General features: G+C 69.6%; 38 protein-coding genes. 17 read left to right on the forward strand and 21 right to left on the reverse strand.

Annotated features, from left to right (window positions below; translation table 11 throughout):
* Positions 1 to 256 precede the first annotated feature (256 nt).
* Entirely contained in the window at positions 257 to 1,933 is a 1,677-nt protein-coding gene (locus ACT3UL_RS17570; RefSeq protein ID WP_444579644.1) for a DUF222 domain-containing protein, read from the forward strand.
* A 53-nt stretch (positions 1,934 to 1,986) separates the two neighbouring features.
* Here ACT3UL_RS17570 and ACT3UL_RS17575 read toward each other — a convergent pair whose 3' ends face one another.
* Positions 1,987 to 2,907 (reverse strand): phytanoyl-CoA dioxygenase family protein, encoded by a 921-nt coding sequence (locus tag ACT3UL_RS17575; protein ID WP_444579645.1) that lies wholly within the window; start codon positions 2,905 to 2,907, stop codon positions 1,987 to 1,989.
* Positions 2,908 to 2,962: 55 nt separating this feature from the next.
* On the opposite strand from ACT3UL_RS17575, the gene ACT3UL_RS17580 reads away from it, so the two are divergent.
* The 3 genes from ACT3UL_RS17580 (at position 2,963) to ACT3UL_RS17590 (ending at position 5,389) form a co-directional block, all read left to right on the forward strand.
* Entirely contained in the window at positions 2,963 to 3,847 is an 885-nt protein-coding gene (locus ACT3UL_RS17580; RefSeq protein WP_444579646.1) for a helix-turn-helix domain-containing protein, read from the forward strand.
* A gap of 134 nt (positions 3,848 to 3,981) precedes the next feature.
* Complete coding sequence (locus ACT3UL_RS17585; protein WP_444579647.1) at positions 3,982 to 4,626, forward strand: hypothetical protein; 645 nt, start codon at positions 3,982 to 3,984, stop codon at positions 4,624 to 4,626.
* Positions 4,627 to 4,657: 31 nt separating this feature from the next.
* Complete coding sequence (locus tag ACT3UL_RS17590) at positions 4,658 to 5,389, forward strand: MerR family transcriptional regulator (RefSeq protein WP_444579648.1); 732 nt, start codon at positions 4,658 to 4,660, stop codon at positions 5,387 to 5,389.
* A 101-nt stretch (positions 5,390 to 5,490) separates the two neighbouring features.
* Here the strand turns inward: ACT3UL_RS17590 and ACT3UL_RS17595 are convergent, their stop codons facing one another.
* From ACT3UL_RS17595 to arfA, 9 genes are all read right to left on the reverse strand, one after another.
* Positions 5,491 to 7,200 carry a ribonuclease J gene (locus ACT3UL_RS17595; RefSeq protein WP_444579649.1) on the reverse strand — a complete coding sequence of 570 codons (1,710 nt, stop codon included), beginning with the start codon at positions 7,198 to 7,200 and terminating at the stop codon, positions 5,491 to 5,493.
* A 220-nt stretch (positions 7,201 to 7,420) separates the two neighbouring features.
* A complete protein-coding gene (locus tag ACT3UL_RS17600) occupies positions 7,421 to 7,918 on the reverse strand; it encodes a hypothetical protein (RefSeq protein WP_444579650.1) in 498 nt (165 codons plus the stop codon).
* A 124-nt stretch (positions 7,919 to 8,042) separates the two neighbouring features.
* On the reverse strand, positions 8,043 to 8,999 hold the full coding sequence (locus ACT3UL_RS17605; RefSeq protein WP_444579651.1) for a dienelactone hydrolase family protein: 957 nt from the start codon (positions 8,997 to 8,999) through the stop codon (positions 8,043 to 8,045).
* Positions 9,000 to 9,091: 92 nt separating this feature from the next.
* Entirely contained in the window at positions 9,092 to 9,940 is an 849-nt protein-coding gene (locus ACT3UL_RS17610; protein ID WP_444579652.1) for a sugar phosphate isomerase/epimerase family protein, read from the reverse strand.
* Between the two features lie 139 nt (positions 9,941 to 10,079).
* A complete protein-coding gene (locus ACT3UL_RS17615; protein WP_444579653.1) occupies positions 10,080 to 10,670 on the reverse strand; it encodes a TIGR03086 family protein in 591 nt (196 codons plus the stop codon).
* Positions 10,667 to 11,191: an SRPBCC domain-containing protein gene (locus ACT3UL_RS17620; protein ID WP_444579654.1), complete on the reverse strand. Its 525-nt coding sequence runs from the start codon at positions 11,189 to 11,191 to the stop codon at positions 10,667 to 10,669. The genes ACT3UL_RS17615 and ACT3UL_RS17620 overlap by 4 nt, the downstream gene beginning before the upstream one ends.
* Entirely contained in the window at positions 11,188 to 11,535 is a 348-nt protein-coding gene (locus ACT3UL_RS17625; RefSeq protein WP_444579655.1) for an ArsR/SmtB family transcription factor, read from the reverse strand. The genes ACT3UL_RS17620 and ACT3UL_RS17625 overlap by 4 nt, the downstream gene beginning before the upstream one ends.
* 217 nt (positions 11,536 to 11,752) lie before the next feature.
* A complete protein-coding gene (locus ACT3UL_RS17630) occupies positions 11,753 to 13,405 on the reverse strand; it encodes an alpha-N-arabinofuranosidase (protein WP_444579656.1) in 1,653 nt (550 codons plus the stop codon).
* 192 nt (positions 13,406 to 13,597) lie between these two features.
* Entirely contained in the window at positions 13,598 to 15,118 is a 1,521-nt protein-coding gene (gene arfA / locus ACT3UL_RS17635; protein ID WP_444579657.1) for an arabinosylfuranosidase ArfA, read from the reverse strand.
* 201 nt (positions 15,119 to 15,319) lie between these two features.
* Between arfA and ACT3UL_RS17640 the strand changes: the two genes are divergently transcribed.
* From ACT3UL_RS17640 to ACT3UL_RS17650, 3 genes are read left to right on the forward strand one after another with little or no spacing between them, the layout of a single operon-like run.
* Entirely contained in the window at positions 15,320 to 16,462 is a 1,143-nt protein-coding gene (locus tag ACT3UL_RS17640) for a LacI family DNA-binding transcriptional regulator (RefSeq protein ID WP_444579658.1), read from the forward strand.
* Positions 16,459 to 17,262, forward strand: coding sequence for a thymidylate synthase (locus ACT3UL_RS17645; RefSeq protein WP_444579659.1), 804 nt, complete (start codon positions 16,459 to 16,461; stop codon positions 17,260 to 17,262). The genes ACT3UL_RS17640 and ACT3UL_RS17645 overlap by 4 nt, the downstream gene beginning before the upstream one ends.
* Positions 17,259 to 17,885 carry a dihydrofolate reductase gene (locus ACT3UL_RS17650; RefSeq protein ID WP_444579660.1) on the forward strand — a complete coding sequence of 209 codons (627 nt, stop codon included), beginning with the start codon at positions 17,259 to 17,261 and terminating at the stop codon, positions 17,883 to 17,885. The genes ACT3UL_RS17645 and ACT3UL_RS17650 overlap by 4 nt, the downstream gene beginning before the upstream one ends.
* A gap of 69 nt (positions 17,886 to 17,954) precedes the next feature.
* On the opposite strand, the gene ACT3UL_RS17655 is transcribed toward ACT3UL_RS17650, so the two are convergent.
* The 10 genes from ACT3UL_RS17655 to chvE form a co-directional block, all read right to left on the reverse strand.
* Positions 17,955 to 18,926: a glycoside hydrolase family 43 protein gene (locus ACT3UL_RS17655; protein ID WP_444579661.1), complete on the reverse strand. Its 972-nt coding sequence runs from the start codon at positions 18,924 to 18,926 to the stop codon at positions 17,955 to 17,957.
* Complete coding sequence (locus tag ACT3UL_RS17660) at positions 18,923 to 19,777, reverse strand: carbohydrate ABC transporter permease (protein WP_443352027.1); 855 nt, start codon at positions 19,775 to 19,777, stop codon at positions 18,923 to 18,925. The genes ACT3UL_RS17655 and ACT3UL_RS17660 overlap by 4 nt, the downstream gene beginning before the upstream one ends.
* Complete coding sequence (locus tag ACT3UL_RS17665; protein WP_444579662.1) at positions 19,774 to 20,829, reverse strand: carbohydrate ABC transporter permease; 1,056 nt, start codon at positions 20,827 to 20,829, stop codon at positions 19,774 to 19,776. The genes ACT3UL_RS17660 and ACT3UL_RS17665 overlap by 4 nt, the downstream gene beginning before the upstream one ends.
* On the reverse strand, positions 20,826 to 22,088 hold the full coding sequence (locus tag ACT3UL_RS17670; protein WP_444579663.1) for an ABC transporter substrate-binding protein: 1,263 nt from the start codon (positions 22,086 to 22,088) through the stop codon (positions 20,826 to 20,828). Before ACT3UL_RS17670 ends, ACT3UL_RS17665 begins: the two co-directional genes overlap by 4 nt.
* 271 nt (positions 22,089 to 22,359) lie before the next feature.
* Positions 22,360 to 23,274, reverse strand: a complete 915-nt coding sequence (locus ACT3UL_RS17675; protein WP_444579664.1) for a carbohydrate ABC transporter permease — start codon at positions 23,272 to 23,274, stop codon at positions 22,360 to 22,362.
* Positions 23,271 to 24,221 (reverse strand): carbohydrate ABC transporter permease, encoded by a 951-nt coding sequence (locus ACT3UL_RS17680; RefSeq protein WP_443352161.1) that lies wholly within the window; start codon positions 24,219 to 24,221, stop codon positions 23,271 to 23,273. The genes ACT3UL_RS17675 and ACT3UL_RS17680 overlap by 4 nt, the downstream gene beginning before the upstream one ends.
* Positions 24,222 to 24,360: 139 nt before the next feature.
* Complete coding sequence (locus ACT3UL_RS17685; RefSeq protein ID WP_441464515.1) at positions 24,361 to 25,644, reverse strand: extracellular solute-binding protein; 1,284 nt, start codon at positions 25,642 to 25,644, stop codon at positions 24,361 to 24,363.
* Positions 25,645 to 26,189: 545 nt separating this feature from the next.
* The gene (mmsB, locus tag ACT3UL_RS17690) at positions 26,190 to 27,371 is read right to left on the reverse strand and encodes a multiple monosaccharide ABC transporter permease (protein ID WP_443352036.1); all 1,182 of its coding nucleotides are present in this window, start codon (positions 27,369 to 27,371) and stop codon (positions 26,190 to 26,192) included.
* 9 nt (positions 27,372 to 27,380) lie between these two features.
* The gene (gene mmsA / locus ACT3UL_RS17695; protein WP_444579665.1) at positions 27,381 to 28,922 is read right to left on the reverse strand and encodes a multiple monosaccharide ABC transporter ATP-binding protein; all 1,542 of its coding nucleotides are present in this window, start codon (positions 28,920 to 28,922) and stop codon (positions 27,381 to 27,383) included.
* A gap of 85 nt (positions 28,923 to 29,007) precedes the next feature.
* The gene (gene chvE, locus ACT3UL_RS17700; protein WP_444579666.1) at positions 29,008 to 30,159 is read right to left on the reverse strand and encodes a multiple monosaccharide ABC transporter substrate-binding protein; all 1,152 of its coding nucleotides are present in this window, start codon (positions 30,157 to 30,159) and stop codon (positions 29,008 to 29,010) included.
* Between the two features lie 456 nt (positions 30,160 to 30,615).
* Between chvE and ACT3UL_RS17705 the strand changes: the two genes are divergently transcribed.
* The 6 genes from ACT3UL_RS17705 (at position 30,616) to ACT3UL_RS17730 (ending at position 39,411) form a co-directional block, all read left to right on the forward strand.
* Positions 30,616 to 31,638 carry a LacI family DNA-binding transcriptional regulator gene (locus ACT3UL_RS17705; RefSeq protein WP_444579667.1) on the forward strand — a complete coding sequence of 341 codons (1,023 nt, stop codon included), beginning with the start codon at positions 30,616 to 30,618 and terminating at the stop codon, positions 31,636 to 31,638.
* A gap of 498 nt (positions 31,639 to 32,136) precedes the next feature.
* Positions 32,137 to 33,795 carry a xylulokinase gene (locus ACT3UL_RS17710; protein WP_444579668.1) on the forward strand — a complete coding sequence of 553 codons (1,659 nt, stop codon included), beginning with the start codon at positions 32,137 to 32,139 and terminating at the stop codon, positions 33,793 to 33,795.
* A 148-nt stretch (positions 33,796 to 33,943) separates the two neighbouring features.
* Positions 33,944 to 34,663 (forward strand): L-ribulose-5-phosphate 4-epimerase, encoded by a 720-nt coding sequence (locus tag ACT3UL_RS17715; RefSeq protein ID WP_444579669.1) that lies wholly within the window; start codon positions 33,944 to 33,946, stop codon positions 34,661 to 34,663.
* Between the two features lie 72 nt (positions 34,664 to 34,735).
* Positions 34,736 to 36,244 carry an L-arabinose isomerase gene (araA, locus tag ACT3UL_RS17720; RefSeq protein WP_444579670.1) on the forward strand — a complete coding sequence of 503 codons (1,509 nt, stop codon included), beginning with the start codon at positions 34,736 to 34,738 and terminating at the stop codon, positions 36,242 to 36,244.
* Between the two features lie 328 nt (positions 36,245 to 36,572).
* Positions 36,573 to 38,003, forward strand: coding sequence for a D-arabinono-1,4-lactone oxidase (locus tag ACT3UL_RS17725; RefSeq protein ID WP_444579671.1), 1,431 nt, complete (start codon positions 36,573 to 36,575; stop codon positions 38,001 to 38,003).
* 115 nt (positions 38,004 to 38,118) lie between these two features.
* Positions 38,119 to 39,411, forward strand: a complete 1,293-nt coding sequence (locus tag ACT3UL_RS17730) for an alpha-galactosidase (RefSeq protein ID WP_444579674.1) — start codon at positions 38,119 to 38,121, stop codon at positions 39,409 to 39,411.
* A gap of 41 nt (positions 39,412 to 39,452) precedes the next feature.
* On the opposite strand, the gene ACT3UL_RS17735 is transcribed toward ACT3UL_RS17730, so the two are convergent.
* Entirely contained in the window at positions 39,453 to 40,373 is a 921-nt protein-coding gene (locus tag ACT3UL_RS17735) for a DUF1206 domain-containing protein (RefSeq protein WP_444579672.1), read from the reverse strand.
* Between the two features lie 499 nt (positions 40,374 to 40,872).
* Between ACT3UL_RS17735 and ACT3UL_RS17740 the strand changes: the two genes are divergently transcribed.
* From ACT3UL_RS17740 to ACT3UL_RS17755, 4 genes are read left to right on the forward strand one after another with little or no spacing between them, the layout of a single operon-like run.
* On the forward strand, positions 40,873 to 42,165 hold the full coding sequence (locus ACT3UL_RS17740) for an extracellular solute-binding protein (protein ID WP_343924748.1): 1,293 nt from the start codon (positions 40,873 to 40,875) through the stop codon (positions 42,163 to 42,165).
* A 4-nt stretch (positions 42,166 to 42,169) separates the two neighbouring features.
* A complete protein-coding gene (locus ACT3UL_RS17745; protein ID WP_343924750.1) occupies positions 42,170 to 43,105 on the forward strand; it encodes a carbohydrate ABC transporter permease in 936 nt (311 codons plus the stop codon).
* A complete protein-coding gene (locus ACT3UL_RS17750; RefSeq protein WP_343924752.1) occupies positions 43,095 to 44,063 on the forward strand; it encodes a carbohydrate ABC transporter permease in 969 nt (322 codons plus the stop codon). The genes ACT3UL_RS17745 and ACT3UL_RS17750 overlap by 11 nt, the downstream gene beginning before the upstream one ends.
* Entirely contained in the window at positions 44,060 to 44,788 is a 729-nt protein-coding gene (locus ACT3UL_RS17755) for a hypothetical protein (RefSeq protein ID WP_444579673.1), read from the forward strand. The genes ACT3UL_RS17750 and ACT3UL_RS17755 overlap by 4 nt, the downstream gene beginning before the upstream one ends.
* The last annotated feature ends 241 nt before the right edge of the window (positions 44,789 to 45,029 follow it).

The raw sequence follows: 45,029 nt of genomic DNA on the forward strand, positions 1-45,029 counted from the left end.
CCCTGCCCACCGAGCAGCTCGTCGATGCCGTGCTCAGCTGGGACCCGCGGTAGCTCTCGCCGCAGAATCTCCCTCCACGCTCCCTACAATCCCTGCAATCACCTTTCCTCCACACAGGGTGGTTATCCACAAATTCATCCACATCGGAGATAAAACTGGACCCGCGAGCCAGAACCTTCTAGAATAGAAGGAACAGCAGAAAATTCATTGTCGAATTCTGAACGACCAGGGAGGGGGCGTCGGCGCGATGACGATCATGACGCAGCCGCCCGCCGGCACGGAACCGCCCGAACCTGTGGTCCGCGCCCGCAAGCCCCTGGATCCCGACGACTTCGCCGCCCGTTCCTTCATGGAGCCGGGGTGTCTCGAGGCGCACCTGGCGCTGGAGCTGTTCACCGCCCAGCAGGCGGAAGCCCGCTCCTACGCAGAGCACCTCCGGAAGATGGCGATGCTCTGGGACGAGTCCAGCGACGACGGTGATCTGTACGCGATCCTCGTCGCCGACGCCCGCCGGATCACGGTGCATCAGGCCAGCACGCAGCTGCACGCCGCCTACACCGCGGTCATTGGCTTCCCGCACACCCTCGCCCGGCTCGAGGCCGGAGACCTCCCGGCCCACTGGTTCGAGCAGATGCTCCGGCGCGTACGCCGCCTCACGCCCGATCAGTGCCGGCAGGTCGATGACCGCATCTCCGACTGGGACCTCGCCAACATCCCCTCCGACCGGTTCACCCGTGAGCTGGGCAAGCTGATCGCCTGGTTCGGTGCGGCCGCGGTGCGTGAAACCCCTGCCCAGCAGCGCAACGTCGGGCTCGAGGTCAACCCTGACCACGACGGGACCGCCCGCCTCGCCATCACCGGACCGGTCCACGAGATCGTCGACCTCTCGCACCGCCTCGATGCCGCGGCCCGCGCCGTCCAGAACGACCAGCGCCATGCGGTCGACGAAGGCCGCCCCGCTCCGTTCGACATCGACGGGGACGTCTCCCGCGACGGCCACCACATGACCCTCGCGGCCCTGCGGTACGCGATCCTCACCCGCACCATGCTCGACACCGCAGGCGTCGAGGTGCCCGGCAGCAGGTTCCGGCTCCAGGTCATCGTCCCCGCCATGACACTGCTCGGCGAGTGCGACGCTCCCGGCACGATCGACGGCACGATCCCGCTGCCCGCCCCGATGGCCCGCCATCTCGCGGCCGACGAACCCACCTGGTACCGGATCCTCACCGACCCGGCCACTGGGGCCTACCTCCCACTCCCGCCCACGAGGTATTCCCCCACCCCCACGATGCAGGAGCACCTCCGCCTCCTTGACCCGGTCTGCGCCGTTCCCGGATGCACCAGAAATGTCTGCACCGTCGGGGAATCCGACCATATCGAAGAATATGATCACGCGAATCCCGAGAAGGGCGGTCAGACGTCTCTCGAGAATTTCCATCGATTGTGCTGGAAACACCATGAGATGAAGACGCGAGGGCTTCTCGATCCGGTTCGGGAACCCGATGGCAGCACCACGTGGCGCATCGGCGAGATCGAGCGCGTCACCGCACGGCAGAACCGGGACCTGCTCACCCCGGAGATCGCCGCCGCCCTCCAGTACTCGTGGGATGCCTACGAAGAGATGCTTGCGTGGGAAGACGCCCGCTGGCGGGGACTCCTCCAGGACGCCGAGTCACCAGCCCCAGCCCCAGCCCCAGACCCGTCCTGGGGCGCTGTTCAGCTGCCGACACCAGTCTCCGGATCCTTTCCGGACGCGTCCTCGGAACCAGCCGCACCCGCATCGTCAGCCGGAACCTCGGGCCCCACGCCGAGCCGGTCCCGACAGCCGGCCGTGGCTCCAGTCCCGGATCCGTCGTCGATCCCGCTCGCCGATGTCGTGCCGGTCAGGGTCCCGTACACGGATCCTGCAACGCACCCCGACCCTCCGTTCTGAGGGTCGGCGCAGGTCCCGCCTGCCCAAGCGCCACGGAGCCCCCTCGCCCTCAGTCAGTGGTTGCGCGGCACCCAGCCTTCGCCGCACTGCCCGCCGTTCTCGGCGGTCTCGATCCTCACCTCGTCACCCGCTGCATCGAGCAACGGCTGGTACATCGACGCCACCTCGCGACTGTCCTCGGGGATGTAGTGGAAGATCAGCGAACGCCGGAAGCGGTCGGCGCTGGTGTTGGGCTTGGAGCCGTGCACGAGGCTGCCGTGGAAGATCAGCATGTCGCCGGCCTTCATGTCCGTCTGCACGACGGACAGATGCTCCGGAATGCTCACGGTGATGGAGGTGAACGACTCGGTCGCGTCGGCCTCCTCCGGGCAGACGATCTCGTAGCGGTGCGTGCCGGGGACGACGCCCAGTGCGCCGTTCTCGGCGTCACAGTCGTCCACCGCGATCCAGGCCGCGATGCAGGTCTCGGGATGCGACTGCAGGAAGAGGTTGTCCTGATGCATCGCCTGGCCGCGGGCACCGGCCGGCTTGAAGTAGAACATCGACTGCGCCGCCCACACGGGGCCGACAGCCTCGACGACTCGACCCATCACGCGCTCCTCGAGCAGCCAGCGCCTCGCGAGCACGCCCGGAGCGTGGTCATCACGGTGCGGCTGGATCATCCGCGGGTAGGCGTGCAGCGGATCATCCTCGCCGGTCTCGTCGAACGCGCCGCCGGTGCCGTCGGTCTCGATGTGGGTGGTGAAGACGTCGCGGAGCTCGGCGATCTCCCCGGCGCTCAGCACCCCGCGCAGGTGCACCGCACCCCCGCCCTCGTACGCCGCCGCCAGCTGGTCCGGCGTCGCGCCGGCGGCGTCGAGGATCACGAGGTCCGACGCGCCGGCTGCTCCGGCGCCTGCCGCCGATACGGTTTCCTGGGCAGTGGATCCCCGAGTAGTGGTTCCCTGGGCAGTGGTTCCCTGAGTAGTGGTCATGGTGTCAGTCTGGTTCCCTGGACCACGACGGACCAGGTGATCGGAGGTCACGGACATGGACGATCCTGCTGTCGAGCGTCAGGTCGCGCCGGTCGAGGTGCCGCCACCGGAGACCGGCCGGGTGCTGGCCGGCGAGTTCCACCAGGATGCCGGGTATCACGTGCGCCGCACCCGGGGCACCGCGGACTGGCTGCTGCTGCACACCGTCGGCGGCGGCGGTCTCGTGCGCACCTCCGAGACCCACGTGCTGGCCACGGAGCCCGGCGAGGCCGTGCTGCTGCATCCCGGCACGCTGCACGACTACGGCACCGATCCTGCCGCCGGGCACTGGCACCTGCTGTACTGCCATGTCCACCCGCCCGCGACCTGGCTCGCGCTGCTGGACTGGCCCGAGGCGGTACCCGGTGGGTCCGCGTCCGGTGGGTCCGCGTCCGGGGGGTCCGCGTCCGGTATCGGCCATATCCGCCTCGGCGCGGAGGTGGCCGCGCGCGTGCAGCAGCAGCTGCGCGGGGCCGCCCGTGCCACGCGCCTCGCCGTCGGCCGCCCGGAGCTGTTCGCCCTCAACGCAATCGAGGCGGCCCTGCTCTGGTACGACACCCAGAACTCGCGGCAGCGCCAGCTCGACGAACGCGTGCTGAGAGTGCTCGAGCACCTCGATGCGCACCTCACCGAGGACCTCGACGTCGCACACCTCGCCGACGTCGCACACCTCTCCCCCTCCCGCCTCTCGCACCTGTTCACCGCGCAGGTGGGCACGCCGATCTCGCGGTACATCGAGGCACAGCGGATGGAGCTCGCCGCCCGTCTGCTGGAGATGACCGGCGAACCGGTCTCCGAGGTGGCCCGACGGGTGGGGTTCCGCGACGCTCTGTACTTCTCGCGCCGCTTCCGGGCTCTGCACGGCGCGAGCCCGTCGGCCCATCGCGCGCGGCACCGCTGAGCGCACGGGGTCGCACGCGCGAGGACGCATGAGAGGGGACAGCGAGCAGGCCTTGACCCTGTGGTGGGAACATGGTTTCTGATCGAGGCACGCCGTCGCGCACGCACGTCCCACCACGATCTCGGAGCCCGCCTATGAAACGCATGCTCGCCCCGTTCGGCCTGTTCGCCCTGTTCGCCCCGGTCCAGCTCCTCCGCACGCACCTCCGCCCCTACCTGCTCCTCAACGTCTTCGCCTACGGGCTGCTCCTGCTCGGCATGGCGCTGGGCCTGCTGTTCCCCGGCCTCAGAGCGGCGACCACCGGATCGATGGACGCCAGCGGCGACACCGACCTGGTGCTCTCGATCATCAGCAGGCCGTGGCTGTTCGCGGCCGTGATCTTCGCGGTGAACATCGGCAGGATCGCGCTCGCCTCGATCCTGCTGCCCTCCCTGCTCGTGCCCTTCTCCGGCATCGCGTTCTTCGCGTACTTCGCCCTGCGATCCGGCATCACCCTCGCGCCGGCCGACCACGTGACCGCGATGACCCTCATCCCGCACTCCCTCACCCTGCTCATCGAGTTCCAGGCGTACATCCTCCTGCTGCTCGGCGCCTATCTGCTCGGCAGGTCATGGCTGTGGCCGGCAACCGTCGAGGCCCGCAACCGGCGCCAGGGATATGCTCGCGGACTGCGACTCATCGGCCGTCTCGCCGTGCCCGCGCTCGTGCTGTTCGTCGTCGGCGCGATCTACGAGGCCTTCTCCCTCAGATACTTCGTGCCCCTCCTTGTGACGGGCTGACCCGTCTCCCCGCAACCGGAAGGATCGTCAGATGGCGTGGAGCACGCAGCAGCTCGCCAGGATCGCGAACACCACGGTGAACACGGTGCGGCACTACCACCGCATAGGACTGCTCCCCCACCCCGAGAGGTCCGGCAACGGCTACAAGCGCTACTGGATCCCCCATCTGGTGCGGCTGCTGCGGATCCGCCGCCTCCGCGAGCTGGGGATCCCGCTCACGCAGATCGCCGCGATGGACCACGACGATGCAGCCTCCCTCGACGAGCTGCGAACGCTCGACGCGGAACTCCGCTCGACGATCGAACGTCTGACGCGGGTGCGCGAGGATCTGGCCCTGCTCCTCGCCCACGACGCACCGGCGCAGACCCCGCCCGGCTTCGCGGAGATGGCCCAGGTGCTCTCCCCGACACAGCAGTCCCTGCTCGCGGTCTACGCGACGGTCTTCGACGAGCCGACTCTGGAGGCATTCCGGCGGGCGCTGTCGGAACAGGATCCGACCGACGACGAGTTCGACCGCCTCCCCTCGGACGCGACCGAAGCCGATGTCGCCGACCTCGCCCGACGCATGGCACCGGCAGCCCGACGGCAGCGGCGCGACCACCCCGAACTGGTCGATGCCGCCAAGCGCTCACCCCACGGGGAGGCCTCCGCCGGGCTCATCCTGGCGCATGCGGTGGTGGAGCTGTACAACCCGGCGCAGCTGCGCGTGCTGCAGTGCCTGGAGCAGATCCGCCAGGAGGACGCACCGGAAGATCGCCCCTGACGACGAAGGCCCCTCCGGCGCCGCCGCGGGGCGGGCTGGAGGGGCCTTCGAGGGTCCTGTTGGGTCCTGCGAAATGCTAGGGCCCTACGAGATGCTGGTGATCAGGCGTCGACGACGACGGCCATGACCGCGGGCTCGCGGCGGTAGGTGCGTCGCAGGTAGCCGCTGACGGCCTCCACGATGATCTCCTCGAGCTGACCGATGTCGTCGATCTTGTCGTCCTTGGCGCGCTTGAGCGCCTTGTCGACCTGGGTCGATGCGCCCTCGAAGGTCTTGTCGTCGTGCACGAAGCCCTTGGTGAGGAACTCCAGCGGCTCGGTCGGCTGGTTGGTCTTGGGGTCGATCAGCGCCACGACGGTGACGACGCCGCCGCCGCTGAGCAGACGGCGCTCGGCGAGGGTGTCCTCGGTGGCGGTGCCGATGGTCTGACCGTCGACGTAGACCAGCCCGGCCTCGACCTTGCCGGAGATCTTCGCGCGGCCGTCCACCAGGTCGACGGTGACGCCGTCCTGGCCCACGACGATGCGGTCCTCGGGGACGCCGGTGCGGCGTGCGAGCTCGGCGTTGGCGTGCAGGTGCTTGGACTCGCCGTGCACCGGCATGACGTTGCTGGGGCGCACGATGTTGTAGCAGTACACGAGCTCGCCGGCGCTGGCGTGGCCGGAGACGTGGACCTTGGCGTTGCCCTTGTGGACGATGTTCGCGCCGAGGTCGGTGAGCTTGTTGATGATCCCGTAGATCGCGTTCTCGTTGCCGGGGATCAGCGAGCTGGCCATCAGCACGGTGTCGCCCTCGCCGACGCGGATCTGGTGGTCGCCGTTGGCCATGCGCGCGAGCGCGGCCATCGGCTCGCCCTGCGAACCGGTGCAGATCAGCGTGATCTTGTGGTCCGGCATCGACTGGATCTTGCGGAAGTCGACCACGAGACCCTTGGGGATCGTCAGGTAGCCGAGGTCGCGGGCGATGCCCATGTTGCGCACCATGGAGCGGCCCACGAAGGCGACCTTGCGACCGTTGGCGTGCGCGGCGTTGAGCACCTGCTGGATGCGGTGCACGTGGCTGGCGAAGCTCGAGACGATGATCCGCCGCGGCGAGGTGGTGAACACCTGGTCGATCGCGGGGTTCAGATCGCGCTCGGACATCGTGAAGCCGGGGACCTCGGCGTTCGTGGAGTCGGTGAGGAAGAGGTCCACACCCTCCTCGCCCAGGCGTGCGAAGGCGCGCAGGTCGGTGATCCGGTCGTCCAGCGGGAACTGGTCCATCTTGAAGTCGCCGGTGTGCAGCACCATGCCCGCCTTGGTGCGGATCGCGACCGCGAGGGCGTCGGGGATGGAGTGGTTGACCGCGACGAACTCGAGATCGAACGCGCCCATCTTGCGGTGCTCCCCCGCCTCGACCTGGATGGTCTTGGGGGTGATGCGGTGCTCCTTGAGCTTGGCCGTGATGAAGGCCAGGGTCAGCTCGGAACCGATCAGGGGGATGTCGGCCCGCTCCTTGAGCAGGTACGGCACGCCGCCGATGTGGTCCTCGTGCCCGTGGGTGAGCACGATGGCCTCGATGTCGTCGAGGCGGTCACGGATGGACGTGAAGTCCGGCAGGATCACGTCGATGCCCGGCTGGTGCTCCTCGGGGAAGAGCACGCCGCAGTCGACGATGATCAGCTTGCCGCCGAACTCGAACACGGTCATGTTGCGTCCGACCTCGCCGAGACCGCCGAGCGGCGTGATGCGCAGGCCGTTCTTGGCCAGGCGCGGGGGCGCGGTGAGCTTGCGGTGGGCAGACGCTACGGAAGGGGCTGCGGAGGAGGGCATAGAAGCATCTCGATTCGTTGAAGGGTCAGGGTCTCAAGAGTCGGGTGACGCGCGCGTCGCAGAGCTCGCAGCAGCGTTCACAGCATTTACCGTACGGCAGTGAGGGCCATCTGGCCGACGACATTCCGTAAGGGGAGACAATCGCCATGGCCGCGCCCTGTCGGTTTCTTGGCAGCCGGCGCCCCAGCGCACAGCTCCGAAGCGGGTCGAGGAACGGGGTTCAGGCGGCGCGCAGGTGCGCCAGGAGCAGTCCGATGGGAATGCTGACCAGCGTCACGACCAGCACGGCCCGGTAGGTCCACAGCGCCCAGACCGGCCCGTTCCCGCCACGCCCCACGGTGCGGATCATGAGGGCGAGCGCGGCCACGAGCAGCAGACCGCCGCCGTCGACGATCAGGGGCGCTGTGAGCAGGGTTCCCGCGATCACGGCGAGGCAGCCCAGGTTCCAGGTGAGCACCTCGGCCACGAGGGTCCGGGCCGACGGGCCTCGCGGCGACAGCGCGTGCTGGGCGATCCCGAGTCCCGCCTGGAGCACCCCGCCCACGAGCACCTGGAAGGCCGCGGACCAGGAGCCGTGCTCCAGTCCCAGCGGACCGGTCACCGCGGCGACCAGGCCGCCGGTGATCACCCAGAGCAGCGCGAGCCCCCGGAACAGCAGGTCGTCGCGGAACAGCAGGTCGTCCCGGAAGCCGCCGGGAGCACGGAGATCACCAGTCATGGTCACCATCCTCCTGCGGCCGACGGGGCGGGTGGGGCCGACGGCCTGCACTGAGACGAACCAGGCACGCCGTCGCTCTATCGTTCCGCACCTCAGACGATCCGCACCTCAGGCGATCCCCGCCTCAGGCGATCCGCTCGACCAACGCGTCGAGCGAACGGTCCGCGCGGAACGCGTGCCCACCGTCGGTGACCACGAGCTCCGGCGGCACCGCCCCGTGCTCCTCCCACACGCCCGCGAGCCGCGCGAAGGAGGCCCGGGTCGCCGCGATCGGGAAGATGGGGTCCCGCTCCCCTGCCTCGAGGACCAGCGGACGCGGGGCGATCAGGGCGGCGATGTCCGCCATCTCGAGGTCGGGCAGGAGGCCCGGGACGATGTTGCAGGGGCAGTGGCGGATCGAGCACAGGCTCGCCTCGAAGGTGCAGAAGTAGGTCGCGACCAGTGCCGCCGAGACCGTCGGGTCCACAGCGGCGAGCAGCAGCGCCACGGCTCCGCCGCCGGATCCACCGGCCACGGCGACCCGGCCGGGGTCCACCCCCGGGACCTGGCGCAGCGCCTGCACGGCGGCGCGGGCGTCGGCCACCCGATGCCCCATGACCGGCTGCCCGTGCAGGAGGTGCCGGGCCGCGTCGATGCCGCAGGTGTTCTCGGCGGGCTCGTAGGCATCCGCGCCGTCGGCCTGCGCGAACCGCCGCCTGCCGAAGCTGACCATCTCCAGGCACAGCACCGTGAAGCCGGCCCGGACCAGCTTGTGGGCGAGACCGTCGTGGTACTCGTCGGCCGGATCCATGGCCACCAGATCGTCGATTCCCCGGCCGTGCCCGGCCACGAGCACCACGGCAGCGCCGGTCGCGACGTCAGGCTCCGGACGCAGCAGGAAGGCGGGGATCTCGTCGCCGTCGGCGGTGAGGACCTGCACGAGGACTGGTTCGGGCGCCGACGCCGCCCCCGTGGTCGAGGATCCGCTCGTCGGACCGACGAGGCTCGCGTCGCCAGACCCCTCGGCGAACTCGGCGTCGAGACCGAGCAGCGTGCGCAGCCGCTCGCGGAGCAGGTCAGAGCTCGTGGATCGGGTGACCATGCGTTCTCCTCGTCATCGGGATGCGGGCACCCGTCCCACGGACGGGCGCGCGGCAGGTCCTCACAGCAGGCAGGTCCTCACAGCGGGAAGGGTCACTCCCCCGCGACGGCCCGATCCAGCCGGGCGGAGATGTCGGCGAGCACGTCGTCGACGGGCTGCTCGGCCAGGGACTTCATGAAGGGCTCCACCTTCACGGGGCCCGTATAGCCGGCGGCGTGGACGGCGCCCATGAAGCCGGCGAGGTCTATGACCCCGGTGTCATAGGGCAGGCGGCGGTCGAGGTCCTGCTGCTCATCGCGCTCGCGGTCGGCGCGGGCGTCGTTGATGTCCACCGAGACGATGTCGGCGTCGGTGAGACCGGCCAGGTCCTCGGCGCTCTCCCCGGCGGTGTACCAGTGGTAGCTGTCCAGGATGATCCCGACATTGCTCGCGCCGGAATCCGCGATCAGCTCACGCGCCTCGCGCAGGGAGTGGATGAACGGGTAGCGCTCGGTGGACCAGAAGGTCTTCGGGCCGATGTACTCCAGGCCGATGCGCAGGCCGGCGTCGGCCAGCAGCTCGGCGACGAGGGCCAGGCGGCTCACGTGGAGGCGCCAGTTGCGCGGGTAGTCGAGGTCGTCGTGCATCGGCCGCATCCAGGTGCCCACGCGGGTCACGCCCGCCGCCCGGAGCAGCTCGAGGGACTCGGGGAGGTCGACGAGCGCGTCGCGGAACTCCGCAGCCGGGGCGTCCAGCGGGACGGGCAGGCCGGCCATCCCCCACTCGAGGCCCTTCTCCTGCACGGAGGCGGCGTGCTCGGCGACGGCGGCCGTGCCGCCCAGGGTGCGGAAGTAGCTGAGATCGGGGTCGGCGCCGCCGAAGCCGTGCTTCGCGGCGAGGTCGATCGAGGTGGGGTGGTCCAGGGGAAGGCCGAGAGCGCCGGCCGAGAGGTTCGAGAACATCCGGAAAGCCTATGCCCGAATCCTTCCCACGTGGTGATCCGGGGCACACTGTCCGCCAGGTGGGATTGGGCCGCCACCAGCACGGTCCGACCACCGGCGTCGGCCGCGTCCCGGTCGGGACGTCACCGGGCCGACGGGATCACGCCTGCGGCGGGGTCCACCGCGGGTCGCGGCCGAGGAAGGCGAACAGCTTCTCCTGCTCGGTGGCGTCGGCCGGAACCGGCTGCTGCTGCCCGAACTGGCCGGTGGGACGCAGGTACTCCTCCATCGCGCTCATCCCGGCGTAGGCGTCGTGGACCATGCCGGGGTCGAGGCGATCGTCCTGCCACGAGGAGCGGGCGAGGTCCCAGGTGTGGAAGAAGACGTCCCCGGTGAAGAACTCGTCGATCACCCCGGGCAGCGGCCGATCCGACCCCGTGTGCGGGTTCGAGTGGAGGTGCCGGTCAGCAGCGGGGTCCCCGAACAGGGCGTGGAGCTGGTTGTCGAGATGGGTCCACGCGCCGACGGGATCCCGATCGGCCGACGGACCCTCCTCGAAGCGGAACGTCGAGCCGCCATGGATCATCGCCGGCAGCCAGGTGACCAGGTGGTCCACGACGTCCCGGGCGCGCCACTCGGCGACAGGGGTGGGGGCGTCCCAGTCGGTGACGCCTTCGACGGTCGCGGTGAAGCCGGAGGCGATCGCGCGGTACTTCTCGGCGGGCGGCAGCTGGGTCAGGGAGGTGCTCATCGGGCACCCTCCGTGGTGACGGTGGTCGCCAGGAGCGCATCGAGCGCCGCATATCCCTCGTGAACCCCGACGTCCATGCCGCTGTCGAGCATCTGGTTGCGCCCCTCGAAGGAATCCATGAGCGACTGACTGTGCATCCGGGTCCACCCGTCGCCGAGGTCCTCGAAGCGCATGGTCTCCAGGGAGACACCCTCGGGCCAGCCGTCGAAGGTGAAGGTCTGGACGATGCGCTCCTCGGTGATCTCGTGGAAGCTGCCATGGAAGGAGAACCGCTCGTCCCCGCGGATGTTGGTGAAGGCCCAGGAGCCGCCGGTGCGAGCATCCCAGTGGTCGATGCGGGTGGAGAGGCTCTCCGGGCCGACCCACTGCGCGTACAGCTCGGGGTCGGTGTGGGCGCGGATCAACTGGGCCGGGGTGGCGTGGAAGTCCCGCGTGATGCGGATCAGGGGGACCTCGGGGTCGGCGGCGATGGTGGCGGTGGTCAGGTGCTCGGTGAGGTTCCGATGGTCGGTGGAAGTCATGGTGCGCGCTCCGGGGAGTCGGTGCTGCTCGGGTCATGGAGGACGGCGTCGAGGCGGGACAGTCGCGCCTCCGCGGCAGTGCGGTGGCGGTCGATCCACTGGGTCAGCTCCCCCAGCACCTCGGCGTCGAGGTGGACGGGGCGCCGCTGGGCGTCGCGCCGACGGGTGACGAGACCCGCCGATTCGAGGACCGCGATGTGCTTGCTCACGGCCTGCAGGGACATGTCATAGGGGGCGGCGAGCTCGCCGACGGCGGCGTCACCGAGGGTGAGGCGCGAGACGAGGTCCCGCCGCGTGGGATCAGCGAGGGCGGCGAAGGCCCTCGACAAGGTGTCGTCGTCCATCCCTCCCTTTCTCAACTGTTCGGTTGATAAAGGTGACGCTACGCCGCCGCGACACCATAGTCAACCACCTGGTTGACAAGCAGCTCCGAGGGGGCAGCGCCCCCACCGCACGACGGCCCCTCACCAGGCTGTGCTCAGAAAGGTTCCCTGTCAGGGGAACCTTTCTGAGCACGGCTGGTCCCGTGGCGGGCCGGGCGTTGAGCCCCAGGGCCCCGCGTCACTCCCCCAGCTGGAGCTCCACGGTCACGAAGGAGTGCGGGGGCAGGGTGATCTCGAGGCCGCGCTCGTGGTTACGGATGTCGGTCAGCGGTGCGGGGGCGACCGCGTCGGGCTGCTCGGGGGTGTTGTGCGCGGCAGAGGTGGCGCCGGTGAGCACGCGGGCGGTGTGCCCGGTGACGGTGCGTCCACGCAGGTCCAGCACGAGGGTGCGGGGCTGTGCGTGGTCCAGGTTGGACAGCGAGATCAGCGCGGTCGTCCCGGTGGTGGAGGCGGAGGCGGAGATCATCGGCAGGGCGCGGCCGTCGACCTCGGCGGGCTCCTCGGGAAGGAGCACGTGGGCGGCCAGGGCGCGGGCGTCCTGGTGGCCGGCGTTCATCGCGAACACGTGATAGGTGGGGGTGAGGACGAGGGCGCCGGTGTCGGGATCGGTGAGGATCATCGCCTGGAGCACGTTCACGGTCTGGGCGATGTTCGCCATGATCAGGCGGTCCGCGTGGCGGTGGAAGCCGTCGAAGTGGATCGAGGCGACGAGGGCGTCGCGCACGGTGTTCTGCTGGTACAGGAAGCCGGGGTTGGTGCCGGGCTCGACGTTCCACCAGGTGCCCCACTCGTCGAACACCAGGCCCACCTTCTTGTGGGGGTCGTAGTGGTCCATGACGGTCGCGTGGCGGGCCACGAGCTCCTCAGCGCGGGCGGCGCGGGAGAGGGTGCGGTACCACTCCTCCTCGGTGAACTCGGTGGCGCTGCCCTTGTCGCCCCAGGGGCCGGACATCGTGTAGTAGTGCATCGAGATGGCCTGGTAGGGGCCGGCCTTGCCCTCGCGCTTGTCCAGGTTCGTGGCGGCGCGCATGAGCGCCTCGGTCCAGGCGAAGTCGTCATCGCTGGCGCCTGCCGCGATGCGGGTGACCTCATTGCCGCCGTGGTCGCGCACGTAGGTGGAGTACTGGCGGGCCAGGGCCGCGTAGTCGTCGGCGCGCATGTTGCCGCCGCAGCCCCAGGCCTCGTTGCCGATGCCGAAGTAGGGCACCTTCCACGGCTCGTCCCGGCCGTTCTCCCGGCGCAGGGACGCCATCGGGGAGTCGTCGGCGCGGGTGAGGTACTCGATCCACTCGCTCATCTCGGCAACCGTGCCGGAGCCGACGTTGCCGTTGACGTACGCCTCGGTGCCGAGCAGTTCCACGAGGTCCATGAACTCGTGGGTGCCGAACGAGTTGTCCTCGACGATGTCGCCCCAGTGGGAGTTCACCATCCGGGGCCGCTGCTCGCGGGGGCCGATGCCGTCCTTCCAGTGGTAGTCGTCCGCGAAGCAGCCGCCGGGCCAGCGCAGGTTGGGGATCTGAAGGGCGCGCAGCGCGGCGACGACGTCGTCGCGGATGCCACGGGTGTTGGGGACCTCGGAGTCCTCGCCCACGTAGAAGCCCTCGTAGATGCAGCGGCCGAGGTGCTCGGCGAAGTGGCCGTAGAGGTGGCGGCTGATGGTGGATCCGGGCAGGTCGAGGTCGACGACCACGCGGGCCGGGCCGTCCGTCGGCGTGCTCGACGGACCGGCGGATCCGGCGGATCCGGTGGCGCCGGTGGCCTGGGATCCGGTGGCGGTCGGACTCAGCGCCGAGACCAGTCCGGGGGTGAGAGTGCGGGCGCGGGCGGTCATGGGTTCTCCTCGGGGAGCGTCGGGCGGAAGGACGGGTGCGGCGAGAGTGCGAGGCAGGCGGGCCGGGCCCGACCCACTCCTGCGGGAGGAGCAGATCGGGACCGGTCGACAGGGTCAGGCGGCAGGATCAGGCGGCAGGGTCAGGCGGCAGGGTCAGGCGGCAGGATCAGGCGGCAGGATCAGGCGGCAGGATCAGGCTGCCGGGCGGGCCAGGCGCACCAGGGTCCAGGAGATCGCGGGCAGGTCGCCGACGAGGCGGCCTCCCTCGAGGCGCACCGAGTCGTTGGCCGCCGGGACCACGGTCTCGGGCGCGGCCTGGGTGTTCGTGGCGTAGGGGTCCTCATGGTGCAGGGTGAGGGCCTCGACGACCTCGAGGTCGCCGAAGGAGGCGAGGTCCGCATCCAGGGCGAGAGGGGTATCGGCCCCGCGGTTCACGACGAACACTGCGAGCGTGCCGGCGTCGTCGTCCCAGGTGGCGACGGCGTCCGCCGCAGAGCTCGAGCCGAAGCGCTGGTTCTCGAAGCTCGGGGCGTCCAGGCGCACGTCGAGCACCTCGCCCACCGCGTAGCGGGAGGTGAGCGCGAAGGGATGGAAGGTGGTCTGCTTCCAGGCGGACCCGCCGGGCTCGGTCATGATCGGGGCGATCACGTTGACGAGCTGGGCGAGCGAGGCGGAGGCGACGCGGTCGCTGTGGCGCAGCAGCGAGATCAGCAGGTTGCCGAACACGACCGCGTCCATCGCGCTGTAGGTGTCCTCCAGGAGCACGGGGGCGACGGGCCAGTCGTCACCGCTGGGCGGGCGGGACTCGGCGCGGTGCTGGTACCAGATGTTCCACTCGTCGAAGCTGATCATGATGCGCTTGTCGCGCTTGAGCTTCGCGCGCACGTGATCGGCGGTGGCCACGACGGAGTCGATGAAGTGGTCCATGTCGTCGGCCGAAGCGAGGAAGGAGGCCCGGTCGCCGTCCTTCTCGGAGTAGTAGACGTGGGCGGAGACCATGTCGACCTGGTCGTACGCCTCGGTGAGGACCGTGTTCTCCCAGGCGCCGAAGGTGGGCATCTGGGAGTTGGAGGAGCCGCACACGATGAGCTCGAGGTCCGGATCCTCCTGACGCATGAGGCGGGCGGTCTCGGTCGCCAGACGGGCGTACTCCTCGGCCGTCTTGTGACCGGCCTGCCAGGGGCCGTCCATCTCGTTGCCCAGGCACCACATCGAGATGCCGTAGGGCTCGGGATGCCCGTTGGCGGCGCGCTGGTCCGAGAGGGCGATGCCCTGCGGGGCGTTCGCGTACTGGAGCACGTCCAGCGCCTCCTCCATCCCGCGGGTGCCGAGGTTCACGGCGTACATCGGCTCGACGCCGGCCTTCTTCGCCCAGGTCATGAACTCGTCCAGACCCACGGTGTTGGGGTCGCTCGAGTGCCAGGCCAGGTCGTGGCGCACGGGGCGGTCCTCGACCGGGCCGACGCCGTCCTCCCACTTGTAGCCGGAGACGAAGTTGCCGCCCGGGTAGCGCACGGAGCTCACGCCGAGCTCGCGGGTGAGCTCGAGGACGTCGGTGCGGAAGCCGTCCTCGTCGGCCGTCGGATGGCCCGGCTCGTGGATGCCCGTGTAGACGCAGCGGCCGAGGTGCTCGACGAACGCGCCGAAGGTGCGGCGGCGCACGGGGGCGACGCGGAAGGAGGGGTTCAGAGTGAGGGTGACGTGCGAAGACATCGGTGTCGGCGTCCTTCTCGAAGGTAGGGGAACCGGTCCGTGCGCAGCTGTGCGACGGAAAGTTCTACAACGTTGCAATAACCTTTCCATACCCGTGTGACCACGTCAACGGGTCTCCGGGATCCGGTCGGCGCACCCTGTCCGGCCGCTCGCCGCGCCAGGTCGTCCGCGCGCCTGTCCTCAGGTGCGAGAATCGACCCCATGCCCCTGCACCCCGCTTCCGGCCGCAAGCGCCCTCCGGCGCTGCGCGACGTCGCCGAGCTCGCGGGCGTCTCGATCAAGACCGTCTCCAACGTGGTCAACGACTACCCGCACGTGAAGGACTCGACCCGCGAGACGGTGCGCGAAGCGATCCTGCAGGTCGGCTACCGCCCGCAGGCCGCGGCGCAGCAGCTGCGCACCGGGGCCTCGAAGATGATCACGCTCGCGGTGCCGGCCCTGACCTTCTCCTACTTCTCCGACCTCGCCCAGCAGTTCATCGACGAGGCGCAGCGGCGCGGCCAGACCGTCGTCCTGCATTCGACGTCGGGCGGCCGGGAGGCCGAGCGCACCGTGCTCGAGGGGTTCAACCGCGTGGTCGGCGACGGCGTGATCTTCAATCCTCTGCTGATCGAGGAGGAGGTGTTCGCCCGGATGGAGCAGACCACGCAGCCCACCGTCTTCATCGGCGAGCACCTGCCCGAGAAGCTCCCCCACGGCAGCGACTACGTACGGATCGACAACGTCGCCGCAGCCTTCGACGCCACGACCCACCTGCTCGAGACGGGTCGGCGGCGCATCGCGTTCCTCGGTGCGATCGCCACCAAGCACGGCCTGCAGCCGCACAGCTCCGGCTCCCTGCGCCGGGACGGCTACCTCGCCGCCCTGCGGGAGCACAAGGTCGAGCCGGATCCCAGCCTCGTGCAGGCGGTGGACGACTGGCATCGCCACGACGGGTTCGCCGGCGCGCAGGACCTGATGGCCCGGCACCCGGACCTCGACGGGATCGTCTGCGGCAACGACGACCTCGCGATCGGGGTCCTCGCCCACCTGCGCCGACTGGGCCGTCGCGTCCCGGAGGACATCGCCGTGATCGGCTACGACGACACGCCCGACGCCCCGTTCGCCTCGCCCCCGCTGTCCACGATCTCCCCGGACAAGCACGCCCTCGCCGCCACCGCGCTGGATCTGCTGACCGAGCGCATCCAAGGGTTCGACGGGCCGCCCCGGATCGTCGACACCCCGTATTCGCTGGTGATCCGTGATTCCACGGAGCCTGCAGCCGGCGGCCACACTCCGACCACCCCCTCATCCACCCTTCCTGACGCCACTGACGCGCACGACCGCGAGGAGCTCCCCTGGTGACCATCCCGACCCCGTACGAGGACCTGCTGCGCGAGGTCATGGAGACCGGCAACGCCAAGAGCGACCGCACCGGCACCGGCACCCGCAGCCTCTTCGGCAAGCAGATCCGCTTCGACCTGACCCAGGGCTTCCCGCTGATCACCACGAAGCGCGTGCACACCCGCTCGATCATCCTCGAGCTGCTGTGGTTCCTGCGCGGGGACACCAACGCGCGCTGGCTGCAGGAGCACGGCGTGAGCATCTGGGACGAATGGGCCGACGAGAACGGCGACCTCGGCCCGATCTACGGCGCGCAGTGGCGCTCCTGGCCCACGGCGGACGGCGGCGTGATCGACCAGATCAGCGACGTCGTCGAGCAGATCCGCACGAACCCAAACTCGCGCCGCCTGATCGTCTCGGCCTGGAACCCGGCCGACATTCCGAAGATGGCGCTGGCCCCCTGCCACGCGCTGTTCCAGTTCGAGGTGCACGACGGGAAGCTCTCCTGCCAGCTGTACCAGCGCAGCGCCGACCTGTTCCTCGGCGTGCCGTTCAACATCGCCAGCTACGCGCTGCTGACGCACATGATCGCCCAGCAGACCGACCTCGAGGTGGGCGACTTCGTGTGGACCGGCGGCGACTGCCACATCTACGACAACCACGTCGAACAGGTGACCCGGCAGCTCTCCCGCGAGCCGTTCCCGTACCCCACGCTCAAGATCGCGCGCCGACCCGAGTCGATCCTCGACTACGAGCTCGAGGACTTCGAGATCGAGGGATACCAGCACCACAAGGGCATCAAGGCCCCGGTGGCGGTGTGAGCGCGGCGAACTCCCCGGCAGGTGGCGGCGCGAGCAGTGAGCACTCCCCCCGTATCGGACTGATCTGGGCGCAGGCCCGCGACCGCGTGATCGGCGCCGCCGGCACGATGCCCTGGCACCTGAGCGAGGACCTCAAGCACTTCTCGCGCACCACGAAGGGCTCGCCCGTGGTGATGGGCCGACGCACCTGGCAGTCGTTCCCGCCGAAGTTCCGGCCCCTGCCGGGGCGCACCAACATCGTCATCACCCGCGACGATGCCTTCGCCGACGAGGGCGCTGTGCGTGCTCGTGACCTGGGGGATGCGCTGCGCATCGCGCAGGAGACGGTGGCGACGACCTCGCCCGAGGCCGGCGCAGCCACCGCGCCGGCGTCCGCGACCGACGGACCGTCCGACGCCGACTCCCGCCCGGTGATCTGGGTGATCGGCGGCGGCTCCGTGTACCGCGAAGCGATCGAGGACGCCGACCTGCTGGTGGTCACCGAGATCGACCTCGAGGTCGACGGGGACACCACGGCGCCAGCGGTGCCGGATCGCCTCGGCACGCCGGTGGCCGACCCGGAGAACGGGTGGCACGAGGCGAAGAACGGTCTGCGCTACCGCATCCTCACCTACCGCCGCTGATCGCCGGCCGTCCCTCCGAGGCACAACCCGTCGGCTCACGGAGCCCGTCGGCTCAGCCAGCCCGTCGGCTCACGGAGCCCGGCGGCTCACGACCAGGGACGGCGGTTCCGTACCCACCTCGAGCTCCCGCAGATGCAGGTAGCGGCCGGTGCGCTCCTCGTCCCAGGCGTGGAAGGCGATCACGTCCTGGCCGTCGGGACCGATCGTGCATGAGTTGTGCCCGGGCCCGATGAACTCCTCGTCGCTCGCCAGCAGCACGTCCTCCCCCGGCGCCGGCACGGTCCAGGGACCCTCGGGCGACGTCGCCCAGGCCCAGGCCGTGCGATAGCCGGGCCCCTGCCAGGAACCTCCTGACCAGGTCATCAGCAGCACACCATCGCGGACCACCACGTGCGGGCCCTCGAGGGTGTGCCAGTCGAAGCGTCGGCCGTACATCTCTCGGTCGCGGGCGAAGATCTGCCAGTCCGCGTACGGCGCGAGCACGCTCACCGTCTCCCCGAGCGAGGTCGGGGAGAGCAGCGGCGCGGCCGCGAGATGGGTGCCCGGCCGTTCGTGGTCGAGCACGTCGCGGGCGAAGAACAGCCACCAGCTGCCGTCGGGGAGCCGGCACGGGGAGGCGTCGATCGCGAACAGCTCGTCCGGGGTGAGGACCACGCCCTGGTCGAGGAACGGGCCCTCGGGACGCTCGGCCCGGGCGACCCGGATCAGGTGCCCCCGATCGCCATGGCCCACCGAGTAGTACATCCACCAGATGCCGTCGCGCACGCAGACCTCGGGAGCCCAGTAGGAGTCCCCCGCCTGCGGGTCGAGCGCCTGCAGGACGTTGCCGACCCCGCGCCACTCGCGCAGGTCCGACGAGACCGCGGCCGGGACAGCACGACCGCCATGCACCGGACCGGTCCCGTAGGCGATCCACCCGTCGGCCGTGCGCACCACGGCGGGGTCCGCGAGCGGCGTCGACCAGGCGGGCTCGGCCCGGGGAGCACGGACCGAACCGTCCTCGACGGGCCGGTCGCCGGCGTCCCCACCTGCCCCGCTCATCCCTTCAGTCCCGTCGCCGCGATGCCCGCGACCAGGTAGCGCTGGAGCACGAAGAACACCAGCAGCACCGGGATCAGGCTGACGGTGGCGGCCATGAACAGGCCGCCGTAGTCGAAGGTCTGCGCGGTGAGGAAGGAGGACAGATATATCTGCACCGTCATCGCATTCTGCCCGTCGCCCGCCACGACCAGCGGCCACAGGAAGGCGTTCCACGAGCCGATCAGCCCCAGCACCGTGAGCGCCGAGGCGAACGGCAGCGTATTGGGGAAGACGATCCGGAAGAAGGTGCGGAAGAACCCGGCACCGTCGATATAGGCGGCCTCCTCGATCTCCCGTGGGAAGTTCACATAGAACTGCCGGAACAGGAACACGTTGAAGGCGCTGAACAGTCCCGGCACGATCAGGCCCTGCAGGGTGCCGATCCAGCCGAGCGAGGCGACGATGATGAAGTTCGGGACGAACGCCGTGGTCGCCGGCACCAGCAGCACCACGATGACCAGTATGAACATCGGTTTCGCGGCTCGGTGCGGGATCCGCACCAGGGCGTACCCGGCCAGCGCCGCGATGAGGATGGACAGCGACGTCGAGACGATCGCCATGATCGCGGAGTTCATCAGCGCGTCGAGATACCGCGGATCCGCGAAGAGCTCCGGGATGCGCTGCCATTGCGGATCGCTCGGCCAGAACACGAAGTCCTGCGAATAGATCTCGTCGTTGGTGGACAGCGCCGTCTTGATCATCGCGTAGAACGGCACGAGGAACACCAGGGCCAGCACGGACGCCACCGTGTAGCGCAGCACGAGTCCGACGCTGCTGCGGTTCTGGCCCACGATGTTGAGCTGTGCGGTCATCGCCGCGCCTCCTTCTCCGGCGTCTGCGTGGTCTCCGTCGTCTCCGCGGCGTCGACGGGCCGACGGCGGCGCCCGCGCAGGAACCCGAACCGGCGCCGGGTGGTGTCGTCGTTGGACCCGAAGCCGACCAGCCAGGTCTGCAGGAGCCCGGCGAGGACCATGATCGCGGTGAGCACGAGCGCGCCCGCGGAGCCGCGGCCGAAGTCCTGCTGCGGACCGAGCGCGATGTTGTACAGGTACACCAGCGGGGGTCGGGTCTCGGGATTGTTGCCCGTGAGGTTGTAGAACTCGTCGAACGCCTGGAAGGACGCGATGAGCAGGAGCAGCAGCACCGCGGCCGACGTGGTGCGCAGCTGCGGCAGGGTGATCAGGCGGAACATCGAGAAGCCACCGGGATTCAGCCCGTCGACCGACGCCGCCTCGTACATCTGGGTGGGGATCGCCTGCAGGCCCGCGAGGAACAGCAGCATGTAGAAGCCGACCTGCAGCCACAGCCGCACGGAGACCAGCACGATCCACCAGTACGGCGAGGCGGACAGCCATGACGCGATCGAGTCGAGCCCGACCACGCCCAGCAGCTGATTCACGATCCCGGACTCGAGACCGTTGAACAGCGACAGCCTCCACACCACGCAGGCGACGACATAGCTGCATGCCGTGGGCAGGAAGAACACCGAGCGGAAGAAGGTCTGAAACCTCGGCAGGCCGTTGACTAGCACGGCGAGCGCGAGGGAGACCGCCATCGTGACCGGCACGATGAACACTGCGAACACGAGGAAGGTGCGCAGGGACTGCAGGAACGCGGTGTCGACGAGGAAGCCGCGGAAGTTGTCCAGGCCGATGAACTTCGTGGGCAGCACGGTGCCGCGGGCCTCGAAGAGGCTCAGCGTCCCACCCCAGATCAGCGGCAGGATCGTGAACACGCACAGCCCGACCAGGAACGGGGTGAAGAAGAGCCAGAAGGCGAGTCCGTTCCCCTTGATCCGGGTGGGGCCGGTGCGGGTCGGGGGCGCGGCCGTGGCGTCGGCCCGCGTGGCGGACGGGGCGCTCACGACCCGATCGCCCGGTTGCTGGCCTCCTCGGCCTTCGCCAGCTCCTCGGCCGGGTCGGCACCGTTCTTGAGGATGTTGCTGATCGCGTCGTCGCGCGGAGTGCCGATGTCCCCGGTGTACTCCGGCGGGCCGGTGACCCCCATGTCCTTGGCCATGGTCGCGATCTCCAGGCCGTTGCCCTCCTTGAGCGCCTCCGCCTGATCGGCGACCGCGGTGATCGGCGGGATGTGGAACCCGTAGCTGAGCGCCCAGTCCGTCTGATGATCGGTCTGGTCCACCCACAGCCACTTGGCGAACGCCTTGGCCGCATCGGTCTTCTCGCTGTTGCCGGCGACCTGCTCGTTCCAGGAGCCCATGAAGGCGACCTGGCGGCCGTCCGAGCCGACGGCCGGATGCGGGAACACGCCGATGTCGTCGAGTGCGCCCTCGAGGGCCGGGAGCGCCCAGCAGCCGCCCCAGGTGATCGCGGCGAGGCCCGCGGCGAAGGCCGCCGGATCCGCCCAGTCCGAGGGGGCACCGGTGAGGAGCACGTCGTCCTTGATCATCTGCTGGATCGATCCGAGTCCCTCGGCGTAGCCGGGGGTGTTGTAGCCGACCGCGTCCTTCGCCTCGTTCATCGGGGATCCGCCTGCGGCCCAGACCATCGCCCACGAGCTGGCGTCGTAGTTGTTGCCCAGGAACAGGCCCTTCTGGTCCGGCGTGGTCAGCTCGGTGGCCGCGGCGACCAGGTCGTCGAAGGTTGTCGGCGGCTCGATGCCCGCCTTCTCGAACATGCTCTTGCGGTAGTAGAAGTGCTGCGGGTCCAGGATCATGGGGATGCCCCAGATCTTGCCGTCGATCGTGACCGGGCCGAGCGACGCCTCGTTGAACTGGTCCTTGACCGGCTCCATGATGTCGGTCAGGTCGGTGTACCGCCCCTGCTTCGCCTGGTCCACAGCGATCCCGTTGTTCTCGAACACGTCGGCGCCGCCGCCCGAGAGCAGCGCGGTCGAGAGCCGGGCGGCATAGTCGCCGGTCACCCAGTTCACCTTCACGGTCGCGTCCTCGTAGCCCGCGGCGTACTTCGTCGCGGCGTCCTGCGTGCCGTCCTCGCCGTACTGGTGGTACCACTGCGAGAGCGTCTCTCCGCCGCCTCCTCCTCCGCCACCACCGGTCAGACCGCCGGTGTTGCCGCCGCAGGCCGCGAGGCCGGCGCCGGCGAGCGCCATCCCGCCGAGACCGAGAGCATTGCGTCGCGTGAACCGATTCCGAGTAGGCATAGCCGTCTCCTTTGAGGCACCGAGGCGTCGCATCGTTGCGACACTGCTCGGAGTCTAACGTGAGAATAGGTGGCTCCGGTCACATCTGCGCAACGGTTCCGGAGGCAGGTTCTCGACCTCCCCGACGCGGTGCGCACACAGAACGCCTGCCACCCGGCGGGCGCTCGGCTCGGGAAAGAGCTCGGACGCGCCGGATGGCAGACGTCCGATGGTCGCGTGGGACGCGAGGCGCGGGACCGGTCGGGCTGACCGGTCCCGTCAGAGCCGCCTCTCAGGTGCCGGCAATGCCGGTGGTGGCGACACCCTTGATGATCTGGCGCTGGAAGAACATGAACACCACGATCAACGGCAGCGCGGCGAGCACGGCCTGGGCCATGTTCTGCGCGTACTGGATGCCGTAGGCGCTGATCACGGTCTGAAGACCGGTGGGCAGCGTCATCAAGCTGGCGTCGTTGACCACGATGAATGGCCACAGGAAGTTGTTCCATGCGCCGATGAACACGAAGATCGCGACAGCGCCCAGGATCGGGCGGGACAGCGGCAGCACGATGGACCAGAAGATCCGCAGCCGGCTCGCGCCGTCCATGAGCGCGGCCTCCTCGAGCTCGAAGGGGATCTGGTCGAAGAACTTCTTGAGGATGAACACCATGGGTGCCGCGACGACCTGCGGCAGGATGATCCCCCAGTAGGTGTCCACCAGGTTCAGGTTCAGCATCAGGTGGAACAGCGGGACGATGAGGATCTGGCCAGGGATCATAATCGAGGCGACGATCAGGGTGATGATCATCTGCCGACCGGCGAACTTCAGCCGCGACAGGGCATAGCCGGCGAGCGTCGAGATCGCCACGGTGATCACCGTGACCAGCGCCGAGGTGAGCAGGCTGTTCCATGCCCATCGCGGCACCAGACCCTCGGTGAGCACATTGAGGTAGGCCTTCAGCGTGAACCCGCTGTCGGGAATGATCGAGACCGGCATGGCGGCCGCCTCGGCTTCCGTCTTGAAGGAGGTCAGCACCGCCCAGAGCACCGGGATGAGCCAGGCCAGAGCGAGGACGGCGAGGATCACGAAGGCGAGGATCCGGGCAGGGGTGGGCCCGCGACGGCGACGCCCGGCCGTGCTGAGTGCCGGAGACTCCGAGATCGGGACCGCCGGGCTCAGGGTGGCGGTGGGGGTCGCGGCGCTCATGCCTTCACGCTCCGTCGGGACGAGATCACCATGTAGGCGATCGAGACGATGATGATCAGGAAGAAGAAGATGTAGGAGATCGCCGAGGCATAGCCCAGGCGGTAGCCGGTGAATCCGACCTCGTAGATGTACAGCAGCACCGGACGGGTCTCCCCTCCGGGCCCGCCGCCGGTCATCTGATAGATCTGATCGAAGACCTTCAGCGAGGCCAGCATCTGCAGGACAAGGACCAGCACGGTCGTGGGCAGGAGCTGCGGCAGGGTGATCGAGCGGAACTTCCGCCAGGCGCCGGCCCCGTCGAGCGAGGCGGCCTCGTAGAGCTGATCGGGAATGTTCTGGAGGGCAGCGAGGTAGAGCAGGAAGTTGAAGCCGATGGTCCACCACACGGTCGTGACGACCACGGCGATCATGGCCGTGCTCGGGTCCTGCAACCAGGCTGGCCCAGCGATCCCGAACCAGCCGAGGAAGGTGTTGATCAGCCCCAGCTGCGGGTTGTACATCCAGTTCCAGAACTGCGAGACCACGGTCGAGGCGAGCAGGAACGGCATGAAGAACGAGAGCCGCCAGAACCACTGACCCGGCAGCCCGATGTTGACCAGCACCGCGAGCAGCATCGCGACCACCACCAGCGGGACCGTCGAGAGGACGGTGAACCACGCGGTGTTGGCCAGCGAGGTCCAGACCTGCGGGTCCCCGAGGGCTTCTTTCCAGTTCGCCAGGCCCACGAACTCCGTGTTCGTGCCGGCGAGGCTCGTTCCGGTGAAGCTCATCCACAGGCCGTAGATCGTGGGCCAGATGAGGAATATCCCGAACGCGAGGAGGAACGGCGCGCAGTACAGCCAGCCGCGCAGGTTGTCCGAGCGGCGGCGACGGGCCCGGCCGACGGCGAGGCTGTCGCCCTGCAGAGCGCCCTGTGGAGGGGCGGAGAGAGCTTCGGCGGTGGTCATCGGTCGTCTCCTTCGACGGACGGACATGTCTGCACGACTGAGATGGAGCGCGAACGGCGCGCCGGGGAGGGGAGGGACGAGGTGGCCACCGGGGTCGTGCGGAACCCGGGAGGCAGCGTCTCGAGATATCGCACGGCGATCACATCGGGGTCGGCTTGAGCAGCAGGGCGTTGATCCGGGCGACGAAAGCGTTCCAGCCGTCGAGCGGATCGGTGCGCCGCGCCCAGACGTTCTGCATGTCATTGCCGAAATAGGTGTGGAAGTCGCTGCCGGATCCGCTGAACCAGGCCGGCGGGTCATAGACGAGGTGGTCGACTGCATCGGCATAGTGCGACTGCGGGACGAGGTCGGCATAGGCCGGATCCTCGATCACCGGGGAGTAGGCGGGAATGTGTCCAGCGCCCGCCCACGTGATCGAGTTCTTCAGGAGGTAGGCGACGACTCCATGCACGTTGCGGCGCCGTTCCGGATCCGGGTTCATCTGGTGGGGCAGCACGAAGGAGTGCGAGTCGGCGTAGGCGACCGGCTCCCCGAAGACGCCCGGGATCATGGTCATGTCGAAGGGGACTCCTTGGTTGCGGTAGTTCCCCGATTCCCAGACACCGCCGTAGAAGGCCCCGGAACCACCGGTGGCGAACTCGGAGATCGCGGTGCCTCCGTCGTGCCCGGGGTTGCCGACCTCGCCGTCGATGAGCGAGAGGATCCACTCCGCGGCCTCGATGACCAGTTCCTCCTGGTACACCATCTTCTTGCCCACCGGCAGCTCGATCGTGCCGCCGAGCTGGGCGTAGTAGGTGGAGAACATGCGCCACTGGTTGGAGCCGTCCCCCAGGTACCCGAAGGAGAGCCCATAGCCGCTGGGAGCCTTGGCCCCGAGCTCGAGCGCCATCGCCCGGAAATCCTCGGGGTTGTCGGTGGGCATCAGGAGTCCATCACTGCCCAGCACACCCGCCGCGTCGGCGATCTCGGTGTTGTAGTAGAGGACGAACGGGTGGGAATCCAGGGCGATGTCGGTGAGCTTGCCCTCCACGACCATCTTGTCCCAGATCAGCTCCGGGAAGTCCTCCTGGCGGACGCCGAACTCCCCGAGCAGGTCGATGTCCCATTCATCGAGCAGACCCCCGGGCGCGTAGCCGGGCACGCGCGCCGCGTGCATCACGGCGAGGTCAGGGGCTCGGCCGCCGGCCGAGGCCATCGCGAGCTTCGTGTAGTACGGGGCGCCCCAGGCGAGCACGGTCTGCTTGACGGAGGCCGACCCCTCGGTGGCCATGTAACCGTCGAGCATCTCGCCCATTGTCACTCCGTCCGGCCCGGAGAGCAGGTGCCAGAAGGCGATGTCATCGGCCGCCCTCGCCGCGGTGCCGGCGCAGCCGGACAGCGCACCCAGCCCGCCGAGAGCGCCCAGGGTGCCGGCACCCTGCATCAGGGCGCGACGGCCGACGGCGGGGCCGCTGTCGCGAGCACGCCCGGGAAGACCTCCGGGGGAAGTCGGCCGGGGCCCTGCGGCGCCGGCGCGAGAAGAACCAAGCATCATTCCATCCACCTCTTCGTGGTGGGGCGCGGCCGCCGCGGCAGATGCCGTGCGCGGCCGTCAACCCGACAGTCTTCGTACGCTGGTTTCGAATTTACATCGTTGCAAAGCGGCCGTCAACACTCCGCGCAGAAGTGCTTCTTGTGGGGCCCACCGGCCGATTCGCTCCATCCGGGCAGGTCAGCGCTCATCACGAAAGGGTCGGACTTCAGAAGCACAGTTCGTCATCGCTCAAGGCGGACAGAACGGCGCCCCGTCATCGCGCGCATCGCGGGCGCCAGGACGCCGTCGGACCTCTCTCGGCCCTTCAGACCCGAACCGGTCATCGCTTCATCGACTCGACGCACGGAACCCCGCCGCCGTCCTCGACCATGGGGATCGAGGATGGCGGCGGGGTTCCGGTCGCAGGCGACAGAGCCAGGCCCTGTCGTCGCCTCTCAGGCTCCGCTGGTGGAGCGCTTCTTGTTCCAGACGTCGAAGGCCACGGCCACCAGCAGCACCACGCCGCGGACGACCGACTGGGTGGACTGGTCGATGCCCATGATCTGCATGCCGTTGGACATGACCGCCATGATGAGACCACCGATGATCGCGCCGTGGACCTTGCCCACGCCGCCGGTGACCGCCGCGCCACCGATGAAGGCGGCCGCGATGGCGTCGAGCTCGAACATGTTGCCGGCGCCCGGCTGGGCGCTGTTCGAGCGCGCGGAGTAGACGATGCCGGCGACCGCGGAGAGCAGGCCCATGTTCACGAACAGGAGCATGTTCACGCGGCGGGTCTTCACGCCGGAGAGCTGCGCGGCCTGGAGGTTGCCGCCCATGGCGTAGATGTGTCGACCGAAGATCGTGTTCTGGCTGATGAAGCCGTAGATGAGCACGAGGGCGGCCAGCAGGATCAGCACCACCGGCAGGCCGCGAGAGTGCGCGAGCTGCCAGGCGAAGGCCATGACGACCACGGCGATCGCGGCGGTCTTCAGCCAGAACAGCGGCTGGGCCTCGACCTGCTGCTTGTACTTCAGCTTCGCCAGGCGCCCGCGGTACTGCTGGACCGCGAAGACCACGATCAGCGCAGCGGCGAGGAACAGCGTGAAGGCGTCGTAGCCGTTGCCGCCGAAGATCCCGTTGAGGAACCCGCCAGAGATGTACTGGTACTCCTTGGGGAACGGCGAGAGCGAGACGTTGCCCAGGACCTGCATGGCCATGCCGCGGAAGATGAGCATGCCGGCCAGGGTGACGATGAACGCCGGGATGCCCACATAGGCCACCCAGAAGCCCTGCCACAGGCCCACCAGCACACCGGTGCCCAGCGCCGCGAGCACGCCGAGCCACCAGGGCATGCCGTGGCCGATCACCACGACGGCTGCGACGCCGCCGGTCAGGGCGACCACTGAGCCGACGGACAGGTCGATGTGCCCGGCCACGATGATCAGCACCATGCCGATCGCGAGGATGAGGATGTAGGAGTACTGCAGCACCAGGTTCGTCAGGTTGCCCGGGCTGAGCAGGGCACCGCCCGTGAGGATCGTGAACAGCACGATGATGAACACGAACGCGATGTAGATGCCGCTCTGACGCATGTTCCGCGTCAGGAGCTCTTTGATGTCAGAAGTTCCCGCCATGAGGCGCGCTCACTCCCTTTCCCTGGTCATGAGCTCCATGAGGTGCTCCTGCGTGGCGTCCTGAGCGGCGACCTCGCCGGTGATGCGCCCCGTGGACAATGTGTAGATGCGATCGGAGAGCCCCATGACTTCGGGCAGCTCCGAGGAGATGACGATGATCGCCTTGCCGGACTCGGCGAGCTCATTGATGATCGAGTAGATCTCGAACTTCGCGCCGACGTCGACGCCGCGGGTGGGCTCGTCGAGGATCAGCAGCTCGGGCTCGGTGTACAGCCACTTGCTGAGCACGACCTTCTGCTGGTTGCCGCCGGAGAGCTTGCCGACGGGCGCCATGACGGTCGGGGTCTTGATGTTCAACGAGGAGCGGTAGCGCTCGGCGACCGCGATCTCCTCGTTGCCGTTGATCCACCCGCCGGTGGTGATCTTCTTCAGGCCGGCCGCGGTGACGTTCGTGCGGATGTCCTGGATCAGGTTCAGCCCGTACTGCTTGCGGTCCTCGGAGACGTAGGCGATCCCGGCGTCGATGGCGTCGGAGACCGAGTGCAGCCGCACCGGCCTGCCGTGCATGTAGGCGGTGCCGGAGATGTCGCGCCCGTAGGAGCGCCCGAAGACGCTCATGGCGAGCTCGGTGCGGCCTGCACCCATGAGCCCGGCGATGCCGACGACCTCGCCGGCGCGCACGGTCAGCGACGCGCCGTCGACGACCACGCGCCCCTGCTGGGTGGGGTGGCCGACGTGCCAGTCCTCGACCCGGAAGATCTCCTCGCCGATCTCGGCGTGGCGCTCCGGGTAGAGGTTGCCGATGTCGCGACCCACCATGCCCTTGATGATGCGCGGGATGAGGGTGCGCTTCTGCTCGGCGGGGACGCCCATGTCGATGGTCTCGATGGTGGAGCCGTCGCGGATGATCGTCGTGGCGTCGGCGACGGCGGCGATCTCCCCGAGCTTGTGGCTGATGATGATGCTGGTGACGCCCTCGTCGCGCAGACCGCGGATGAGGTTCAGCAGATGCTCGGAGTCGTCGTCGTTCAGCGCCGCGGTGGGCTCGTCGAGGATCAGCAGGCTCACGTTCTTGGTGAGCGCCTTGGCGATCTCCACCAGCTGCTGCTTGCCCACGCCGAGCTGCCCGACGGGGGTCACGGGCTTCTCGCGCAGTCCGACGCGCTCGAGCAGCTCGGCGGCCCGGGCGTTGGTCTCGTGCCAGCTGATCACGCCGCCCTTGGTCTGCTCGTTCCCCAGGAAGATGTTCTCGGCGATCGACAGGTGGGGCACCAGGGCGAGCTCCTGGTGGATGATCACGATGCCCTCGGCCTCGGAGTCGTTGATGGTGGCGAAGCTGACGGGGCGGCCGCGGTAATGGATCTCGCCCTCGTAGCTGCCGGCCGGCTCGACGCCGGAGAGCACCTTCATGAGCGTGGACTTGCCGGCGCCGTTCTCGCCGCAGATCGCGTGGATCTCCCCCTCGTCGACGGTCAGGGACACGTCCTTGAGGGCGACGACGCCGGGGAATCTCTTGGTGATGGACCGCATCTCGAGGATGTGTTCGGTCAAGGGGCCCTCCTTCGGGCAGGAGGGTCCCGGCGCCGCGACGTCGCGCGCGCCGGGACCCCACCGGTTTTCTGCTGCAGAGGCCGGCTCAGAGCTGGCCGGTCTCGACCTGCTTCTCGGTGTAGTACCCGGAATCGACCATGATCTGCTGGTAGTTGCTCTCCAGGACCATCTGGACCTCGAGCAGGTACGACGGCACGACCTTCACGCCGTTGTCGTACGTCTCGGTGTCGTTCGCCTCGGGGTTGTCGCCCTTGAGGATGGACTCCGCGGCCACGATCGCCTGCTCGGCGAGGTTGCGGGTGTCCTTGAAGATGGTCGAGGACTGCACCCCGTCGGCGATCAGCTTGATCGAGGCGATCTCGGCGTCCTGCCCGGTCACGATGGGCAGTCCCTCCTTGATCGTCGGCCCGAGGCCCGCGTTCTGCAGGGCGTTGATGATGCCGCGCGACAGCGGATCGGCCGGGGCCAGCACGCCGGCCAGCTCCTCGCCGCCGTTGTAGTGCGTGGTGAGCAGGTTCTCCATGCGCTTCTGGGCGGTCTCCTGCTCCCAGCGCTGGGTGGCGGCCTGCTCGATGTCGGTCTGCTTGGACAGCACCACGAGGGTGCCGTCGTCGAAGTACGGCTGGAGGGTGTCGATCGCGCCCTTCCAGAACAGGTGGGCGTTGTTGTCGTCCAGCGATCCGGCGAAGAGCTCGACGTTCAGCGGGCCCTTCGGGGCGTCGTCGGCGGCCTCGAACTTCTCGTCCAGCAGGCCCAGGCCGAACATCAGCGCGTTGGCCTGGTTCACGCCCACCTTGTAGTTGTCGAAGGTGACGTAGAAGTCGACGTTCTCGCTGTCGGTGAGCAGGCGGTCGTACGCGATGACCGGGATGTTCGCCGCGGCGGCCGCATCGAGCTGCGAGGAGAGCGAGGCGCCGTCGATCGAGGCGATCAGCAGCACGCTGACGCCCGAGTTGACCATCTGATCGATCTGCTGCTGCTGCGTCGGGATGTCATCCTCGGCGTACTGCATGTCGACCTTGAAGCCCTTGTCCTCCAGGCCCTTCTTGATGTTGTTGCCGTCCGCGACCCACCGCTCGTAGGTCTGGGTGGGCATCGCGACGCCGACGGTCTGCTCACTGGGTGCGGCGTCCGTGTCGGGGCCGCCGGATCCTGCGCCTTCGCCGCCACAGGCGGCCAGTCCGAGCGCGGCCGCCGTGGCCGTCGCGCCCAGCATGAAGATTCTCCGGTTGTACATGGGTATTTCCTCCTCGAAATCGTCGACTGCTACCTGCAGCAGGGGACGTCCCGCGTGGCTCTGAGCGCGTACGGCGCCGGGCTGCTCCGCCCGTCACCGCGTCGACATCGCATCGGCGGTCACTGCTGGACCCTGGGCGGGTCCGTGTCCTTGGTTCGCATGCCATCGATGGCACCGAACGCCCCGAATGGTAACGTTCACATTGAAGCAGATGTCAAGAAGAGTCGACCCCACGCGGGTCACGAATCAGCAACGACTTACCACTGGTAAGTTCCGTGCAATGCGGTGACCTGCTGTAAAGCGTTTTCACGCGTTGGCGCAGGTCATGCACGACACGGGGCATCCACGCCGGGCCGGGCACGGAATCCTCGGACCGGGCACCCTGGCCGACCTCCACCGCCACCCGCCCGGACCGCCGCCCGCTCGGACCGCCGCACCGCCCCCAGGAAGGACCCCATGGACACCACCGCCCGCCGTCCCTCCATGGCCGACGTCGCCGCCCGTGCCGGCGTCTCCTACCAGACCGTCTCCCGCGTCCTCAACGAGCCGGAGATCGTGCGCCCCGACACCCGCACCCGCGTACGCCAGGCGATCACCGAGCTCGGCTACACCCGGAACCGGGCCGCCCGCGCCCTGAAGACCACCCGGTCCTCGCTGATCGGCATGCTCACCGACGGCTCCGCACTGTTCGGGCCGGCGGAGACCACCACAGCGATCGAATCCGCCGCCCGCGAGGCCGGCTACTCGGTGCTCCTGACCACCGTCGGCGCGCACGACGACTGCGACCGCGAGATCGGCGCCGAGCTCCTGGGCTCCGGGGCCGACGGCGTCCTCGTGGTCGCGGCCCACGAGGGCATGGTGCCCGCCGTCGCCGCGGTCGCCCGCTCCACCCCGGTGGTCGCGGTCTCCGCGCAAGCCCCTCGAGCGCCCGGGGTGGAGGTCGTCGGCGTGGACCAGCAGCTCGGAGCGCTGCAGGTCATCGAGCACCTGGTGCGCACCGGCGCCCGCTCGGTGGTCCACGCGGCCGGGCCGCAGGACTGGTTCGACGCCCGCGCCCGCCTCGAGGGCTTCGAGCACGCCGTCGAGCTGCACGGCCTCGACGCAGCCGTCGTCGGCCCCGGCGACTGGACCCCTCGAGCCGGCTACGACCTCGCCAACGACCTGGTCCGGGAGGGCCTGCCCGACGCGATCTTCGCCGCGAACGACATGATGGCGATCGGTGTGCTCCACGCCCTGCATGAGCACCGGCTGCGCATCCCCGAGGACGTCGCCGTGGTGGGCTTCGACAACACGCTCGGCGCCGAGTTCCAGATCCCCTCCCTGACCACCGTCTCGCAGCCCTTCGCGGACCTCGGCCGCCTTGCCCTGCGGCGCCTGCTGTGCCTGCTCGAGGGGCACGAGCTCCCGCCCGGGACCCCCAGCACGCTGCCGCCCCGCCTGGTCGTGCGCCGATCCACCCGTCCCGAACGCACCCACTGACCGCCCGCCACCCGGTCCCGCCGGCCCCGCCGCCCGGAGGGGCGCGGGGATGCAGGGGTGCAGGGGTGCAGGGGCACTGGTCCACTGGGGCGCTGGGTCGCAGGCACGCTGGGGCGCTGGGGCGCTGGGGCGCTGGGGCGCTGGGGCGCTGGGGCGCTGGGGCGCTGGGGCGCTGGGGCGCTGGGGCGCTGGGGCGCTGGGGCGCTGGGGACGACACTCCCAGTGAGGCCCACCCACTCCACCGAAACGTCCCGCTGACGGGACGTTTCGAGGGACTCGACGAGACCGACGTCGTCACGGGTGTGCTGGGGCAGGTGGGGTCACGAGCTCGACGGGCACGACGGGGCAGGCGAAGTCACGAGCTCGACAGGCACGACGGGGCAGGTGGGGTCACGAGCTCGACGGACTCGACAGGGCCGGCCGACGCGTCGACGCCCAGATCTCGAGATCAAAATGTGAACGTTGACATTGGTGGGTGCCACCTGGTGGGATGACCCCATGACGCACGCCGCCGTGTCCTCGCCGGACCTTCCCCGACCCGATGCCGCCGCCCTCCTCGAGGCCGGCAGCGCCCATCTCGGCCTCGAGCTGGGCTCGACCCGCATCAAGGCCGCGCTGGTCGACGACGCAGGTCAGGTGCTCGGCACCGGCTCCCACGCCTGGGAGAACGAGTTCGCCGACGACAGCTGGACGTACTCGCTGGACGACGCCTGGACGGGCATCCAGTCCTGCTACGCCGACCTCGTGCGGGATGTGCGCGAGCGCCACGGCGTGGAGCTCACCGAGCTCGCGAGCATCGGCATCTCCGCGATGATGCACGGCTACCTCGCACTGGACCGCGACGGCGAGCTGCTGGTCCCCTTCCGCACCTGGCGCAACACCTACACGGCTGACGCCGCATCGCTGCTCAGCAGCACCTTCGGGCTCAACATCCCGCTGCGCTGGAGCGTCTCGCACCTGCTGCACGCGGTCCTCGGCGGCGAGGAGCACGTGCAGCGTCTGGGCCGGCTCACCACCCTGGCCGGGTACGTCCACGAGAAGCTCACCGGTCGCTCGGTGCTCGGCGTGGGCGACGCCAGCGGCGTGTTCCCGATCGCCGCCTCGGGTGATGCCTACGATCCCGAGCTGCTCGAGCGCTTCGCGGGCCTCGACGCGGTCGCCGATCTTGCGTGGTCGCTCGCGGAGATCCTGCCCGAGGTGCTCGTGGCCGGGCAGGACGCCGGCACGCTGACCTCCGAGGGCGCCGCCCTGCTGGATCCCACCGGTGCGCTGCGCGATGGCGCCGTGGCCGCTCCTCCGGAGGGCGACGCCGGCACCGGCATGGTCGCCACCCAGGCCGTGGATCCGCGCACCGGCAACGTCTCCGCCGGCACCAGCGCCTTCGCGATGGTGGTCCTGGAGAAGCCGCTGTCCGGTCCTCGCGAGGAGATCGACCTGGTCACCACCCCGTCGGGCGATCCGGTGGCGATGATCCACACCAACAACTGCGCGGGCGATCTCGACGCCTGGCTGGGCCTCTTCGGTCGCTTCGCCGAGCTGCTGGGCCACCCCGTCGGCCCGGAGGAGCTCTACGCGACCCTGTTCGCCGCCGGCGCCGAGGGCGAGGCCGACGCCGGCGGCGTGCTGAGCTACAACTACATCTCCGGCGAGCACCAGACGGGCGTCCCCTCCGGCCGACCTCTGCTGGTGCGCGAGCAGGAGGCCCGCTTCACGCTCGAGAACTTCATGCGCTCCCAGCTCTACGGTGCCTTCGGGGCGCTCGCGGTGGGCATGGAGGCGCTGCTGAAGGACGAAGGCGTGCAGCTGGACGTCATGTTCGCCCACGGCGGGATCTTCCGCACGAAGGGCATCGCCCAGCAGATCCTGGCCGACGCCCTCGCCACCCCGGTCGCCGTGGGCGAATCCGCCGGGGAGGGCGGCGCCTGGGGCATGGCGCTGCTGGCCGCGTACACCGCGTGGACCCGCCGCGCCTCGGGTGCCCGCCGCAGCTCGGGCGCCGCCTCGCTCAGCAGCTTCCTGGCCGAGCAGATCTTCGCCTCCCAAGAGCTCTCCACCCTGCAGCCCGACGAGGCCGGGATGGCGGGGCACGCCTCCTGGCTCGCCGGCTACCGCACCGGTCTCGAGGTCGAGCGGAAGGCCGGCGAGGTGCTCGCCTGATGCTCTGACCTTCTGGCCTTCTGGCCTTCTGGCCTTCTGGCCTTCTGGCCTTCGGGTCCTCTGGCCCCCTCCTGATGGCGCCCGTCGCCCCTACTCGATCTCGCCCGCTGACGTTGACCACCCTCCGCCCCGATCCAGGAGCTGCCCCATGACCCTCGTCCTCACCGACCTCCCCCAGGCCACCCAGGAGGCCGTCGCGGCGACCCGCGAGCGCGTCGCCGCCCTGCACGCCGAGCTGCCCCGCAACGGACTCGTCGTCTGGACCGCCGGCAACGTCTCCGAGCGCGTGCCCGCCACCGACCCCGAGGTCCCCGGCCTGCTGGTCATCAAGCCCTCCGGGGTCTCCTACGACGAGCTCACCGCGGACACCATGGTGGTGTGCACCCTGGACGGCGCGAAGATCGTCGACGGGACCCCCGATTCCCTCACGCCCTCCTCGGACACTGCGGCCCACGCCTACGTGTACGAGCACATGGACGAGGTGGGCGGCGTGGTCCACACCCACTCGACGTACGCGACCGCCTGGGCCGCTCGCGGCCAGGAGATCCCCTGCGTGCTGACGATGATGGGCGACGAGTTCGGCGGCCCGGTCCCCGTCGGCCCCTTCGCGATCATCGGCGACGACTCGATCGGCCGCGGCATCGTGGAGACCCTCACCGGGCATCGCAGCCCGGCCGTGCTCATGCAGAACCACGGCCCGTTCACGATCGGCACGGACGCCCGCGCCGCCGTGAAGGCCGCGGTGATGGTCGAGGAGGTCGCGCGCACCGTGCACATCTCCCGCCAGCTCGGCGAGCCGCTGCCCATCGCGCAGGGGCACATCGATTCGCTCTACGACCGCTACCAGAACGTCTACGGCCAGCACTGACGCCGGCCCCACCCGACCCGCCGATCCGTCGGCCCACCACCCCAAGCCACCCCTGAAGGACGAGGACACCCCATGCAGAACCCCTTCGAAGCCCGCGAGATCTGGTTCCTGACCGGCAGCCAGGGCCTGTACGGCCCCGAGACGCTGGACCAGGTCGCCGAGCAGTCCCGCGTGATCGCCGAGACCCTCGACGCAGGTTCCTCGATCCCCGTGAAGATCGTCTGGAAGCCGGTCCTCACCGACCGTGACGCGATCCGTGAGACGGCCCTGGCTGCGAACGCCGACCCGGCCTGCGTGGGCGTCATCGCGTGGATGCACACCTTCTCGCCGGCGAAGATGTGGATCCAGGGCCTCGACGTCCTGCGCACCCCGCTGCTGCACCTGCACACGCAGGCCAACGTCGAGCTGCCCTGGTCCACGATCGACATGGACTTCATGAACCTCAACCAGGCAGCGCACGGCGATCGCGAGTTCGGCTACATCGCGACCCGCCTCGGCGTGAACCGCAAGACGGTCGTGGGCCATGCGAGCGACGCCGGCGTGCAGGAGAAGGTGGGCCGCTGGGCCCGCGCCGCCACCGGCTGGGCCGAGATGCACTCCCTGAAGCTGGCCCGCTTCGGTGACAACATGCGGGGTGTCGCGGTCACCGAGGGCGACAAGACCGAGGCCGAGCTGCGCCTGGGCGTCTCGGTGAACACGTGGGGCGTGAACGACCTGGTCGAGGTGGTCGACGCCGTCGCCGACAGCGCGATCGATGAGCTGGTCGACGAGTACGAGCAGCAGTACGACGTGGTGCCCGAGCTGAGGAAGGGCGGCGAGCGCCATGAGGCGCTGCGCTACGGCGCCCGCCAGGAACTGGGCCTGCGCACCTTCCTGGAGGAGGGCGGCTTCGGCGCCTTCACCACCAACTTCGAGGACCTCGGCGGGCTGCGCCAGCTCCCGGGCCTCGCGGTGCAGCGCCTCATGGCCGACGGCTACGGCTTCGGCGCCGAGGGCGACTGGAAGACCGCGATCCTGGTGCGGGTCGCCGCGGTGATGGGCCACGGCCTGCCCGGCGGCGCCTCCCTCATGGAGGACTACACCTACGAGCTCACGCCCGGCAGCGAGAAGATCCTCGGCGCCCACATGCTCGAGGTCTCCCCCTCGCTGACCACCTCCAAGCCCACCCTCGAGATCCACCCGCTGGGGATCGGCGACCGGGAGGACCCGGTGCGTCTGACGTTCACGGCCGACGCCGGCCCCGCCGTCGTGGTCGCCCTGTCGGACATGCGCGAGCGGTTCCGCCTGGTCGCCAACGTGGTCGAGGTGGTCGAGCCCGAGCACGACCTGCCGAAGCTGCCGGTGGCCTGCGCCGTCTGGGAGCCCGCCCCGAACTTCGCGACCTCCGCCGAGTGCTGGCTGACCGCCGGCGCCGCCCACCACACGGTGATGAGCACCGCCGTGGGCCTCGAGGTATGGGAGGACCTCGCCCAGATCGGCGATATCGAGCTCGCCGTGATCGACGAGGACACCACCGTGCGCTCCTTCGCCCAGGAGCTGCGCACCAACCAGGTCTTCTACCGCCTCGGCCAGGGCTTCTGAGGCGAGGCGAGCTCGCCGCGACCCGCTCCCGCTCCCCTGGGGTGCCGCAGCCCGCTCCTGCTCGTCCGGGGTGCCGCAGCCCGCTCCTGCTCGTCCGGGATGCCGCAGCCCGCTCAGCGGGGCAAAGATGGGGGAATAGGGCGCGGATTCCCCCAACTTTGCCCCGCTCGCGGGTCGTGACCACGGTGCAGGGATGCGGACCGCGCGCCATCTCGACAACAACGACCACGACCTGAGGGCACGGCCACGGCCACGGCCATCGACCACGACCTATGACCCACGACCACGACCACGACCACGACCTATTACCCACGACGAGGTGGACCGCATGACCTCCCACCGCACGACATCCGCCGGCAGCGCCCCTGGCAGCTCCCCTGGCAGCGCCTCCGGCGGCACGCCCGGCCCGGAGCTCTCGCGGCCAGGCCTCAGCTGGTCCGGCACCGTCGACTACGGGCCGGGGCCGTTGCACGTCCCGACGTCCGTGGAGCAGCTGCGCACTCTCGTGACTCGCAACCGCCGGATCCGGGCGCTCGGCACGCGGCACTCGTTCTCCGAGGTCGCGGCGAGCGACGCGGACCTGGTCACCCTCGCGATGATGCCGTCGGACCTCGAGTTCGACACCGCCGCGCGCACCGTGCGGGTCGCAGCCGGGGTGCGCTACGGCGAGCTCGCGGTCGCGGCCGCGGCGCAGGGCCTGGCGCTGGCGAACACGGGCTCGCTGCCCCACATCTCCGTGGGCGGGGCGAGCGCGACCGGCACCCACGGTTCGGGGGACCACAACCGCTCGCTCGCCTCCGCCGTGCGCGCGGTCGAGCTGGTCACGGCCGGCGGGGACCTGGTGACGCTCACCCGCGAGGGGGATCCCGAGATCTTCGACGGGGTCGTGCTCTCCCTGGGCATGCTCGGCGTGGTCACCCGTCTGACGCTCGACCTCGTGCCCGCCTTCGCGATGCGGCAGCGCGTGTACCGGGACCTCCCGGCGAGCGAGGTCTCCGGTCCTGGCCTGTCGGAGGTGCTCGCCGGGGCGTACAGCGTGAGCCTGTTCCACCACTGGGACGGGACGATGGCGCAGATCTGGGCGAAGCAGGCGGTTGCCGTCGGCTCGACGGACGGGCCCAGCGGCGGCTCCCCGTCCGGCATCGGCGCCTCTGCCCACACAGGAGCCTCCGGCCTGCCCACCGACGCGGGCTCGCCCTTCCCCGAGACCTGGCACGGTGCGCGCGTCGCGTCCGGCGCGGTGCATCCGCTGCCGGGGATGCCCGGCGACTTCTGCACCGATCAGTCCGGCGAGCCGGGGCCCTCGCACGAGCGTCTGCCGCACTTCCGCCTGGAGTTCACACCGAGCAGCGGCGAGGAGATCCAGTCGGAGTACTTCGTCCCGCGCGAGCAGATCGCCGAGGCGCTGGCGGCGGTGATGCCGCTCGGCGAGCGGATCCGTCCGCTGCTGCACGCCTCCGAGGTGCGCACCGTCGCGGCCGACGACCTCTGGCTCTCCCCCGCCCACCAGCGCGACAGCGCCTGTGTGCACTTCACCTGGAAGCAGCTGCCCCACGAGGTCGAGGCGCTGCTGCCGGAGATCGAGGAGCGGCTGGCCCCCTTCACCCCGCGCCCCCACTGGGGGAAGGTCTACACCCTCGCCCCGGAGACGGTGCGCGAGCAGTACCCCCGCCTCGCGGACTTCCAGGCGCTGCGCGACCGCCTGGACCCGCGCCGGGTCTTCCGCAACGACTACGTCGACCGCCTGCTCGGAGAGTGACCCGATGACGACCCCCAGCCCGACCCCCGCACCTGCGTCCGAACCCGCGCCAGCAGCGGCACCCGCAGCGGTACCCGCACTCGCACCCGCACCCGCCGACCCCTCCCGCCCGCCGATGGGCTGGAACAGCTGGGACTGCTACGGCACCACCGTCACCGAGGAGGAGGTGCTGGCCAACGCCAGCTTCCTCGCCGAGCACCTCGCCCCGTACGGCTGGGACACGGTGGTGATCGACATCGACTGGTCGGACCCGTCGGCCCGTTCCCACGGCTACAACGCGGACGCCCCGCTGGTCATGGACGAGCAGGGACGGCTGCTGCCGGACCCCGGACGCTTCCCGAGCTCCGCGGACGGGGCCGGCTTCGGGCCGCTCGCCGCGCAGCTCCACGGCCTGGGCCTGCGCCTGGGCATCCACGTGATGCGCGGGGTCCCCCGCCGCGCCGTGGCCGCGAACACCCCGATCGTGGGCAGCACGCTGCGCGCCTCGGACATCGCAGATCCCACCAACTCCTGCGAGTGGAACCCGGACATGGTGGGCATCGACCACACCGTGCCGGGCGCGCACGCCTACTACGACTCGGTGCTCGCGCTCTATGCCTCCTGGGGCGTGGACTTCCTCAAGGTCGACGACATGCTGTGGCCCTACCAGGCCGCCGAGATCGAGGCGTTCTCCGCCGCGATCGAGGGCTGCGGCCGGCCGATGCAGCTGAGCCTGTCACCGGGCCGCGACCTGTCGCTGACCCGCTTGCCGCATCTGCGCGAGCACGCGACCATGTGGCGGATCTGCGATGACCTCTGGGATCGCTGGGAGGACGTCGAGGCGAACTTCGCGCGCTTCGCCCGCTGGGCCCCGTACTCGGGCCCGGACGGCTGGGCCGACGGAGACATGCTCCCGCTGGGGCGCATCGGGATCCGCGCCGAACGGGGCGAGCCGCGCCATGATCGGCTCACCCCCGAGGAGCGCCGCAGCCTGCTGACGCTGTGGGTGATCGCCCGCTCCCCGCTGATGATCGGCGGCGACCTGCCGAGCTCCGACCCGGAGACCGTCGCCCTGTTCCAGAACGACGCGGTGCTCGAGGTGCTCCGCGCCTCCTCCGGCAATCGCGAGGTGTTCCGCGAGGGTCCGCTGGTCCTGTGGGCGGCCGACGGAGAGGCGGGCTCCCGCTACGTCGCCGCCTTCAACCTCGGCGCGGACGAGCTTCCCGTCGCGCTCGACAGCCAGGACGTGGACCTGCCCTCGCACCTCGAGGGCCAGGTCACCGAGCTGTGGAGCGGCAGCGAGGTGCCCACCCGTCCGGTCACCGAGCAGTCGGACGCCGCCCGGGGCGTCGCCCCCGGCTCCACGGCGCTCGACGTGGTGATCGCCCCGCATGGAGCACTGCTGCTGAGGTACGCCCCGGCACGCTGAGGCGACGAGGCTCCGGGCTCTCGCTCACACCTCCAGCCCGCTCACATCTCCTGGTAGCGGGACCGCAGCGCGCAGTAGACGCCGAAGAGGATCAGGCCCACCCCGATGAGCAGCAGCATTGCCACTCCCGCCGGCAGCCCCGCCATGGTTTTCAGCGCCCCGTCGAGCCCGGTCGCCTTCTCCGGGTCTGCGGAGATCGCGGCCCACCCCAGCAGTGCTCCGACCGCCGCCAGCGCGAGCCCCTTCGCGACATAGCCGACGATCCCGGTGATCCGCAGCGCGGCTCCGACGCTCCGGGCTCCGCTGCGCTCCAGCTGCCGGAGGAAGCGACGGGTGACCCCGAGGACCACGAAGCCGATCCCGATACCGATTACGACCGCGCCGGCGAGGAGCACCAGCGCCCGCCCCGGCCCCGAGCCCAGCAGGCCTGCCGTGGCGGACTGCGTCTGCGCCTCCGAGGACGACCCGCCGCCTGCGGCGAACCGCAGGACCATCACCGACAGGGCCGCGTAGACCACCGCAGGCCCCAGCCAACGCAGCGCGTCGACCACCGTGGCCCTCAACCCCTGGGCGCTGCGCGCGGCGAACCAGGTGCGCAGCAGGAGCCACAGCGCCAGGATGCCCATGACCAGCCCGCCGGCCCACAGCAGGATCTGCCCGCCGGGCGCCTGCGCGATCATCGCCATCGCCCCGCTCTGATCCGCACTGCCCCCGGAGTCCCCGAGCGCGAGCCGCACGGCGATCCATCCGATGAGCACGTGCACCAGCCCGCCCATGAGGAAACCGCCCCGGGCGACGGCCTGGAACGCCGGCTGCTCCTCGACGGTCTCCGCAGCGTCCTCGACGGTTTCCGCCGCGTCGCCGACGGACTCCGCGGCGTCACCGACCGCCCCGGTTGCCGCTGATTCCTCGGAAGCTGCTGCGTGTTCGTCACCGCGCTCGGCGCTCTCGTGCGATCCCATGGCTGAACTGTAGGAGCCCGCGCGTCGGCGCTCGAACAGGCTCGGAGCGGATGTCGTCAGATGGGCCCCGGCGAGACCCGTGCGAGCGCCGTCCCGACGTCGGTGGCGGATGTCCTCACCGGGCCCCGTTCCCCGTGTGCGCCCGCCCTCGAGCGCCGCCCAACATTCCATTCGGATAACGGCACTCGGGGTGGGAGCAACGTTTGCACGTCGTTTCGCAACGTTGCACCGAGCCACTACCTGGAAGTACGTCCGGCGAGCTCTCGCTGCCACCGCCGGAAAGCGCGTGCCGACAACTCATGGCAACTTCCCGACAGAACGTGCAGAACAGCGGACATTCGTGTCTCACCAGTGCGCGACCCAGGTCACATCGAGCGGATGCTCCGGTCCACCTCGTTCGTCGTGCTGGCGCAGGGACGCCGCCGGCCGATGAGGTCCGATGCGCATCCGCCGAACTGCCCAGAGCCCGTCACTCCCCCTCCCCGAAGGGACCGCAAAGATGCTGTCACGACGTTCCATGATCTCCGCCGCCGGTGCCACGGGCATCGGTCTCACCGCCGCCGCCTGCGGATCCACCGAGGACACCAGCACGGACGGCCCGGTGAACATCGACGCCGAGGCCACCGACCTGTCCGGCGACGTCACCCTGCTCACCCCGGACTTCACGGGGGATGCGGCCGCCGAGCTCAAGGACATGATCAAGGCCTTCACGGACGAGAACTCCGGAGTGAAGGTCAAGGTCGATCAGGTCGCCTGGGACAAGCTCAACGAGAAGCTCTCGACCTCGATCGCGGGCGGCCTGGTGGCCGATGTGATCATGTCCGGCGTGGGCTGGACCCCGCCGTTCGCGCACAAGGAGATCTTCGCGGAGCTGCCCTCCGACTACGTCGACGGGCTCGGTCTCGACGAGGCGCTGCTCGGCTCGTGCCGCTACGAGGACAAGTACTACTCGCTGCCGATCGGCATGGACCTCCGCTTCGTGGTCTACAACAAGGAGATGTTCGCGGCGAAGGGCATCACCGAGGCGCCCACGACGATGGATGAGCTCGCCGAGGTCGCGAACGAGCTGACCGGCGACGGCGTGGTCGGCTTCGACCTGCTCACCAAGAACATCCGTCAGGCTTGGATCCATCTGCTCTACGCCTTCGGGGGCACTCTCTTCAGCGAGGACGGGCTCACGCCCACGCTCCAGGAGGAGCCCGGCGCGAAGGCCACCCAGTGGATCCTCGACCTGATGGACAAGGGGGCGGTCGACTACGACCTGCAGGCAGCCGAGGGGCAGCCCACCCCGTTCATGCAGGGGGCCGCGGCGATGCAGCTGGTCAGCACGGCGGACTGGATCACCTGGGCTGACATGACCCCCGAGCTCGCGAAGAAGGACGCCGTGGGGATGTTCCTCCTCCCCGGCGCGGACGGCAACGACCCGGTGATGTTCCAGGGCGGCACGATGATCTCCGTCGGCCAGCGCTCGAAGAACCAGGACGCCGCGGCCGCACTGGTCAAGCACCTCATGACCCCGGAGATGCTCGCCGCCGGCAACGCCGCCACCGGCAAGGTGCCGCCGACCCCGGACATCCCCGACACCCCGGAGATCACCGAGAACTACCTGACCACGTTCGCCCTCGAGCACCTGGACAAGGCCGGCGCGGCCGAAGGCGGCTCCGCGGCGTGGATGGAGATCCGCGGCAACCTCCAGCCTCTCATCGAGGCGTGCCTGACCGGGCAGTCGGACGTCCAGAAGATGCTGGACGATATGAAGGCCCTGTGCGACGACGCGATCTCCCGGCTCTGAGCCGATGACAGCGACCGCCACCCGGGCCACCCCACGAGCAGCGTCGGCTCCTCGCCGCCGACGCGGTGGCCCGCGCGCCGCAGAATCGCGCTGGGGACTGATCCTCGCCGCGCCCGCCGCACTGCACACCCTGATCTGGATCGGTATCCCGATCATCGTCGCGTTCATCCTCAGCATGACGGCGTACGACGTGGTCACCCGACCCGAGTTCAACGGATTCGCGAACTACGCGACCATCTTCCAGGACGTGATCTTCTGGAAGGCCGTCCTCAACAACGTCATCATCGCCGGCGTCGGGATCCCGATCTCGATGTTCCTGGCGCTCGTGTTCGCGACGATGCTGAACCGGGCGATCCCCGGCCGTGGCATCTTCCGCGTCATGGTGTTCCTGCCGCACATCACCGCGACCGTCGCCGTGGCGATGATCTGGCTGTGGATCTACTCGCCGTCCACGAGCGGCCTGATGAACACCGCCCTCGGCGTGGTCGGTATCGGGCCGCTCCCCTACCTGACCAGCCCGAAGCTCGCGCTGGCCTCCGTCATCCTGGTGACGATCTGGCAGGGCATCGGCCTGAAGATGCTCATCTACCTGGCCGCCCTCCAGGGAGTCGATGAGCAGCTGTACGAGGCCTCGTCGATCGACGGGGCGAATTTCATCCAGAAGTTCCGCCACATCACCATCCCGATGCTCCGGCCGGCGACCTTCTTCATCCTTGTCACGTCGCTCATCGCCAACTTCCAGACCTTCGACCTGATCTACATCCTCACCGAAGGCGGGCCCGCGAACGCCACCAACGTGGTCACCTACCGGATCTACCAGACCGCGTTCCAGGAGTTCCGGTTCGGCCTGGCCAGCGCCCAATCGGTGATCCTGCTGCTGATGCTGATCGTGCTGACCTTCTTCTCCCGTCGCATCGTCGGAGGCACTGATGGTGACTGAATCCTCGACCCTCGCCCCCGACGCCCCGGGAGCCCCCACGGACCGGACCGGGAAGGACGCCGGATCACCCCGTCGGACGCGTCAGCACAGCCTGAAGCGGCAGAAGCTGGTCGGCAACACCGCGATGATGGTGTTCCTCGTGGTCGCCTCGCTGATCATGGCCGCCCCGTTCCTGTGGATGGCACTGTCGGCGATGCGCGATCCCACCGAGATGGCCGAGGTGCCGATGCCGCTGATCCCCCAGAACTGGCGGCTGGAGAACTTCTCCGAGACCCTCGAGCGGGCGCCCTTCGGCATCTACGCGCGCAACAGCCTGATCCTGGCCAGCGCCTCTGCGATCCTCAACGTCGTGTTCGCGTCGGCATGCGGGTATTCGCTCGCGAAGCTGCGCTTCCGGGGATCCAAGGTCGTGTTCGGCTGGATCGTCGCCTGCATCATGATCCCATTCTACGCGACCGTGATCCCGGTGTTCCTCATGGTGCGGCACATGCCGCTGTTCGGCGGGAACTCGATCCTCGGCCAGGGCGGCATCGGCTGGATCGACTCCTGGTGGGCGCTGATCGTGCCCGGGGCGGTCTCCCCGTTCATGGTGTTCCTGTTCCGGCAGTTCTACGTGGGCACGCCCACCGAGCTGATCGAGGCGGCGCGGCTGGACGGGGTGAGCGAGTTCGGGATCTACTCGCGGATCATCACCCCGCTGGTGAAGCCCGGGCTGCTGACCGTGGCACTGCTCAGCTTCGAGGCGGGCTGGAACAACTTCCTGTGGCCGCTGCTGGTGACGACCTCGGAGAACCTCCGGGTGATCCAGGTCGGGATCTCGTCGTTCCGTCAGGAGGCGACCACGGATTGGCACCTGCTCATGGCAGGCACCACGATGGCCGCGGTCCCGATGATCGTCCTGTTCCTGATCTTCCAGCGCTACTTCGTGCAGGGCTTCGCGGCCTCGGGGATCAAGTGACCCCGCGCGCTCCTGCCGCCCCCGCGGGTCCGTCGGTGCTGCCGACGGACCCGCGGGGCCCTGGCGTCCTCGAGCTCACGGCGCCGCAGGACGTCGACGACCTCTCCCGTTTCGAGCGCGGCATCGGCCGACGCGATCCGCTGGAGGCACGCGGGCTGGTCCGCTTCCTCACCAAGCCGGCCGCGTTCCTCGGGGCGAACTGGGCGGCGCTGCTGGGGATCCTCACGGTGATCGGCATCGTCCCGGCGCTGGCCGGGGCCACCCGCACCACCTCCGACCTCGAGCAGTACGAGGACGCGGCCTTCACGACCACGCTCGGCCACGTGCGCCGCACGCTGCGCAGGGACGCTCCGATGTCGATCCTGCTGCTGCTCGTGCTCGGCGGGATCGGGGCGAACGCCCTGGTGTTGCCCAGAATGGCCCCGTCGACCCGCGTCTTCGCGGTCGGGCTGATGCTGCCCGTGGTCTGGGTGATGGTCGCGCTGTTGAGCGCCTATGTGGTCGCCGCGGCGCGGGACCAGCTCGCGGACCGTCCGACGGTCGTGCTGCGGGCGCTCGCACTGGTGGCACGTCGGCCGCTGTCCGCGCTGCTGGCCCCCGCGCTCGTCGTGGCGCTCTCGCCCGTGTGGCTGCTCGCGCCCCTCACGATCGCCTGCGGGTTCAGCGTGCCGCCGTGGGTGGTGGGCCGAGTGTGGGGAGACTCGTCAGCGGGCAGCTCGGTCTGACTCCATCCGACTGCGCGCCTCCCGGCCCCGTGCGCTGACCTCCCCCGCCCAGCGCGGCGGGCTGTGCAGCGAGTTGCGCAGTGGTGCACAGCGAACTTGCGCAGCGGGTTGCGCAGTGGTGCACAGCGGACTTGCGCAGTGGTGCACAGCGGACTTGCGCAGAGCGGGTTGCGCAGCATCCACTGGCGCCTCACGTGCAGGTTGCGCCCTATACGCGCAGCCTGCTCACCACGCGCCAGTG

It is taken from the genome of Brachybacterium sp. 107, assembly GCF_052379725.1.
Taxonomy (GTDB): domain Bacteria; phylum Actinomycetota; class Actinomycetes; order Actinomycetales; family Dermabacteraceae; genus Brachybacterium.

Excerpts from the sequence above, each read along its gene's own strand:
- ACT3UL_RS17570 (WP_444579644.1), top strand. The coding sequence starts at position 257 with ATGACGCAGCCGCCCGCCGGCACGGAACCGCCCGAACCTGTGGTCCGC.
- ACT3UL_RS17575 (WP_444579645.1), bottom strand. The coding sequence starts at position 2,907 with ATGACCACTACTCAGGGAACCACTGCCCAGGGAACCACTACTCGGGGA.
- ACT3UL_RS17580 (WP_444579646.1), top strand. The coding sequence starts at position 2,963 with ATGGACGATCCTGCTGTCGAGCGTCAGGTCGCGCCGGTCGAGGTGCCG.
- ACT3UL_RS17585 (WP_444579647.1), top strand. The coding sequence starts at position 3,982 with ATGAAACGCATGCTCGCCCCGTTCGGCCTGTTCGCCCTGTTCGCCCCG.
- ACT3UL_RS17590 (WP_444579648.1), top strand. The coding sequence starts at position 4,658 with ATGGCGTGGAGCACGCAGCAGCTCGCCAGGATCGCGAACACCACGGTG.
- ACT3UL_RS17595 (WP_444579649.1), bottom strand. The coding sequence starts at position 7,200 with ATGCCCTCCTCCGCAGCCCCTTCCGTAGCGTCTGCCCACCGCAAGCTC.
- ACT3UL_RS17600 (WP_444579650.1), bottom strand. The coding sequence starts at position 7,918 with ATGACTGGTGATCTCCGTGCTCCCGGCGGCTTCCGGGACGACCTGCTG.
- ACT3UL_RS17605 (WP_444579651.1), bottom strand. The coding sequence starts at position 8,999 with ATGGTCACCCGATCCACGAGCTCTGACCTGCTCCGCGAGCGGCTGCGC.
- ACT3UL_RS17610 (WP_444579652.1), bottom strand. The coding sequence starts at position 9,940 with ATGTTCTCGAACCTCTCGGCCGGCGCTCTCGGCCTTCCCCTGGACCAC.
- ACT3UL_RS17615 (WP_444579653.1), bottom strand. The coding sequence starts at position 10,670 with ATGAGCACCTCCCTGACCCAGCTGCCGCCCGCCGAGAAGTACCGCGCG.
- ACT3UL_RS17620 (WP_444579654.1), bottom strand. The coding sequence starts at position 11,191 with ATGACTTCCACCGACCATCGGAACCTCACCGAGCACCTGACCACCGCC.
- ACT3UL_RS17625 (WP_444579655.1), bottom strand. The coding sequence starts at position 11,535 with ATGGACGACGACACCTTGTCGAGGGCCTTCGCCGCCCTCGCTGATCCC.
- ACT3UL_RS17630 (WP_444579656.1), bottom strand. The coding sequence starts at position 13,405 with ATGACCGCCCGCGCCCGCACTCTCACCCCCGGACTGGTCTCGGCGCTG.
- arfA (WP_444579657.1), bottom strand. The coding sequence starts at position 15,118 with ATGTCTTCGCACGTCACCCTCACTCTGAACCCCTCCTTCCGCGTCGCC.
- ACT3UL_RS17640 (WP_444579658.1), top strand. The coding sequence starts at position 15,320 with ATGCCCCTGCACCCCGCTTCCGGCCGCAAGCGCCCTCCGGCGCTGCGC.
- ACT3UL_RS17655 (WP_444579661.1), bottom strand. The coding sequence starts at position 18,926 with ATGAGCGGGGCAGGTGGGGACGCCGGCGACCGGCCCGTCGAGGACGGT.
- ACT3UL_RS17660 (WP_443352027.1), bottom strand. The coding sequence starts at position 19,777 with ATGACCGCACAGCTCAACATCGTGGGCCAGAACCGCAGCAGCGTCGGA.
- ACT3UL_RS17670 (WP_444579663.1), bottom strand. The coding sequence starts at position 22,088 with ATGCCTACTCGGAATCGGTTCACGCGACGCAATGCTCTCGGTCTCGGC.
- ACT3UL_RS17675 (WP_444579664.1), bottom strand. The coding sequence starts at position 23,274 with ATGAGCGCCGCGACCCCCACCGCCACCCTGAGCCCGGCGGTCCCGATC.
- ACT3UL_RS17680 (WP_443352161.1), bottom strand. The coding sequence starts at position 24,221 with ATGACCACCGCCGAAGCTCTCTCCGCCCCTCCACAGGGCGCTCTGCAG.
- ACT3UL_RS17685 (WP_441464515.1), bottom strand. The coding sequence starts at position 25,644 with ATGCAGGGTGCCGGCACCCTGGGCGCTCTCGGCGGGCTGGGTGCGCTG.
- mmsB (WP_443352036.1), bottom strand. The coding sequence starts at position 27,371 with ATGGCGGGAACTTCTGACATCAAAGAGCTCCTGACGCGGAACATGCGT.
- chvE (WP_444579666.1), bottom strand. The coding sequence starts at position 30,159 with ATGTACAACCGGAGAATCTTCATGCTGGGCGCGACGGCCACGGCGGCC.
- ACT3UL_RS17705 (WP_444579667.1), top strand. The coding sequence starts at position 30,616 with ATGGACACCACCGCCCGCCGTCCCTCCATGGCCGACGTCGCCGCCCGT.
- ACT3UL_RS17710 (WP_444579668.1), top strand. The coding sequence starts at position 32,137 with ATGACGCACGCCGCCGTGTCCTCGCCGGACCTTCCCCGACCCGATGCC.
- ACT3UL_RS17715 (WP_444579669.1), top strand. The coding sequence starts at position 33,944 with ATGACCCTCGTCCTCACCGACCTCCCCCAGGCCACCCAGGAGGCCGTC.
- araA (WP_444579670.1), top strand. The coding sequence starts at position 34,736 with ATGCAGAACCCCTTCGAAGCCCGCGAGATCTGGTTCCTGACCGGCAGC.
- ACT3UL_RS17725 (WP_444579671.1), top strand. The coding sequence starts at position 36,573 with ATGACCTCCCACCGCACGACATCCGCCGGCAGCGCCCCTGGCAGCTCC.
- ACT3UL_RS17730 (WP_444579674.1), top strand. The coding sequence starts at position 38,119 with ATGGGCTGGAACAGCTGGGACTGCTACGGCACCACCGTCACCGAGGAG.
- ACT3UL_RS17735 (WP_444579672.1), bottom strand. The coding sequence starts at position 40,373 with ATGGGATCGCACGAGAGCGCCGAGCGCGGTGACGAACACGCAGCAGCT.
- ACT3UL_RS17740 (WP_343924748.1), top strand. The coding sequence starts at position 40,873 with ATGCTGTCACGACGTTCCATGATCTCCGCCGCCGGTGCCACGGGCATC.
- ACT3UL_RS17745 (WP_343924750.1), top strand. The coding sequence starts at position 42,170 with ATGACAGCGACCGCCACCCGGGCCACCCCACGAGCAGCGTCGGCTCCT.
- ACT3UL_RS17750 (WP_343924752.1), top strand. The coding sequence starts at position 43,095 with ATGGTGACTGAATCCTCGACCCTCGCCCCCGACGCCCCGGGAGCCCCC.